The organism is Acidobacteriaceae bacterium, from assembly GCA_035944135.1.
GTDB lineage: Bacteria > Acidobacteriota > Terriglobia > Terriglobales > Acidobacteriaceae > Granulicella.
Genome location: DASZBM010000007.1, coordinates 1 through 56154, shown reverse-complemented (window position 1 = coordinate 56154; position 56154 = coordinate 1). Strand labels below are relative to the sequence as shown.

Annotated in this window: 60 protein-coding genes (1 of these 60 only partly in view); 25 read left to right on the top strand and 35 right to left on the bottom strand. The window is 61.2% G+C overall.

The annotated features are described in order from the left end of the window. The 15 genes from VGU25_12105 to VGU25_12035 form a co-directional block, all read right to left on the bottom strand. A protein-coding gene (locus tag VGU25_12105) for a hypothetical protein (protein HEV2577943.1) crosses the window boundary here: on the bottom strand, positions 1-220 show its 5' portion. The gene continues 38 nt to the left of window position 1, outside the view; only the first 220 of its 258 coding nucleotides appear in the window; its start codon is at positions 218-220; the stop codon falls past the left edge of the window. A gap of 14 nt (positions 221-234) precedes the next feature. Then, the gene (locus VGU25_12100; protein HEV2577942.1) at positions 235-456 is read right to left on the bottom strand and encodes a hypothetical protein; all 222 of its coding nucleotides are present in this window, start codon (positions 454-456) and stop codon (positions 235-237) included. A 19-nt stretch (positions 457-475) separates the two neighbouring features. Next, positions 476-2875, bottom strand: coding sequence for a hypothetical protein (locus tag VGU25_12095; protein ID HEV2577941.1), 2400 nt, complete (start codon positions 2873-2875; stop codon positions 476-478). Between the two features lie 18 nt (positions 2876-2893). Further along, the gene (locus VGU25_12090) at positions 2894-3835 is read right to left on the bottom strand and encodes a hypothetical protein (protein ID HEV2577940.1); all 942 of its coding nucleotides are present in this window, start codon (positions 3833-3835) and stop codon (positions 2894-2896) included. Next, entirely contained in the window at positions 3832-4338 is a 507-nt protein-coding gene (locus VGU25_12085) for a hypothetical protein (GenBank protein ID HEV2577939.1), read from the bottom strand. Before VGU25_12085 ends, VGU25_12090 begins: the two co-directional genes overlap by 4 nt. A 15-nt stretch (positions 4339-4353) precedes the next feature. Beyond that, entirely contained in the window at positions 4354-4749 is a 396-nt protein-coding gene (locus VGU25_12080) for a hypothetical protein (protein HEV2577938.1), read from the bottom strand. Further along, positions 4749-5354, bottom strand: coding sequence for a hypothetical protein (locus tag VGU25_12075; protein HEV2577937.1), 606 nt, complete (start codon positions 5352-5354; stop codon positions 4749-4751). Before VGU25_12075 ends, VGU25_12080 begins: the two co-directional genes overlap by 1 nt. A 115-nt stretch (positions 5355-5469) precedes the next feature. Then, entirely contained in the window at positions 5470-6441 is a 972-nt protein-coding gene (locus VGU25_12070; GenBank protein ID HEV2577936.1) for a hypothetical protein, read from the bottom strand. Between the two features lie 95 nt (positions 6442-6536). Beyond that, positions 6537-6983: a hypothetical protein gene (locus tag VGU25_12065; GenBank protein HEV2577935.1), complete on the bottom strand. Its 447-nt coding sequence runs from the start codon at positions 6981-6983 to the stop codon at positions 6537-6539. A gap of 22 nt (positions 6984-7005) precedes the next feature. Then, positions 7006-7560 carry a hypothetical protein gene (locus VGU25_12060; protein ID HEV2577934.1) on the bottom strand — a complete coding sequence of 185 codons (555 nt, stop codon included), beginning with the start codon at positions 7558-7560 and terminating at the stop codon, positions 7006-7008. A 48-nt stretch (positions 7561-7608) separates the two neighbouring features. Then, a complete protein-coding gene (locus VGU25_12055; GenBank protein HEV2577933.1) occupies positions 7609-8850 on the bottom strand; it encodes a phage portal protein in 1242 nt (413 codons plus the stop codon). A gap of 443 nt (positions 8851-9293) precedes the next feature. Then, complete coding sequence (locus tag VGU25_12050) at positions 9294-10115, bottom strand: DUF3037 domain-containing protein (protein HEV2577932.1); 822 nt, start codon at positions 10113-10115, stop codon at positions 9294-9296. A 51-nt stretch (positions 10116-10166) separates the two neighbouring features. Continuing rightward, a complete protein-coding gene (locus VGU25_12045) occupies positions 10167-11024 on the bottom strand; it encodes a HipA family kinase (GenBank protein ID HEV2577931.1) in 858 nt (285 codons plus the stop codon). 44 nt (positions 11025-11068) lie between these two features. Next, positions 11069-12583 carry a terminase gene (locus tag VGU25_12040; protein ID HEV2577930.1) on the bottom strand — a complete coding sequence of 505 codons (1515 nt, stop codon included), beginning with the start codon at positions 12581-12583 and terminating at the stop codon, positions 11069-11071. 57 nt (positions 12584-12640) lie between these two features. Beyond that, the gene (locus VGU25_12035) at positions 12641-15790 is read right to left on the bottom strand and encodes a hypothetical protein (GenBank protein ID HEV2577929.1); all 3150 of its coding nucleotides are present in this window, start codon (positions 15788-15790) and stop codon (positions 12641-12643) included. Between the two features lie 141 nt (positions 15791-15931). Between VGU25_12035 and VGU25_12030 the strand changes: the two genes are divergently transcribed. Together VGU25_12030 and VGU25_12025 are read left to right on the top strand one after the other, a co-directional pair. After that, positions 15932-16153, top strand: a complete 222-nt coding sequence (locus tag VGU25_12030) for a hypothetical protein (GenBank protein HEV2577928.1) — start codon at positions 15932-15934, stop codon at positions 16151-16153. A gap of 2 nt (positions 16154-16155) precedes the next feature. Further along, the gene (locus VGU25_12025; GenBank protein ID HEV2577927.1) at positions 16156-17190 is read left to right on the top strand and encodes a Gfo/Idh/MocA family oxidoreductase; all 1035 of its coding nucleotides are present in this window, start codon (positions 16156-16158) and stop codon (positions 17188-17190) included. 6 nt (positions 17191-17196) lie between these two features. Here the strand turns inward: VGU25_12025 and VGU25_12020 are convergent, their stop codons facing one another. The 3 genes from VGU25_12020 to VGU25_12010 all read right to left on the bottom strand — a co-directional run bounded on the left by VGU25_12020 (position 17197) and on the right by VGU25_12010 (position 19335). Next, positions 17197-18090 (bottom strand): hypothetical protein, encoded by an 894-nt coding sequence (locus VGU25_12020; GenBank protein ID HEV2577926.1) that lies wholly within the window; start codon positions 18088-18090, stop codon positions 17197-17199. A gap of 140 nt (positions 18091-18230) precedes the next feature. Then, positions 18231-18473 (bottom strand): hypothetical protein, encoded by a 243-nt coding sequence (locus tag VGU25_12015; protein ID HEV2577925.1) that lies wholly within the window; start codon positions 18471-18473, stop codon positions 18231-18233. Positions 18474-18675: 202 nt separating this feature from the next. Further along, positions 18676-19335: a hypothetical protein gene (locus VGU25_12010; protein ID HEV2577924.1), complete on the bottom strand. Its 660-nt coding sequence runs from the start codon at positions 19333-19335 to the stop codon at positions 18676-18678. Between the two features lie 1030 nt (positions 19336-20365). Here VGU25_12010 and VGU25_12005 point away from each other — a divergent pair. Both VGU25_12005 and VGU25_12000 read left to right on the top strand, forming a co-directional pair. Next, complete coding sequence (locus VGU25_12005) at positions 20366-20707, top strand: type II toxin-antitoxin system RelE/ParE family toxin (GenBank protein HEV2577923.1); 342 nt, start codon at positions 20366-20368, stop codon at positions 20705-20707. A 32-nt stretch (positions 20708-20739) separates the two neighbouring features. Then, positions 20740-21141 carry an XRE family transcriptional regulator gene (locus VGU25_12000; protein HEV2577922.1) on the top strand — a complete coding sequence of 134 codons (402 nt, stop codon included), beginning with the start codon at positions 20740-20742 and terminating at the stop codon, positions 21139-21141. Positions 21142-22029: 888 nt separating this feature from the next. Here VGU25_12000 and mltG read toward each other — a convergent pair. After that, the gene (gene mltG / locus VGU25_11995) at positions 22030-23028 is read right to left on the bottom strand and encodes an endolytic transglycosylase MltG (GenBank protein ID HEV2577921.1); all 999 of its coding nucleotides are present in this window, start codon (positions 23026-23028) and stop codon (positions 22030-22032) included. A 143-nt stretch (positions 23029-23171) separates the two neighbouring features. Here mltG and VGU25_11990 point away from each other — a divergent pair, with 143 nt between their 5' ends. The 6 genes from VGU25_11990 to VGU25_11965 all read left to right on the top strand — a co-directional run bounded on the left by VGU25_11990 (position 23172) and on the right by VGU25_11965 (position 26201). Further along, positions 23172-23552, top strand: coding sequence for a hypothetical protein (locus VGU25_11990; protein HEV2577920.1), 381 nt, complete (start codon positions 23172-23174; stop codon positions 23550-23552). Beyond that, complete coding sequence (locus VGU25_11985) at positions 23552-23812, top strand: DUF5985 family protein (protein ID HEV2577919.1); 261 nt, start codon at positions 23552-23554, stop codon at positions 23810-23812. The genes VGU25_11990 and VGU25_11985 overlap by 1 nt, the downstream gene beginning before the upstream one ends. A gap of 3 nt (positions 23813-23815) precedes the next feature. Further along, on the top strand, positions 23816-24079 hold the full coding sequence (locus VGU25_11980) for a DUF5985 family protein (protein ID HEV2577918.1): 264 nt from the start codon (positions 23816-23818) through the stop codon (positions 24077-24079). Between the two features lie 9 nt (positions 24080-24088). Further along, a complete protein-coding gene (gene ruvX / locus VGU25_11975; GenBank protein ID HEV2577917.1) occupies positions 24089-24565 on the top strand; it encodes a Holliday junction resolvase RuvX in 477 nt (158 codons plus the stop codon). Positions 24566-24676: 111 nt separating this feature from the next. Beyond that, a complete protein-coding gene (greA, locus tag VGU25_11970) occupies positions 24677-25147 on the top strand; it encodes a transcription elongation factor GreA (protein ID HEV2577916.1) in 471 nt (156 codons plus the stop codon). A 394-nt stretch (positions 25148-25541) separates the two neighbouring features. Next, entirely contained in the window at positions 25542-26201 is a 660-nt protein-coding gene (locus VGU25_11965; protein HEV2577915.1) for a Fic family protein, read from the top strand. 112 nt (positions 26202-26313) lie between these two features. On the opposite strand, the gene VGU25_11960 is transcribed toward VGU25_11965, so the two are convergent. Next, the gene (locus VGU25_11960; protein ID HEV2577914.1) at positions 26314-26601 is read right to left on the bottom strand and encodes a prolyl oligopeptidase family serine peptidase; all 288 of its coding nucleotides are present in this window, start codon (positions 26599-26601) and stop codon (positions 26314-26316) included. 233 nt (positions 26602-26834) lie between these two features. Here VGU25_11960 and VGU25_11955 point away from each other — a divergent pair, with 233 nt between their 5' ends. The 3 genes from VGU25_11955 (at position 26835) to VGU25_11945 (ending at position 30612) form a co-directional block, all read left to right on the top strand. Then, complete coding sequence (locus tag VGU25_11955) at positions 26835-28826, top strand: peptidase M61 (GenBank protein HEV2577913.1); 1992 nt, start codon at positions 26835-26837, stop codon at positions 28824-28826. A gap of 69 nt (positions 28827-28895) precedes the next feature. Continuing rightward, positions 28896-29534, top strand: coding sequence for a CDP-alcohol phosphatidyltransferase family protein (locus VGU25_11950; GenBank protein ID HEV2577912.1), 639 nt, complete (start codon positions 28896-28898; stop codon positions 29532-29534). A 31-nt stretch (positions 29535-29565) separates the two neighbouring features. Beyond that, positions 29566-30612: an isoaspartyl peptidase/L-asparaginase gene (locus VGU25_11945; protein HEV2577911.1), complete on the top strand. Its 1047-nt coding sequence runs from the start codon at positions 29566-29568 to the stop codon at positions 30610-30612. A 3-nt stretch (positions 30613-30615) separates the two neighbouring features. On the opposite strand, the gene VGU25_11940 is transcribed toward VGU25_11945, so the two are convergent. Further along, complete coding sequence (locus tag VGU25_11940; protein HEV2577910.1) at positions 30616-31503, bottom strand: rhamnogalacturonan acetylesterase; 888 nt, start codon at positions 31501-31503, stop codon at positions 30616-30618. 80 nt (positions 31504-31583) lie between these two features. Between VGU25_11940 and VGU25_11935 the strand changes: the two genes are divergently transcribed. Together VGU25_11935 and VGU25_11930 are read left to right on the top strand one after the other, a co-directional pair. After that, positions 31584-31733, top strand: coding sequence for a hypothetical protein (locus VGU25_11935; GenBank protein ID HEV2577909.1), 150 nt, complete (start codon positions 31584-31586; stop codon positions 31731-31733). Between the two features lie 59 nt (positions 31734-31792). Then, entirely contained in the window at positions 31793-32581 is a 789-nt protein-coding gene (locus VGU25_11930; protein HEV2577908.1) for an iron-sulfur cluster loop, read from the top strand. Here the strand turns inward: VGU25_11930 and VGU25_11925 are convergent. Then, the gene (locus VGU25_11925) at positions 32578-33255 is read right to left on the bottom strand and encodes an HAD family phosphatase (protein HEV2577907.1); all 678 of its coding nucleotides are present in this window, start codon (positions 33253-33255) and stop codon (positions 32578-32580) included. The two genes, VGU25_11930 and VGU25_11925, sit on opposite strands and share 4 nt — an antisense overlap. A gap of 47 nt (positions 33256-33302) precedes the next feature. On the opposite strand from VGU25_11925, the gene VGU25_11920 reads away from it, so the two are divergent. Both VGU25_11920 and VGU25_11915 read left to right on the top strand, forming a co-directional pair. After that, positions 33303-34247: a D-hexose-6-phosphate mutarotase gene (locus VGU25_11920; GenBank protein HEV2577906.1), complete on the top strand. Its 945-nt coding sequence runs from the start codon at positions 33303-33305 to the stop codon at positions 34245-34247. Further along, positions 34248-34817 (top strand): Maf family protein, encoded by a 570-nt coding sequence (locus tag VGU25_11915; GenBank protein HEV2577905.1) that lies wholly within the window; start codon positions 34248-34250, stop codon positions 34815-34817. Here the strand turns inward: VGU25_11915 and VGU25_11910 are convergent. The 3 genes from VGU25_11910 to VGU25_11900 form a co-directional block, all read right to left on the bottom strand. Then, entirely contained in the window at positions 34814-35956 is a 1143-nt protein-coding gene (locus VGU25_11910; GenBank protein HEV2577904.1) for a M20 family metallopeptidase, read from the bottom strand. The two genes, VGU25_11915 and VGU25_11910, sit on opposite strands and share 4 nt — an antisense overlap. Before the next feature lie 134 nt (positions 35957-36090). Further along, positions 36091-36651 (bottom strand): hypothetical protein, encoded by a 561-nt coding sequence (locus tag VGU25_11905; protein ID HEV2577903.1) that lies wholly within the window; start codon positions 36649-36651, stop codon positions 36091-36093. Positions 36652-36737: 86 nt separating this feature from the next. Continuing rightward, positions 36738-37799: a VWA domain-containing protein gene (locus VGU25_11900; protein HEV2577902.1), complete on the bottom strand. Its 1062-nt coding sequence runs from the start codon at positions 37797-37799 to the stop codon at positions 36738-36740. Positions 37800-37941: 142 nt separating this feature from the next. On the opposite strand from VGU25_11900, the gene VGU25_11895 reads away from it, so the two are divergent. Beyond that, entirely contained in the window at positions 37942-40485 is a 2544-nt protein-coding gene (locus VGU25_11895) for a Smr/MutS family protein (GenBank protein ID HEV2577901.1), read from the top strand. A 26-nt stretch (positions 40486-40511) separates the two neighbouring features. On the opposite strand, the gene VGU25_11890 is transcribed toward VGU25_11895, so the two are convergent. Together VGU25_11890 and VGU25_11885 are read right to left on the bottom strand one after the other, a co-directional pair. Beyond that, on the bottom strand, positions 40512-42365 hold the full coding sequence (locus VGU25_11890) for a right-handed parallel beta-helix repeat-containing protein (GenBank protein ID HEV2577900.1): 1854 nt from the start codon (positions 42363-42365) through the stop codon (positions 40512-40514). A gap of 41 nt (positions 42366-42406) precedes the next feature. Further along, entirely contained in the window at positions 42407-42955 is a 549-nt protein-coding gene (locus tag VGU25_11885) for a hypothetical protein (protein HEV2577899.1), read from the bottom strand. A gap of 331 nt (positions 42956-43286) precedes the next feature. On the opposite strand from VGU25_11885, the gene VGU25_11880 reads away from it, so the two are divergent. From VGU25_11880 to VGU25_11870, 3 genes are all read left to right on the top strand, one after another. Beyond that, positions 43287-45383 (top strand): radical SAM protein, encoded by a 2097-nt coding sequence (locus VGU25_11880; GenBank protein ID HEV2577898.1) that lies wholly within the window; start codon positions 43287-43289, stop codon positions 45381-45383. A 100-nt stretch (positions 45384-45483) separates the two neighbouring features. Beyond that, positions 45484-46185 carry a YDG/SRA domain-containing protein gene (locus tag VGU25_11875; protein ID HEV2577897.1) on the top strand — a complete coding sequence of 234 codons (702 nt, stop codon included), beginning with the start codon at positions 45484-45486 and terminating at the stop codon, positions 46183-46185. Between the two features lie 51 nt (positions 46186-46236). Next, complete coding sequence (locus VGU25_11870) at positions 46237-47136, top strand: VOC family protein (protein HEV2577896.1); 900 nt, start codon at positions 46237-46239, stop codon at positions 47134-47136. A gap of 3 nt (positions 47137-47139) precedes the next feature. Here the strand turns inward: VGU25_11870 and VGU25_11865 are convergent, their stop codons facing one another. Next, complete coding sequence (locus tag VGU25_11865; protein ID HEV2577895.1) at positions 47140-49194, bottom strand: hypothetical protein; 2055 nt, start codon at positions 49192-49194, stop codon at positions 47140-47142. 183 nt (positions 49195-49377) lie between these two features. Here VGU25_11865 and VGU25_11860 point away from each other — a divergent pair, with 183 nt between their 5' ends. Further along, positions 49378-49593 carry a DUF2905 domain-containing protein gene (locus VGU25_11860; GenBank protein ID HEV2577894.1) on the top strand — a complete coding sequence of 72 codons (216 nt, stop codon included), beginning with the start codon at positions 49378-49380 and terminating at the stop codon, positions 49591-49593. A gap of 110 nt (positions 49594-49703) precedes the next feature. Further along, positions 49704-50267 carry a PEP-CTERM sorting domain-containing protein gene (locus VGU25_11855; protein HEV2577893.1) on the top strand — a complete coding sequence of 188 codons (564 nt, stop codon included), beginning with the start codon at positions 49704-49706 and terminating at the stop codon, positions 50265-50267. Between the two features lie 113 nt (positions 50268-50380). Here the strand turns inward: VGU25_11855 and VGU25_11850 are convergent, their stop codons facing one another. Both VGU25_11850 and VGU25_11845 read right to left on the bottom strand, forming a co-directional pair. Beyond that, entirely contained in the window at positions 50381-50953 is a 573-nt protein-coding gene (locus tag VGU25_11850) for a DinB family protein (protein ID HEV2577892.1), read from the bottom strand. A gap of 32 nt (positions 50954-50985) precedes the next feature. Beyond that, positions 50986-51438 (bottom strand): hypothetical protein, encoded by a 453-nt coding sequence (locus VGU25_11845; GenBank protein ID HEV2577891.1) that lies wholly within the window; start codon positions 51436-51438, stop codon positions 50986-50988. 110 nt (positions 51439-51548) lie between these two features. Here VGU25_11845 and VGU25_11840 point away from each other — a divergent pair, with 110 nt between their 5' ends. After that, a complete protein-coding gene (locus tag VGU25_11840) occupies positions 51549-52034 on the top strand; it encodes a hypothetical protein (protein ID HEV2577890.1) in 486 nt (161 codons plus the stop codon). Positions 52035-52186: 152 nt separating this feature from the next. Here VGU25_11840 and VGU25_11835 read toward each other — a convergent pair whose 3' ends face one another. Further along, positions 52187-52645 (bottom strand): hypothetical protein, encoded by a 459-nt coding sequence (locus VGU25_11835; protein HEV2577889.1) that lies wholly within the window; start codon positions 52643-52645, stop codon positions 52187-52189. Between the two features lie 133 nt (positions 52646-52778). On the opposite strand from VGU25_11835, the gene VGU25_11830 reads away from it, so the two are divergent. Next, positions 52779-53444, top strand: a complete 666-nt coding sequence (locus tag VGU25_11830) for a hypothetical protein (GenBank protein ID HEV2577888.1) — start codon at positions 52779-52781, stop codon at positions 53442-53444. 102 nt (positions 53445-53546) lie between these two features. On the opposite strand, the gene VGU25_11825 is transcribed toward VGU25_11830, so the two are convergent. The 4 genes from VGU25_11825 to VGU25_11810 form a co-directional block, all read right to left on the bottom strand. Beyond that, positions 53547-54260, bottom strand: coding sequence for a TIM barrel protein (locus tag VGU25_11825; GenBank protein HEV2577887.1), 714 nt, complete (start codon positions 54258-54260; stop codon positions 53547-53549). After that, positions 54260-55213 (bottom strand): nucleotidyltransferase domain-containing protein, encoded by a 954-nt coding sequence (locus VGU25_11820; GenBank protein ID HEV2577886.1) that lies wholly within the window; start codon positions 55211-55213, stop codon positions 54260-54262. The genes VGU25_11825 and VGU25_11820 overlap by 1 nt, the downstream gene beginning before the upstream one ends. 204 nt (positions 55214-55417) lie before the next feature. After that, on the bottom strand, positions 55418-55630 hold the full coding sequence (locus VGU25_11815; protein ID HEV2577885.1) for a DNA gyrase C-terminal beta-propeller domain-containing protein: 213 nt from the start codon (positions 55628-55630) through the stop codon (positions 55418-55420). A 247-nt stretch (positions 55631-55877) separates the two neighbouring features. Continuing rightward, on the bottom strand, positions 55878-56154 hold a 277-nt coding region (locus tag VGU25_11810), incomplete at its 5' end, for a DNA gyrase C-terminal beta-propeller domain-containing protein (protein HEV2577884.1).

Sequence of the window (56154 nt, the reverse complement as noted above, 5' to 3'; positions counted from 1 at the left end):
CCACACCATCGACGATCGACCCCAACCCCGCCGAGAATCCATCCGCGTCGACAATCTGCTTCTGCTCAACCGCATCGAGAACATTGAGACCCATGGTCACAACGCCGAGCACAGCATGTTTCTTCTGTTCGCCGGACTTTCCGGCAAACATCGTCTCCATGTTCAAGATCGCTCTCGGCAGCACACCGAGAACCCGCAAGAACAGCTTTACGAATTCCATCTCGATCCCTCCCGTTAATGTCTTCCGCCCAGCCACGCAATCGCAATGTGCGCGAGCGTCAGCAGCGAGCCGAAGGCCGCACCCAGCCCCTTCAGCCGCTGCACGCTCTGCTCATGCGAATCCACCCGCTGCTCCAGCTTGTGCAACCTCCCTGGTTGCCCAATCCCGAGCAGCTCTTTCATCTGTGCCTGCAGCACACTCAGCTCGCTCAGCACCTGCCGCTCGAACTCCGTCATCACCCACCCCATCTCTTCATCAACTAATCGGCACGTTTACAAACACGGCGCTCGAAAACCGCGAGTACAGCGGCGGCGAGCTCGCGTCGTACATCCGCACGAAGTACTGCTCCACCTGGGCGGCGCGCGGAATCGAAAAGCTGCGCACTGGACTGCGAAGCACCAGGTCCGCCGTGTCCACGTTCGCGCCGAAGTTCCAGTCGCGCCGCCGCACCTCGAATCCGCCGCCCGCCGGCGGATCGCACCCCGCATCGATCTGCAACTCGCTTGCGTTCACAGTCGTCACCGCCAACTGCTGCAGGTTTGCGAGCGCCTGCGCTGGAGCCGTCTCCGCCACCGCGGGCAGAAACGCATCCGGCGCAATCGCCTCACTCAGCTTCATCCCAAGACCCGCGGCCCACTCGGTCGCCCAGTCGTTCGCGAACTTGATCGCGTATGTCAGGATCTCCGGAGCGGCGTTGCCGTCCTTCACGTCAACGCTGCGCACCAGAAGCGACGACGTCACGCCATCACTCGTTACCGCAAGCACATCACCCGGCCATATATCCGCTGACGGATTCACCGCCGTGTACGATCCCGCAACCGCCGCAGTTCTGCTCGTCGCAAACGCCAGCAATGCCTGCGTTGCAGATTCACAATCTGCGCTTGAACGCGCAACCGGCTGCAGCACTTTGCCGAGCCATCGGCTTGTGCCGGCAATCCCTGCTGCCGCACCAGCCTGTGCCTCGGACGCGACACTTGTTTCGTTCGCCATGCGTGCAATCGACCGCTGCTGATTGCGATAGTGCACAGTCACAATCTCGCCGACAACCGGAACGCGCCCGCTCAGAAACTTCACCTTGCCTGGCGTGCCCGCGCTCGTCCCATAGCTGAACGTGCAGTCCACACCTTCGCCCGCGCTTCCAATCAAACGAGTCTGCAGCGTTCCGCTGGGCAGCGTGCTCACGACCCACGCACTGCCCGGACACGTCACAGTCACAGACCGAACCGAGCCGTAGAGCTGCGTCGAGTTCACTGCGACGAACTCGCACGTCATCGGCGAATCCGCTACAGCTCCGCTTGCCGCCGCGCTGTCGTACAGCACCGTCGCCGGCGTGTTGGAACTCGCGCCTTCATCGACGAGCTCGAACACCACATCGCACGGAGCCTGCACGCCTGCCGGGTTTCCGAAGCCCTGCACGACACCGTCTACCATGCAGTAGTAGCGCTGCATCACGCGCTGCATCTCCACACAATGCAGCCGCAGGCGCAGCGTGTATGCGTGGCCAGCAGTTGGCGTGAACACAGTGCCGACCTCAGTTCCATTCAGCACCGGAACAACGACGGTTACACCCCCGGTACCACTTGCACTCTGCCGCACGCGAAACCCCGCGAAGCACTCTGCCAGTTGCACAGCGCCCGGATACAATCCCGCGAGCGTGCCGTCGGACGCTGCGCCGAAGACCACACCAGCAAGCTGAATGACGACGCTTCCACCAATCTCCAGTGCGTCCAGCGCGGACAGCATCGTCTGTCCGTCCTGGCCCGTGCCGCCGTTCAACACGAGGCCGCCAGCGCCCAGGGAAAGATGCGCGCCTGGGTCAGTCTTCTGCCAGACGGTCGTGTCGACAGCCGGGCCGGTAAAGCTGTCGTTGATCCACGTACGCTTCGTCTCGCGGAATGCGGATTCGCTCAGCACGAACTCTGCCGTCGTCCCATCACCCGCGAAACTCTCGCTGATGTAAGCCGCCGGCTCCTCGGCGCCGGAGAGAGTGACATCATTCGCCAGTTCGCGCACTGCTCCCACCTGCAACTCGGCCACGTTCAGCGAGCCATCTGCATCACTGAAGTTGTGTGTCGCCGTTCCAGCAGGCTGCAGCATGATCTGCCCATTAAGCGCGCGATATCCCGCGTATGCTGCTGACGCAGCCTCACCGGCATTCACGCTCCACGGAACATCCGCACGCGCCGTGAACACTCCGCTCACCTGCGCACCGCCGGAAGACGACACCGTCAGCGCGCTGCTCGCGCCGGCCTGCACACGTGCCGCCATTCGCGCCAGCAACTGGTTGCCGTTGAGCGCGAGCGATGAACCCATCAGTTGCGCCGCACCGGAGCCTGCGCGATCGAGCAGCCACTCGTCACTCACCGCGCTCACTCGCGCTCGATACACCGCGCCCGCGCTCGCGTCGCCGGCATACACCTGCACAGGCTCTGTCGCCAGATATCCGGTAAACAGAATTGCGCCTGCTTCAGACTCGACGACGACACGCCCCAGCCGCGCCGGCACGGGAAGACCCTCCACGCCCACCACCAGCTCCGCCGTGCAACGCGTCGGCGTATTCAGCACGCGCTGAATCGTGATCGGAGCTTCCGGCGCAACCGACTGCGTGTAATCGCGCGCACCCTGCCCATCCAGATTGTCAATCGTGATCCGCAATCCACTCTCCTCTCATCCTCAGCACGCAACAAAACTGCGGAAGCACACGACGTTCTCGCCGTCGACCGCGTCCTGCACCGGAAGCGCGCGAAACGCCGCGCTCTGTCGCACATCCTCGAGCCCGCCACCGCTCGCTACTGAACTCTCCGCCGCACTCACCATCGACTGCAGACGCGGATAATGCCACAGCACGCGCTCGCCCTGCTGTCCTTCTGCAACAAACAGCGCCGACCATTCCTGGAAGAACGTTGAGCCCTCGCGATCACAAAATCCGGCGACGCCGCTCACCTTCATTGCAGTCGTGGGAACACCCGCGAGCAGCGGTTGCTCCAACGTCAGCGCGCCGCTTGAAATCGACGCAATCCGCCCAACGTTCAGCGACACGCGTCGGACGTAATCCACATCCGTCAGCGCCGCCTTCACGTATGCACCGCTCACGCCGCTGCCGATGAAGCCGAGCTGTTGCGTGTAGTCCACGTCGACCACAACGGTCTCGCCCACTGCAAAGTTCGCAGCCGCAGATCCAAGCTGCAACACGTTCGCTGTCGATCCGCTTTGCAGCGCGACCGCAGGCACAGCCACTCCGCCCGATCCTGCGGCCGCGGCGCCGCTCTGTACGTTCAGCAGATTCATCTGCTGCGTTCCCGCAGCCAGCGCCATCTGCAGCTTTCCCCAACTCGCAAACTGCAACGCGACAGTTGCGTCGATCAAGCTGCGGCTCTGCATCTGCGGAGTCGCGGGCGCACCTGCGCGCACCGGCTCAATCTTCGTCCCGGACTTCCGCGTGAATCCAGTAATCCACCCCAGGTCAATCCAGGGCGCGGGAGGCGTACCCAGCGCAAACGTCCCCTGCTGCGCGGGATCAAAGATCGTCGCTTGCTTCGCCACGCGATTCACCGGCGCGAAGTACGCGCGCACCCTGCGCACTGCCGGCGACATCGTCTCAGTTGTCACGTTCACAGCTCACCTGCTTCCTCGCAGCTCATCACTGTGATCTTTGCGGTCCGCCCGATGCGATCGCCTTTCACAATCAACGGCCCAAGCGCGACGTTGCTCCACCAGATGTTCGTCGTCAGTGGCGTCGCACTACCGCCGTTCGCCAACGCAGCATAGTTCTGTTTCAGCGAATGCTGCGGACATGCGTTTACCGCCGCAGTCAGCTCCGCGTCCATCTCAGTCAACAAGCGCCCGCGATCCAGCCCTGCATTACCTGCCGTCCCCGCGGTTTCATACATCACCTCGCAAGTCAGCGTCGCAACCGGCAGCGCATTCGCTGCGTCTACGGTGGCATCCAGCCAGCGCAAGCGGAAGCAGTCCGGCATCGTCACCGTCGTAACAAGTTCGTTCTCCTCCACCAGCACACCCGGACGGATCACACCGCGCAGCACGATCGTGCGCTCCGGATTCGCCGCCGCAATGCGTGAGCGCAGCACCTCGTAAAACGTGTCCTTCGCGTTCTGCAATCTCTCTCCACCTTCCTAGCGATCCGGCGCTCGCAGCTCCAGGCTGTACATGTACGTCTTGCCATCCGAGGTCGAAGCTGTGTTCGACAGGATCGTGTACAGCACGCAATCGACGACCACGCCAACCGCTGTCTCGAACAGCACCTCCGCCGAGTTGAACTGCAGGCTCCCGACAATCGACTGCACCGCGCTGCCGGAGACCAGCAGAACCGTCGTCTTCTCCAGCTTTCGGAACGCAACAGGCGCGAGCTCCACATCCTGGAACTGCGGCGTTGCCAGCCCAAGCTGCTCGCCATCGTTATTCGCTACCGCAGGCGCAGGCAGACGGAGCCACACCGCGCGCCCGCCATTCGCACGAAGCAGCGTATCGGCCACGCGCACCGCAGCATCGCTGCACAGAAGATCGGTCACTACGCCATCCTCTCTGCCACATACGGCCGCAGCATCGCCTTCACCTGCGTGTCCAGCAGCGCATCGCTGAAGTACTGCGTCTGCAGAGTGTCCATCTTGCTCGACTTCACATTCAGCCCCGGTGTCGCCTGCGCGTTCTTCACAATCTGCGCACATGCAACCTTCACAGCATCCGGCACGGTCGTCAGCCCGGCGGTGTACGTCACCTCAACTTCCGCGTAGCGCAGTCCCATCACGTTCCATGGGAAGCGGAACTCTCCCAGCGGAATGCTTATCTCAAGTGTCGTTGGATCGATCGTCGTCCACGATCCAGGCAATCCAAACACCTCAGCGAACTCCAACGCGAAAGGCTGCTCTTCGATAAACAACCGTGAAGGCCGCGCATACTTCGCCTGCACTGCATCGACGCTGATCAGCGGTCCGTAACTGAGCCGCGCGCGCTGCGTGTGGCGCGACACGCGCAGGTACTCCGTGTAGCTCGCCGACATCAGTGTCGGCCGCTTGCAATACGCCTCGATCATCGAAGACGCCGCCGTCACCCAAGAGTCCTGCGTGTCCGCGGTCAAGCCGTACGCCACATAATCCGAGGGCAGTAGATAGCCCATCCTCACCTCCGTAAAGATCTCTTCTGCTCGCGCAGGAGGAGTTTGTGCGGGCGCTGCGCAGACTGGTTTTCCTGCGCAGCACCCACACCGTTCAGCCGATTACTTCAGGAGCGGTTTAGCGGTCGACGAGCACCTGGTAGTGCGCGTAGTTCGGACCCTTCACAACAGGGGCGCCGAACTTCACCGCGACATACTGGCTTGCGAGCGAACCGGGCATGCCGAGCTGGAACACGCGCGGGTTCGGGTCGCCGAGCCAGTGGTACTCGATCAGGTCTTCCGTCACGATGTAAGCCGGCAGAACCGCGCTGCCCGAGCCAGGCGTGCCGGTGTATGGCAGCGTCCACTCCGGAATCAGCGGAATATCGCCGGCCTGCGTGGAGAGCGTCTTCACAGTCAGGCCGCCTTCGATTGCCTTCGTGTTCAGCACAACGTTGAACTCGCTCTTCATTTCGCGGTCGATAAGGTCAAGCAGCACCGGGTTCGCATAGATCGCTGTCGGGCGAACGCCGTAGCTGGTGTTCGAGAGCATCTGCGCGATCGTTGATTTGAAGCCATCGACGATCGATTCCGAGGTGCTGATCGTCACAGTGTTGCCGCCGGCAGCAATCTGCGCGCCTACGCCAAAATACTGCGGCGTCGTCGGTGTGCTGAGGCTCGTATCCGTGCCGTTCCACAGCGCGATGTCATGCGTGCGCAGAACACCGTCGACGGTGTCGGCGAGGTCCTTCGCCTGCAGATACGCAAACTGGCCCTGCTGCTTGCCGAGCTCGAGATCGAACAGGTTGTAGTTGATCTGCGAAACCAGCGCCTTCAGCGGAACCGAGCGCTCCACGCGCGTCGGCGTCACGACTGGCGGAACAAGGTTGCGCGGATCCATGAAGCCCGCAGTGGCAGCGGGCGAAGGAATCGCAGTCTCTTCAAAGTAGCGCGACGGATGGCCGGTGGCAGGCACCTGCTTGATGCGCTGACCGAACGGGCCGCGGCGGCGCACCAGGTCGAGAATCTCGGTCTGGTAAAGAGGGACCTCAATTGCACCAGGTCCGATGTAGTCTGCCGCTGCGCTGATCTCCGTAAACTTCGCGTTCATTCATTCTCCTCAGTTGGTTGTTCAGAAAAATCTCTTCGCAAAACAAAAGGGCGCAGCCTCGCTGCACCCTTTCTTCACACAACTGCTTCGCTGGCTTAGCCGCGAGCCCCCGGGTTCAGCACCCCGGCCCGCATCAGTTCAGCCTTCACCGCGATGCGCTGCTCGATGCTGAGGCTCGCCAGCGCGCCGTCAATCGCGCCTGCCTCGACCGAGTCCATCACCACGCCCTGCTTCGCGAGCATGGTCGCCATTGTCGTAGGCAGCGTCTTGCGGCCCACCGGCTGCGCAGCCGACGCCATCAGCTCGGCGATCTTTTCTTCCGACGCGGCAAGCCGGGCCTCGGCCTCGGCAAGCTTGCGCTCCAGCTCAGTCTCGCGCTGCGACTCCACCGTTGCCACGATGCGAGTCACCTGCGACTCCGCCTCGGCCGCGAGCGCGACCTGCTGCTCCGTCATGCGCGAAACTGTACGCTCCAGCGCCGACGCAGCCTCCATCAGTCGATCAGCAGCAGCCTGCAACTCATTCGCAGTCATCTCTTCCATTCGTTCTCCTCCCATCATTCGGCTATCGCCCATTGCAACGCGTGCGCAGCTTGAACGACGTATTCCGATACGCCGCCTTCTCGCGCAGCAGAATCGCCGCGCCGGTAAAGACCGCGCGCGTCAGCGTCCACACCTGCGCACGCATATCCGCCACATGCGCGTCAGCGAGCTCATAGCTCATGCCCATTTCATCCGGTGCATTGGCCTTCACGCTGCACATCTTGCGCTCCAGCTCCGGAAAGTCGCGCGCGAACAGAAACCCGCTCACCATCAGCCGCTGCCCCTCCACATGCGCCGACGTGATGATGCCGCACTTCTGCCGCGCATCATGACCGTCCCACCCGGCCTTGTAGTCGACCGCCATGCCCAGCAGACTCGGCAGCGCCGCCTCAGCCGCCGCACGCGTCAGCACTACGCGATGTCCCCGCGCTCCGCTCGGTGCGCGATCGCTCGGCACATCCACCAGCGTCAGGCAGCCTTCAAACGGCAGACGGTTCGGATGCCCATTCACCTCGGGAAACTCCACCGCCATCGCCTTCACAGCCAAACCGCGCGGCCTGCACATCCGCGTCTCCATCTCTCTCAATCACACCTCCTGGCTGTTGTTGCTCTCTCTCAACTCTTGCTACTGCTCTTGCGCAGGCGCGGTTAGAGCCGGCAGCCCGCGCATCGTCCTCACCTCCTCAACGGTCAACACCCCAGCCTTCAACAGCTCAAGCTGAATCTGAACCTCCGTCGACTCATCGCGGCTGTCGAGCTCATTCCACACAAAGCGCAGATCGTCCCACCCCAGGCGTTTCAAGATGACATCGCGCGTCAGATGATCCGCAATCAGCTTCGCCAGCGGGACCACCGCGTTGTTGAACGCCTCCTCCGCAAACTCCGACGCTGTCGAGCGGTTCACATCGCCCGACACACCCAGCAGCATCGCTGGAAGATCGAACGCATTCGCAATCATCGTCAGCAGAAACTGCTGCCACTGCAGCCTCAGGTCCGCATCCGTTCCACCGCCAAAGCGCAGCACCTGCGGCACCGTCTCCGAGCTCATCACCGGAACGCGGCCCGTTCCTTCAACCTCGTCCTGCCACCACTGGATCAGCCGCTCATGCTGCTCCGGCGTGCGGTCCTGCATCCACAGCGCATACTGCACCACGCTGTTCGCCGCCAGCCGCCCCGCATAACGATGTGCCTGCAGAAACTGCGAGATCGTCTCGAACGCAACCTCGATCTTCCCCAACCCAAACGGCGTGTGCGTGCGCGGATTCAGCCGCACGTACATCAGCTCCGCGTCTAACAACGGCAGAGCCACGTCCTTGCCGAGCCGCCCTGTCACCTGCTCATAGCGCGGCTGCGCAGGATCGCCATTCCATTGCGAGTTGATCTTGATCGTCGCGCCATCCACCGGATACAACCGCACCGGCGATGCAGGATCATTCGTGACCTCAACCTCCGCCGCGCCGAATCCACCCACCAGCACGTCTTCGATCACCTGCTCGATAAAGGTGCGGAAGCTGTCTGTCTCGTTCGGCGTCTCGAACGCCCGCCGCAGCGCACGCGCTCGATCTGCACGGGTCTCTGCACCCTCCTCGCCCGCATCCGGCTTCGTCTCCAGCCGCCACTCCATGCACGCGATCTTGTCCTTGATGCAGTTGATCGCGCGCCGGGCTGCCGGCATCTCTGCAAACCTGCGAAGATTTACCGCGGTCGGCTTCGGCAGCGTATTCACCGGCGTACCGCCACGGATCGGCGAAAAGATCGACCCCACCAGCGGCGCGCTCACTGTCTTGCGCGCGCCCTCCTGATCCTGCTCTGCATTCACTCCCGCCACGCGATCCCACATCTCCCTGACCGCCGCTCCAACACCCATCCGCTCTCCTCTCGCTTAAAAAGCAACCGGCGCAGCCATTGGCCACGCCATTCAAAGCAAAACGCCCCACACGGGGCGTCTTCTCAAAGGTCAGAAATCAAAGTCAGCTCAGCGCTTCTTCTCCGAAAACTCCTCCGGATGCGCCGCACGATACTTCGCTTTGTCGTAAAAACCGAAGATGACCATCCCGGCGCAAATTATTCCAAATGTCGTCAGCGGCAACCACATGATCTACCTCCTCTCAATTTCGACACCTAACGTCATCAGAAGAAGACCGGCGAATGCAAAGCCGGTAATGATCCACCAGTGGTGAAGGTCAGGACGCTGGCCCACCCGAAGATATTCTACCAATACATCCAACGGGACAAAGACCAGAACCAGAACGCCTAGCTCCCGCACTGATTCTCCCCACAACTCGTACCGTGGCTTCGCCAATCGGCCTCCTAAACCCTGAGTTCTCTCCGCGCGGTCTCCGCCACTCTTCCAAGATCCGCCGTCGTCAACACGCGAATCGCCGCGCTCTCCATCGCTCCAACACCAAAGCCATACATCTCCGCATCACTGACCGACGCGACCGGCTCGACCACCGCCGTCAGCTCCAGCTCAATGCCTTCCACGCGGCTCACGCCCGCACGCAGCGCCTCCGCGGAGTACGCAAGCCCCTTCGCCGACTCCGCATCGTTCTCCAGCGACACCGCCTGGAACATACGCACGCGCCCATTCCGATATCCGCAGTCAAGCTTCAGCGGATCGCCCGGCCGCGTGTACTGCGCAGCCGAGATCCGCTTGCGCATCAGCCCCCATACACCGGCGCGCTCAAACTCGTCGCGCATCTTTCCCGCAATCGCCGTGCGCCCGCTCGCCTTGCGCTTTGCCGCCGGAGCCTTCAGCGGCTCCACGTACATGCGCATCAACTGCTCCATCTCCGCGGCCATGCTCTCGGCCAGCGTCCCGCGCATCTCCGTCACCTGCACGCTGTTGGAAAGCGTGTCCTCCAACAGCGCGAGCATCGGCTTCGCGTTTACCTTGGCGTCTATACCCGCGCGCAGCCGCTCCGCAATCTCTATCTCCAGCGACTCCAGCAGCTCCACATCGGCGTTCGGGTCCAGGCAGCGAACGCGGGTCCAGTCGCGGGTAAACTGCACCGTCGCAGTCGCTTCACCGCCCGCCTCGCGCAGCACTACTCCGATGTTGGCGAACTCTCCCTTCACCACATCCGGCACATACCGGATGAGAGAGAACTCGCACTGAACCCGCTCCGCCAACCTTGTCCCTCACTAACGACTAACTACTAACCACTAACTACTTGCCTTCCCCTACATCACCAGATTGCCAGCCGCTCCCGCAACTGCAAAGCGCCTTGGCACCACAACCGTCGTGGCGCCGCCCCAATTCGGGAAAGGCTCACGATCCGAATTACGAAAGCTCTCCACCAACTCGCGCACTCTACTTCGCCGCGCGAGCATCTGCTCCATCAGACGCTCGATCACGCTGAGATCGCCGCCGTACCACTCCGGCGGAACCTCCTCCGCAATCGCCCACAGCTTGCCTGCCTCAAACTTTTCTATGCGCGACAGCCACGGCTCGAAGCTCGACCATCCCGTCACGCGCGCGTACACCTGGTTGCGTGGAAAAACTCCCCGCAGCGGCGAGTCCGGAAAGCTCCACTCGCCCGCATTGAAGCAGAATCCCTGGTCGATGAAGACCGCGCGATATTTTCGCTCGCGCGGCCTCCGCTCGAAGACCGCCTGCCGTCCGTTGCAGTTGCCCGTCCACTTATCCAGCGCAAGAATCCCAGCGAACTCCGCGAGATTCCGTACCTCTTCCATCTGCGGCTCGGGCAGATAATCCACCACCTGCCCGGGCATCAGGCCGCCGACGAACTGGCTCCCAAATTGCAATCCCGCCGCGCACAACTCCTGCACACCGCGCCCGAGATCCACCACCATCCCCGGGCTGTTGCGCACCAGCCACTCGCTCACCTCGACCACATCGCCCTTCGGCACCGTCAGCCCGATCGCCTCCGCCAACCGCGTTGCAATCAGTTCATTCGCCAGCACCCTGCGATGCTGCGGGTTGTTCTGAAACTTTACCACCCACAGGTTCGCGTCCGCACCCAGCATCAACTGGCTCTGCGCCCCTCCGCGCATCCTGCGAATCGCCTGCACCGCCACAACCGCCAAGGCCCGAACTCCTCCTTTTCAGAGTAGCGCAGCGGTTACGCCGCGCGAACCACGCCTCGTCGCTCCAGCAACTCAGCACGAACTGCCTGCGCTATGGCCATCGCCATCACCAGATCATCGTGCGACCCCGCCGCAGCCGCCGCGCGCCCACGCTCATCCGCGACAAACGTCCTGCACTCGGCGAGCAACCGACGGCTCATGAACCTCTCCGGCGTCTCGCGCAACAGCACGCCAAGCCGCGCCACCATCTCCGGCTTCGATGCAGCCGAAGTCAACCATCCCGCCTCGCCGTTCTGGCGATACACCCGCGAATACGACTCGCGCGTCTCGATATACGCCAGCACCGCCGCGCCATGATTGTTGCGCTCGACCGCAATCCGCGCCCCGCCATACTCCTTTGCCAGTTCCACCGAAACCCGCGCCAGGTCCTCCGGACGCAGCCGCTCGCGCAGCTCCGCGCACTGCAACCCCGTCGCGATCTCCACCACCTGCACGGCGGCAAAGTCGCCATCCTCGCCGCCGCCTGCCGAATCAACCGCAACCACATACTCGCGCCCCGGCTGCGGCTTCAGCCAAATCTGCAGCGCGCTGTTACGCCGCCGCTCTACAGGATCGGGTGCCTCACGTGCACGCTGGTCCAATGTATCGATATCAAAACAACATGCTCCGCTCGTCCGGAAGCATGTCTCCGAATCTTCGGCAAACTCCTGCGCCCGCAGCAATCCATACGTCCGCTCCAGTCCGCGCCGAAAGCCAATCTGCTCTGCGCTGAGTCCATGTCTCCCCACCAACAAGGACTCCTCCGCACTCATCGACTCCAGCGCGACCGCTGCACCCACATACGCCGGCTCCATCCACCACGGGAAGAAGTGCCGCACCAGCCCAGCCTCAGCATTCGCCTCGTCCGTGCCGGCACACCACTCGTCATAAAACGCACCATACGCTCCATTCGGCGTGCTCTCCAACACCAGCTCTCCCTGCGGAGCCAGCGCCGCGCGCAACCCCGCGAGCGTCATCTTCGCATCACCCGGCCATCGACTTACCTCGCTGCAATGCAGGTTCTGCACGCTCAGCCCGCGGCCCGCGTTCAACTCTGCCGCACTCGAGATCCGAAACTCGCTGTCGATCTCCCCAAACACCATCTGCCCCGCATTCGCGCGCGCCAACCGCAACGGTCCCTCGCGCAAATCCCTCGGCAGACCTTCCCACATCCTTCGTACCGTCGCAAAGATCGACTCCGCCGCCTCGCGCGTATGCGCCACCTGCAGCGTCAGTGTGCCTGGCGTCGTGATCGTGCGCAGAAAGAACCGCGCCGACACCCACGTCGTGATGCCCATCTGCCGCGCCTTCAGCACAATGTTCTGCCGCCCGCATCGCTCCTCGAACATCCGTTGCGCAGGATTCGGCACCAGCCGCTTCAGTTGCCCCTCGCGTGTGCGGATACGCAGCCACTTCTCCGGCGCCTCGGTCAAATATTTGGGCCGCCGATTTCGTATCCGGCGGCCCACCTCCCTCAGTCCTTCAACATCGCCCAACCGTCTCTTCGCCACATCTCCTCATATCGACACCACGGGCTTAGCCGCCCGTTCACGTCGGCTTCGTTGCTGCTAGATCTTCGTGACCCACGTCCCTGCAGAGCAGAACGTCGCGTGTCCGTCTTGCGAGAACACCCAGGCCCCCCTCGTAGTGCACGAACCTGTAGGTGCTGTCGCAGGACCAAGATATTGGGGAGCCGTTACAGGTCCCGTGAAGTTGGCCGCTTCAGTGCTCGGCGCCACGGTGAACGCAGTCTTTCCAGCCGTTTGATCGTAGACATACCACGAGCCTGGATAGACCGTTGAAGTGCCGCCCGCCGCAAACTGCCAGATCTGGTTCGGAACACCCAGACGAACGACAGCATAGCTTGTGCTGCTGGACGTCCCAACGTAGACCTGGTTCGCTCCAGGGTCAACGACGTTCAGGTCATAAGTGGATCCAGTGCCGCTCCCCGTCACATTGATCGCAGTGCCGGCGACATTCGTCGCGTTGACCGTCGTCGCGTTCACCGTTCCGGAGGTGATGGCGTTCGGCGAAAACAAGATCGACGGCGCGCCTCCCAGCGCCATCGAGATCGTGCTCGACTGCGGCGCGTAATAGAAGAAGTCCTGTCCGGCCGCGGAATCCAGATCGAACAACGAGTAGCCCGAATCCCACCGGTTGCACGTGTGCAGATTGCAGTGTGCGCGAATGATCGACCCCGTTCCCGCGTCCACTTCGAAGTCGGTTCCCCACACGCCCCTCGCCTGGTAAGCATCATCCGGCACCGGGTGCGTTCCTCCGCCGCCTATGTAGCTATTCGAGGGCACAGAATTCTGGATCACCCATCCGCTCATTCCCGGACCCACGTTGCCCTGATACTGCTTACCGGCCGTGTTATTTTGAATCGGCCGCGGCGTGTACTGCGCGATGAACTCCGTATCCGCCGAGGTCAGCATCATGTAGAAGTGCGGCTCTTCCACCGCATCTCCCGCCGCCCACTGCACTGTGTTTGCGCCCAGCGTAAGCTGTCCGTCCACCTGCTTCGTGTTCTGGTCGTAGACGCTCAGCACCTCCGCCATCGGATACAGAACGTACCCTCCATTCAAATACGAGATCGTTCCTCCGCTGCTCGTGCCGTTCGCTCCGGTGTCCGGATACGTCACCTGGTTAGAAGCCGTAGAGGTCACCACGAAGCTGCCGTTGTAGCTCGCATCCGCCACACCGCTGATCGTCATCGTCAGGCCCGTCACATCCGCTGGCAGGTTTTGGGTCAACGTCGCCGTCACCACATTTCCATTACGCGAAATCGATGACACCTGCCCACTGATGTTTGCAAACGCGCTTGTGCTCGGATATCCGAAGTCACCCAGAAGCGGAGCGCCCGACGACGCGTAGTACAGCTCGGTCGGAGTCACGGTGCCGACAATCGGAAAGATCTGGCGCAACGCACCCACCGTGTCTGCCGTCTGCTCAATCCCGTAGCCGCACATGCCTCCAACTCCCAGCAGCGCGCCGGAAGCATGAGCCTTGTTGAACGTCATCGTAAGGTGCGTCGCATCCACAACCGTAAAGCTCGCCATCTCGAAGTTCGGAAAGCGGCCGCCCGTGTTCGTATCCATCACGCAGGCCACCCCCGTGGATGGAAGCTGGCTCGTGTTGACCGCGTACCCGGACGGAACTCCGCTCGTCATGATCGGAATCGTTACCGTGCCTGGTGCGATGTTCGTCGCCTGCGAGAACGCAGGACCCGCTGTCTCCATCAACACGCTCGGCGGAAAGTTGGTTCCGGAGAAGACCGCAATCGCCGCCATCGTGTCGCCGCCGTTCGAGACAATCTGCCCCGTACTGATCGTCTTCGACGGATTCTTGTCGATCAGGTAACGGCCCTCACCCTGCGTGCCGCCGTTTGCGGTCGCATTCACCATGATCGAAGTGGATCCCGTCGTGCACCCGGTCGCACACGTGCCTTGAAAGACACGCACGTCTTCGGTCACATCCAGATCGGACGGATGCGCTCCCTCATCGGCCCAGTCGCGATAACCACCGGAGTGCGTCAGCACATAGCTGCCCTGCAGGCAGTCGCCCACGGCAAAGCAGTTGATCACGTGCTCGTCGTTGATGTGCTGGCCTTCCGTGTAGTAGTTTCCGGTCTGCACCGAAATGCCGTACGTCGACTTGCCATACGGCGCGCTCTCAATGCCGCCGGGGAGCTGATTCGTTCCTCCCACCATGGCCGTATTCGCGAGGTTGAGCGTGAATCCACCCCCGCCTGAATTCAGAGGCGCGCTCGCAAACTGGCTCAAGGATTCCCCGAAACTGCCTCTGCTCTGCGGATTCACAAACGTCTCCGTCTGCGCTCCGTTACGGAGATCCACCACGTGGCCGCCGTTCGGTATCTGCTGCGTCACCACAGGCTCGCTTGCGCTGTAGTTGGACTCAGCCACAACCGTGCATCCGGTGCCGCAGCCCGTCGAGGACAATGCGCTCGCAATCCCGTTGCCGCCCGCGCCCGTCTGAAACCCGCTCGCAAACAGCTCCCCATTGAACGCATTCACTCCCAGCTGCGTGCCCGCCGGTTGCGTGACCGTCTGCGTCACCGTCGGCACCAGGCTCACCTTCTGGCCCACACCAGCCGTCACCGACGTGATGTTGAGATCCACGTAGTGCTTGTCAGCCGCCTGGTTGGGCGTCACCGGATCCGCCGGCAGAACCAGCGGCCCGGTCATCGTGCCTCCGGTTGTCGGGACATACGATCCGGTCGTTCCCGTTCCGCTGCTGCTGGTCACCGCCGCGATCTTCGCATCGACATACGCACGCGAAGCCGTCTGCATCGCCACACTCGACGGCAGCACCTGGTTTTCGATCGCCGCCAGTGTCACCGGAGTCGCACTCACCGGAACCACCCAGTACTGCTGGCTGGTCGTTCCGTCGTCCAGATGCATGACCGCCGTGTAGTAGCTTCCCGTCGGCGTGGCGTTCGCGTTCGGGGTCAGCGTCATCGACAACGCTCCGTTGGGCCCAACGGTCGCCGACGTGTTCCCTGCGGCAACCGCCTGCCCCGTCGCCGTCGTAAACGTTGGCCAGCTCACCACCACCGTCCCGCTCGCCGGCGTGCCATCAGCCCGGTACACCGTGTCCTGAATGGTCGTGGTCGACACCTGCGCGGCCGCTCCGCAACAGATCCCCAGCACCGCAAGCATCACCGTCACCAGGGTTACTCCCCGTCTCACTCCTCGCATCGCACCTCTCTCCTGAAAATTCCTATTCAAAATTCTGCGCTTGGGTGCCCGACTCATACGCTTGCGGATGAGTGGGGTTACGTTGCGCGCCTCTCCGCTGAGCCGCTACCATCAGCTCTAGCAACACTCTGAAAGGCAATCATGGACTCCAGCACCAACTTGGCTCGCCGCTCTGAAGACATCGCCCTCGACCTGCTCAAATTCATTGCTCCGCACGCGAACGTCGGCCGCTCCGGCTCGGCGTCCACCGGGTTCGTCGCGCCCGGCACCGCGAAGACGGAAGACCAGATCGCTCAGCTCTTCGAGCTCTACGCCCGCTGCCGCGAGGCAGTGGAATCTCCCACATCCTCGACAAAGAAGTAACCTTGCAAACACCTCGTGTCGCAGTCATCGGCGCCGGTGCCTTCGGGCGCAACCATCTCCGCGTCTACCGCGACCTTGAAGCCGCAGACCCCGGAACGCTCCGGCTCACCGCTCTGGTCGAGCCGGATCCATCCCGCCGTTCCGAACTCGCCTCGAAGTACGACATCGCGGGCTACGCCTCGCTCGATGAAGCCCTGCAGACGAACGCGGCGCCCCCCTTTGACGCCGCGTCCGTCTGCGCCCCCACAATCCATCACGCCTCTGTTGCAGAACGCCTTCTCGAGGCCGGTGTCGACGTCCTCATCGAGAAGCCGTTCGCCGCCTCGATCGAAGAGGCCGACCGCGTCCTTGCGCTCGCCGAGCGCAACTGCCGCATCCTCCAGATCGGCCACCTCGAGCGCTTCAACCCCGCCGTCACCGCAGCCGCGGAGCGCATCACGCGCCCCATGTTCTTCGAGGCTCATCGCCTCTCCATCTTCACGCCGCGCTCTCTCGACGTCGATGTCGTACTGGACCTCATGATTCACGACCTCGACGTCGTTCTCTCACTGACCAACTCCGCCGTGCGCGAGGTCCGGGCTGTTGGCCTACCGGTGCTCTCGCCCAAGGTCGACATCGCCAATGTGCGCGTCGAGTTTGAATCCGGCTGCGTGGCGAACTTTACCGCCAGCCGCGTCTCCACCGAACAGGTTCGCAAACTGCGGCTGTTTCAGCCGCACGAGTATCTTTCGCTCGACTTCGCCCGCCAGGAGCTCCTGACCATCAAGGTCGATCCCTCGCTGCTCGCACAGCTCACCGCGGGCGGAGCTGCAATGCACGCGGCAGAAGGATCACATCCCTCGCGCGGGCTCTCGCTCGAGAAGCTGGACCCGCAACATGCGGAGCCGCTGCGGCTCGAGCTCGAAGATTTCATTTCCTCTGTTCGTTACCGCACCACGCCGCGCGTTACCGGCGAAGCCGGCCGGGCGGCGCTTGCGCTCGCACTGGAGATCAATCAGCAGATCGCCGGCCACGCAAAGCGCGCCGGGCTCGTTTGAGACGAGTTACTTCATCTCCTGAACCGTGGCTCCGGCTGGAATCTTCAGCTCGAACTGATCGTTCTCGAGCGGCTGATTCAAAGTCAGCTTCGTAACCTGCAGCTTCAGCGTGTACTCATCCAGCGGCCGCTTGATGTTGATGACGGTCGGAAACTGGATGCCGTTGAAATCCTGATACTTGTCGTACGTCGCGACGGTTACGATTTCGCCCTTGTCGTCGTAGATGTCCTGCTCAAACGGCAGCAGAGAAATGCGGCTGAAGTGCACCAGCCGCTCCAGCCGCATCGTGTTTCCGCTCGCATGCTTCATCACGATGAGGTCGTAATCCGGCTCTTCAATCGCGGCCTGGTGTTTCGATTGCGGCGCCAGGACTCGCGTCGATTCCGTCAGACTCACGAACTCGTCCGGCCCTACGCCGGGTACCAGCAGTGAGTCGAAAAACACCGGCGGCCGGAGGTTTTCGAGGCCGTTTTTGGAGGGCGTTGTGACCGTGTTGCGGCCCTGAATCCATACATCGCCGTGCCCCCCGGTGGCGTGCACCAGGGTGAAGGTATCGCCGTTCGATACCATGTCGAGGGCGCGGGAACCGACGACCGGAAGTTGCATAATTACGCGCAAATCACTCGGTTTTCGTACGAAAATGAAGCCTTTGAACGATGTGTAGGTGACGACCTTGCCCTCTTTGCCGCCGCCCGTGCTGGCGGTGAGGAGGACCGACGCGGTGAGCGTCTTGATCGACTCGTCGCGCGCGGAGATGATCCTGTCCAGATTGTCGACCGACGTGCTCCGGTACATCTCCGGGGCCTGCGTACGCTGCACGATTGTTGTCGTGCGAAAGCAGCCGGTTAAACCAGCAGCTGCAACGAGTCCCGCAATCGAGAAAGCTCGGTGAATCTTCATCCTCTGCAAACCCTAAGTATAGCCACCCCAGCGAGCGAGCTCGCCGGGGACCCCGGTATCGGCGAACACCACTTCGGAATCCGATGCACCGGGGTGGAGTTTGGTTCAAAAGGTTCTTCGAGGCTTCGTAGGGCTCAAAGCTATTCGCCCAGCTCTTCAAGGAGGCGCTGGGCGGAGCCTTTCTGGCGGCGGCCGTCGTCTTTGACCGATTCGAGCAGCTCAACGGCCAGTTTCATGTGAGCGCAGCCGCCTTTCTGAGCCTCGGAGACAAATCCGCCGACGATCGATTTGAACTCCGAAGCGAGCGTTTTTTGCAGGTATTTGTGACATTGACGCGGCCGGAGCGGCTTTTCGCGCGGCTCCTGTCCCTCGGCCTCAGCCATCAGCTCTGTTCGCGGGATCGAGGACCGTCCCTGTGTTTTCCCACCACCACAACGCAATGTATTTGCCTCCCCCAATGAAAACGGGAGACCCGGTAGGGTCTCCCGCTTGATCTGTACTTCTTTAGAATACCAAGTCGAGTGAAATTATTTCCGGATTTTCTGCTCGCCTGTAGGTTGCTTGTTATGAGCTACTTATAGCGTTTTACACGGTTTCCACATCTTGACAAGATTTTAGAGGCTCGAGAATCCGGCCAGCCAGAAAGTGCCTGGTCAGTTCGTCCAGCGCAACGCCGTACTGTTCGTGGCACCGTCTGAAGTCGAGTCCGAGGAGCGGGGCGGCTTCCTGCAGGGTGTAGCCCTGCATGGCGATGCGCTTGACCAGCCGCAGATGCCACTCGGTCAGCTTCGCCAGGCAGCGCTCGATGTCTACGCAGAGGATGACGGCATCCTCAAAGCCTTCTGCCTTGTAGTGAGACACGTTGCCACGAAAGAGTTCGCGGCCCATGACCGAGGGGACGCGGCCGACCTCCATGGAGACGCGCAGGTAGCGGCGGAGGAGCGCTTCAGTGTACTTGCGATAGAAGGCGAGCTCGACCGTGGGGGCAACGGGCGGCTTTTCGACCGGCGGCTGAACAGTTTCGGCGACGGCCATGATCCGGGGAACGGCGATCGGCCTTCCTGTAGTGGCCTCACGGAGCTCCGTGCGACGAAGGTTGCGCGAGACGTGTACCAGGTGCAAACCGCTGACTGATTTCTGCATTGAGCCGGACTTCTCCATTCCGATGTTGGCTGACCCGTTGTTCGTAGTTGCTGTAAGGTTCCCGACCTGGATACCCACGAGTTGTTGCAGCGTAGCGGTCATTTCGCGCTCCCTTCGCAGACCAGCAGCCGCACTTTAGGCTTCCGTCCTGCGCGGCTGCGCTCGCGGGGTGGCGGGAAGTCCGACAACCGCAACGCGCATTTCCGGCAATACGTCCCATGGTTTTGGGCACGGAGCCAAAGTGCTCCGCAACCCTCGCATACCTTCAATTGAACGCAAGCATGCTTGATATTTTGATCAACGCAAAAGTGCTTCATTTTCTTCTCCAAGGCGCACATCTCCCCCGTCGAGCCTCGTCGGATTTCCGCGGTCGGATGGGCTCGGTCAGGCTGTTTGAGATCTCCCGGTGGTGGTGCTTGCGCTCTGTGTTGCCCGGCGCAGTGCCGCCCCACGGGGGGATCTGTTTATTCACGGTTGGCTCAGGCCGGTCCATGGGAGATCCCGGCCCCAACATCACGCCTCGTTTTGGAAATTTGTCCGCCGGGGGTTTAATCGGTTTCCGGAGGCGCTCGTCCAACGTGGGTGAGTTCTGCGGTTATAGAGCCGCGCCCCACCCCCCTGTCAAACGAAAATTTCCCACAAGTTCCTGAAAAACCTAACTAATTTGGCGAGAATCTCTTACGTGTATATTGCGGGAGTTTTGGATTTAGTTTTCGCCTAATCTTCGCCTAGGTATGGACATCGGAGGGGCAAGGAATCATTGGCTCAAAAGTGGGCACAACGGCTTGGGGTGCACGATGGTATGCCCCAAGTATCTTTGGAGTAAACACCTCTGGAAATGTAGGCTGAAACCCCGCCGGTATGCACAGGTGACTTCAGTACTTTCGTCCTATTTCTAATAGGGGATACGGGGTTCCTTTTTGGGGCTAAAGGCGGGCTTTTTGGGGGAGTCGGGGGGCGAGACAGATGCCAATTTGGAACCGGTTCCTCAGCGAGCTGAAGCCGCGTTCTGCCTGGCTGTTTTACGGCACGAAGACCTTGGGTTAAAGCCCAACGCAACTGAGCTGGCTCCTTCAAAGCATTGAGTTTTTATAGTCTGGACTTTATATATGTTGGGAGCTATATTGTGGCGATGGCGACCGAGATCATCGGCACCGACGAATTTCGCGACTGGTTTTGGTCGCTCGACGAAGACGCGAAGAAGAAGGTCGCATTCGTTATTGAGATCCTGGGCATTCAGGGGACTGCGCTCGGCTCTCCGTACAGCAGCGAGATCAAGGGTTCGAAACACGGGGGAATGCGGGAACTGCGCACAACGTCTGCAGGTGACTTCTATCGCGTGCTGTATATCTTCGACCCAAAACGGAACGCGGTGCTCCTGGTTGGCGGCGTGAAAACTGGAAAGGGCAATAGCTGGTATACGAGCGCAATTCGGCTCGCAGACCGGTTGTACGACGAATACCTGATGGGCTGAGCCCAGAGCGAAAGGACACTACCGTGGCAGCTATGAAGACTCACAAGTGGGAGGATATTGCCGAGAAGAGCTTCACGCCTGAAGAACGCGACCGTATTCGTGAGCAGGCGGTCGCGGAAGTTGAGCGCATGGGCTACGGCAAACTCCGCAAGGCGCAAAACCTGACACAGGTGGAGATTGCCGAGAGGCTCGGGATCTCTCAGCCGAGTGTTGCGGCACTGGAGCAGCGCTCGGACATGATGCTCAGCACACTCGCCAAGTACATCGAGGCGCTGGGCGGCCGGCTGGAAATTTCGGCCGTGTTCCCCAACGGAAGCTTCAACCTGGCGCCGCCGGCGAGCGCGTTCCATGAAGGCTTCGCGGACACGGCGGGGGATTCAAAACAGCAACGCAAGACTGTCGCGGCGAAGAGATCACGGCGCAGGGCTGCCTAGCCATAAAGAATCGCTGACTGCTTAAGGTATGAACGAGCTCTCAATACTCGAGAGCTCGCATATTTGTGTGAGGTGTGGCACTCGCGCCCTGGGCGATCGGCTCAGAAGCGATCCAAGATCAGACTCGGCCAACGCCAATCGAATGGCTGGGAAAAGATTCGGGCGCGGGAGATCAGGCGCTCTCGAACAGAGATGGACTGAGCCTGGCGTGGATTCTGGCTGGCAGGAGACGCCTCTGCTGGAGAGCCCGCGTAGTGTGTCAGCGGGAAATGCTGCTCGACTGCGTCCATAGCGTGCCTGGCGTAGCGCCAGGTACGGGCAGACGGCTTGGAGAGGATCGTTATGCTGAGAACCTGATTGCCTGGGCCGGTGGCCGTCCAGGGACGCTCCTGGTTCCCGCTATTCGCACGCACCTCGGCACCGTCTATACGCCGAAACCTGCCATCGTCTTGCTGTTTCCAATACTTCATTGTTTAGCCCCATCTACCACACGCTGCTCGGGTGGCTGTACGAGGACTAGTATGACAACTTTAGTGCGCGCTTACATCACCCGCTTGTGCGAGTGTGCGCGGCAAATGGGTAGTGGGAGTGTGCGGAGATGAGAATCGTTGACGGCTTAAAAGCAGAACGAGCTCTAACGTTCGAGAGCTCGCCCACCTCCATGCGTATGTAGAACGATTTCTGGGGCCCGACTGCGTGTCTCACGTGTGAGCGTGAACACAAGACCTATTTAACGTGCTGGGGAAACCGGTATCTATTCCACTTCTGGGGGATTCAGCGACTTTATGGCTGAAGGCGTGCTTCGGCGGGCGCGGACCTGGGGCTGCGCCGCAGGCTGATATAAGGCGCGCCTTTGGCGCTTGGAATCCGGGCACAGGCCTGGGGACCTCACTTTTGCGGCGGTGCTGACTGTTGCTGGCGGTACTGGGCGACGTTGGCGTTGTGCTCGTCGAGCTCTTTGGCGAATTTGGAGGAGCCGTCAGGGTTGGCGACGAAGTACATGTAGTCGGTCTGGGCGGGGCGAAGGGCGGCCTGGAGGGAGGCGACGCCGGGGTTGCAGATGGGGCCGGGCGGAAGGCCGGCGTGGGTGTAGGTGTTGTAGGGGGAGTCGGAGTGGAGCTCGCTCTGGTGAATGACGCCGGTCCAGGTGCCGTTGAGGAGCGAGGCGTAGATGACGGAGGGATCGGTCTGGAGGGGCATGCCGGCCTGGAGGCGGTTTTCGAAGACGCCGGCGACGACGGGCCGCTCGGCGGGGACGCGGACCTCGCGCTCGATGAGTGAGGCCATGGTGACGACGCGGTGGGCGTTGGCGGGGTCGATGCGGAGGCGGGTGGCGACCTCGGCGAAGCGCTTGACCATGGCGCCGAGCATCTGGACCTCAGTGGTGTGGCGGTTGAATTTGTAGGTGTCGGGGAAGAGGAAACCTTCGAGGGAGGTGGCCTGCGGATTCCAGGGGTTGATGAGCTCGGTGTGGCGGCGTTCGGCGGCGAGGAAGCTGGCGCTGGAGTCGAGGCCGGCGGCCTGTACGGCGCCGGCGATGTCGAAGATGTTGTAGCCCTCGGGGATGGTGAGGGCGATGGTGAAGACGTCGCCGCGGTGGAGGCGATCGTAGACCTCAGAGGGTTTGGCGGGGTGGTCGAAGCGGTATTCGCCGGCTTTGAGGCTGCCGCCGCGGGTGAGGCGGAGTGCGTCGAGCTCGTAGCCGGTGCGCAGGATGCCGGCCTGTTTGAGCTGGCGGCCCATCTCGAGCGTGCTGGTGCCGGGGGCGATGTCGACGAATTGCTCGGTCGAGGGGCCGTAGGGGACGAGGAAGAGGAAGGCGACGGCGGCTGCGGCGATGAGGATGAGCAGGAACAGAACTTTCAGCAGTCGGGCTGCGAATCGCAATGGGAACCACCTCAGCGCCAGTCTAAGTCGCTGTTTTCTTGGATTCATTTGCAAATTTTGGAGCCGTCCTCTGGATGTAACGATTGAAGGGAAAGGGAGCGGAGGTTTATCGTGATTCGATATAGCATTAGCGATAGCGAATCATGTCTGAAGACTCTCCCAGCGTCGAACGGTTCATCCGCGAGGAGATTGACAGCGTGCCGCACCTGGAGGCGCTGCTGCTGCTGTGGCGGAACGCACCGAGTGCGTGCTCTACGGGGCAGATTGCGAAGCAGTTGTATGTCTCCCAGGGCGAGGGAGCGGCGATTGCAGAAGACCTTCACCGGCGTGGGTTGATTGCGCGCGAGGCGAGGGGATTGTTCTTTTATGACCAGAGCCGAGAGGAACGGAACCGGTTGCTGAAGGCGCTCGACGAGACGTACCGCCGGGATCTGATTCGCATCTCGGGCATAATTCATTCCAAAGCCTCGCCTGGAATTCGTGCGTTTGCGGATGCGTTCCGCTTTCGGAAGGAGAAGAGCTGATGGAAGCGGCCGTGTACCTGCTGGGGACGTTTGTGGCGCTGGCGTGCGGTGTGCTGCTGGCGCGCGGCTTTCGGCAGTCGGGGCAGCGCCTGCTGCTGTGGAGCTCGATCTGCTTTCTGGGGTTGGCGCTGTCGAATGGGCTAACGTTCGTGGATCTGAGTGTGCTGGGGAAGGACATTGACCTTCATCTGCTGCGGCGGGCAGTGACGGCGGTCTCGCTTCTCGTGCTTCTTTACGGCCTGGTGTGGGATTCGGAGTAGAGCATGCTGATTGATGGATTCTCACTGGGCTTTCTGGCAACGGCGTCGCTGGTGGTGGCGATGTTCTTCCTGCGCTTCTGGAGGAAGACGGGCGACTTTCTGTTCATGGCGTTTGCGATTGCGTTCGCGGCGGAGGCGGTGACGCGGACGATCATGGCGTGGAAAGATATTCCGGACACCGGCTACTCGTGGGTGTATGTGGAGCGGCTGCTGGAGTACCTGTTCATCCTGGTGGCGATTCTGGCGAAGAACCGCCGGGCGTCGTAGAGTGACGGGATGGCCGAGCGGATTCTGGCGCTGGATGTGGGTGATAAGCGCATCGGGCTGGCGATCACGGATGCGCTGGGGATCACCGCGCAGCCGCTGTTTACGCTGCACAGGGCTACCTTGCGGGCTGATTTGAAGGCGATTGCGCGGTTCATCCGGCAGCATGAGGTGGGCACGGTGGTGGTGGGGAACCCGCTGAATGCGGACGGGACGGAAAGCCGCCAGGCGGCCAAGGCGCAGGCGTTTGCGAAGGCGCTGAAGGCGGAGCATCCGGAGCTGGAGCATCATCTGCTGGATGAACGGCTGACGACGCGCGAGGCGCACGAGTTGCTGGATGCTGCGGGGCGTTCGCAGCGAACGGGTGGGAAGGCATCGCGGGTGAGCCGAACGGAAATCATTGACCAGGTGGCGGCGACGCTGCTGCTGGAGGCGTTTCTGTCGCTGCGGGCGGGGCCGTCACTGCTGCCAGAGCCGGGCGAGGTGTAAGCGGCGGAGCGTGCGAGACTTCGGGGCGTCGTGGAGCGTCTCGTATAATGGACTTTTCATCCCCTGTGCCTCAGTTACGCCTTCGAGGCCGCGAGCAAAGCAGACCCGCGCATGCAAGACATCATGAAGTCGCTTCAAGAGCAGATTAAGGCTCTCGAGTACGAGCTCACCACGGAGCTGCCGGCAGAGATTAAGAAGGCAGTCGCGATGGGCGACCTGTCGGAGAACGCTGAGTATCACATGGCGAAGCAGCGCCAGGAGTTCGTGAACGCGCGACTTGGGCAGATGAAGAAGCGGATGGCCGAGCTCTCACTGGTGAACCTGGCGAACATCCCGCACGACAAGGTCGGGTTCGGGTCGACGGTGGTGGTGTTTGACTCGAGCAAGGATGAGGAGCTGACGTACAAGCTGGTGACGAGCGAGGAGTCGGATGTGGCCAAGGGGCTGATCTCGACGACATCGCCGATTGGGCGGGCGCTGATTGGCAAGGAAGTGGGCGACATTGCGACAGTGGTGACGCCGACCGGCAAGCGCGAGCTCGAGATCCTGAAGCTGACGACGATCCACGACAGCGCGGAGTAAGCCGTTTCCGTGGGTAGTTGGTCCGGGTTCCTAGCACCGACTGATTAGGCAATGGCAGAACTACCAACCAATCTGAGGCCATCCAGACTGTCTCGTTTCGAGTCCCCTAACTCGTTGAACCTTGGATTCGCATCAAAATTTTTGCTCCACAATTGTCCGGTGTAGAGTCTATAAGTTAGTGCGACACATTCTCGCCTGAGAGGTACGCAATGACCGAGGAACTAAAAAGACTGATTGAAGCGGCTCGTACTCGGCCAGTCTCTGACGCTGAGCGTGAGGCGCAACGTCGCAGCTTCGCATACGGTAACGCCAAGATTGAGAACCCTCGGGTGACATGGCAGATGATTGTCGAGGCCGACGAACAGATCAAGGCGGAGTTGGCCATAGTTCACTGATGGCCGACGATACACGACACAGCAAGGCCCAAGAAGTCGAGATCGCCCGCGATCCCGATGACCTTGCACGCCTAGAGTCATACAACACAATCAAGCAGTATCGAAAGATTGAAGAGATGGTTGGGTATTTCATCGAACCCGAACACCCCTTCAAACTTCGCCCATCACACATTCTGACACTACATCGAGCCGCTCTTGAGGGCATCTCAGCAACGGCGGGCGTGTGGAGACCTGCGGGAGTTTCCATTGGTGGAAGCAAGCACACTCCGCCTGATGCCTTCCAAGTTCCTGAGCGAATCGAGGATCTGTGCGACTACATAAACGAAAAGTGGGATGAGAAGAGTCCTCTTCATTTGGCCGCGTATGTCATGTGGCGTTTGAATTGGATTCACCCTTTCACAGACGGCAATGGGCGGACCTCGAGGGCGGTTTCCTATCTGGTTCTTTGCATTCGACTGAACATGTTGCCGCCTGGGCGAATGACCATCCCGCAGCAGATTGAACAGGAGAAGACTCCATACTACAAGGCGCTTGAGGCTGCCGATGAAGCATGTGATCACCTGAAAATCGACTTGACTGCGATGAAAGAATTGCTTGGCGCGATGCTCGCAAAACAGCTTCATGCAATTTACGAGCATTCAGAAGCGGGCGCGGACTGAGCCTTGCCGCGCTCTAAGACTCTCAGATCACGGCGCATGACCCGGGTTTGCGGTCTACGTCAGGCTGGGCTGCCGTTAGCCGGTATGGCCGGCGCTCAATTTTGCCACATTCTTAGTGAGCCGCCTTGGTATGCCGGCTGGTAATGTTTCCACCCTGCGCTGCGGGATTTGACTTCACCAGCTTCTGCTGGAGATAGACGAGGTTCAATGCCTCGGTATGCGCGGTCTGTTGGGCGGCCGCGCCGGAGCCGTGTCCGGCCTCGATGACCTCGTAGAAGTGATACGGCTCGTGGAACTCCGCCATTTTGGCGGCGAACTTGCGGGTGTGCTGCGGGCCGACGCGGTCGTCTTTCGTCGTGGTCCAGATGAGTGGGTCGGGGTAGGTTACGTCGGGCTTCAATTGCGTGTCTGTGCCTGTGCCTTTGCTCCTAGGGCCACTCCCGCGCCAACACTGCACACCACGGCGCCACTTTGGGAAGATTCACGTTCGTTCCCCTTTCGTCCGCGGTGGTCAATATAAACGACGGTGGCGCAAAAACATGCCGGACCAATGCTGAGTCCAAAATGGATCAGCAGCCGCATGCCGGCGGGCCCCGCGCACACTTGTCGCGCAGCGATACACTGAAAGCCGTGATGAAACCCCTGTTCGGTGTTCTACTTTCCGCAATTTTTGTGTCTTGCGCGCAGGCGCAGACTGCACCTCAGCCACAGCCGGAACCCGTCCCGATGCCGCCGCCGGTGGTTGCGCCCGTCGATAAGCCATATGTTGGTCCGATCGATCTGAAGGTCGATGTGCGCAGCGTCGTGGACCGCGTCGAACGCGTGCATGAAGAGATTCCGGTGGTACCGGGCGCGAAGGAAATGGTGCTGCTGTATCCGGAGTGGATTCCCGGTGAGCACGCGCCCAGCGGACCTATCGACAACATCGCTGGTGTCGTAACGAGCGTCGACGGCAAGCGGGTACAGTGGACCCGCAACACGACCGACGTTTACGCCTTCCATGTGCCGCTGCCGCAGGGCGCGAAGACGGTCACGCTGGAGTTCGACTACGTTTCCCCGATCAAGTCCAGCGTGGGCCGCATTGAGTTTTCCGATGCCATCCTGGACCTGAAGTGGAACCAGTTGCTGATGTATCCGGCGGGATATTTTTCGCGCGACATCCCGTTCCGTCCTTCGCTGACGCTGCCCTCGGGATGGAAGTATGCGACTGCGCTTGAGAGTGCTTCGGGCGACACGCAGAGCAATACGCCGCCGAGTGATGGGACCGTTCACTTCGCCGAGACACCATTGAATACGCTGGTCGATTCGCCGCTGTACGCCGGCGTCAACTTGGCGCGCTACGATCTTTCACCTACGTCGACCGACAGCGTGCACCTGGACGTCTTCGCCGACAAGCCGGAACAGGTGAAGATGACGCCGGAGGAGCTGGAGCTCCATAAGAAGCTCGCGCTCGAAGCGGACAAACTCTACGGCTCGCACCACTATAAGCACTATGACTTCCTGCTGCTTCTGAGTGAGGAGGTCGGTGGTGAAGGGCTCGAGCACCACCAGTCCAGCGAGGATGGAACCGGCGCTGATTATCTGACCGACTGGAATGCCGGAATCGGCGACCGCGATCTGCTGGCGCATGAATACACGCACTCGTGGGACGGCAAGTTCCGCCGCCCCAACGACCTGTGGACACCGAACTTCAACGTGCCGATGCGCGACGATCTGCTGTGGGTTTATGAGGGCATGACGCAGTACTGGGGCAACATCCTCACCGCACGTGCGGGTATGAGGACGCCCGAGCAGACCCGCGACATCCTGGCATATACCGCTGCGGGCTTTGCCGACAGCCGCGGCCGTGACTGGCGTCCGCTGGTCGACACGACGAACCAGGAGACGGTTTCGCATCGCCGGCCGGTGAGCTGGATGAGCTGGCAGCGCGGTGAGGATTACTACACCGAGGGCATGCTGATCTGGCTCGACGCTGACACGAAGATTCGTGAGCTGACCGGCGACAAGAGGTCTCTGGACGACTTCTGCAAGCGCTTCTTCGGCGTGTACAACGGCAGCTTCGTTACCGACCAGTACAGCTTCGACGATGTGGTGAACAATCTGAACGCAGTCGCTCCGTACGACTGGCGAACCTTCCTGCGCGAGCGCGTCTACGATCTGCACACGGAGGTTCCGACGGGCGGCTTCACACAGGGCGGATGGAAGCTGGTTTACACGGACAAGCCGATCGCCTGGATGCAGAAGAGCCGGCGTGGCGCCGGGAATTTCTCGACGTCGATTGGGCTTTCGGTGGGCGGCGGCCGCGGAGAACGCGGGCCTTCCAACGCAATCAGCAACGTTGTGTGGGACGGCCCCGCGTTCAAGGCAGGGATTACTCCGGACATGGAGATGGTCGCGGTGAACGGCACCGCCTACACGTCCAAGGTGCTCTCCGATGCAATCCTGGCCGCGGAACACGACAAGCAGCCGATCCAGATCGAGGTGCGCGTGGGAGATCAATACAAGACGATCCCGCTGGCGTACTATGACGGCCTGCGCGTGCCTACGCTGGAACGCACGCCGGGCACTCCCGATCTGCTCGACGAGATTCTCGCGCCGAGCAAGAGCGAGCTGCCGGCGATGTAAGGGCAGGTTTGCTGCGCGTGTGATGGTTTAGGACGCGCGCAGCTTGCTTTAGACTGAAGAGACGGCATAATGACCTGGACAAGCGCATTCGGGAAAGGCAGCGGCTGGCTGCTGCAGAAGATCGTCAACGGGCTCGCGCTCTCGAAGATCTCGCCGAATACCCTTACGTTCATCGGCCTGCTGATCAACGTTATCGCGGCGTTCTTCTTCGGCTATGGCCGCGCGGATAATTACATCCGCATGTTCTTTTACGCGGGGTTAGTCATCATCGGCGCCGGGCTGTTCGACATGGTGGACGGCAGGGTGGCGCGGCAGACGAACCAGGTGTCGGTGTTTGGCGCGTTCTTCGATTCAGTGCTCGACCGCTACTCCGACGTGGCGCTGTTCTTCGGTCTGCTGGTGTTTTACGCGCGCGGGAATCGCTACTTCTATGTGTTCCTGGTGGCGTTTGTGATGACGGCGTCGCTGATGGTGAGCTATACGCGCGCACGCGCCGAGGCGCTGATCGGCTCCTGCAAGGTGGGATTCATGGAGCGTCCGGAGAGGATCGTGCTGATCATCCTGGGCGCTCTGTTTGAGCGCTGGGACGCGATGCCGGCGGCGCTGTGGGTGCTGGCCGTGCTCTCGACGATTACGGTGATTCACCGCATTCGGTACACGTATGTGGAGACCGAGCGGCGGAAGCTGGCGGGCGTGGCTACGCCGTAAACGCATCGCTTCCCGTACACTCTCAAGTGCAATGAGCAACTCGGCCCGAACGCACAAACCTGTACTCCTGATTCACGGCGGCGCCTGGGCGATGCCTGACGACGCTGTCGCTGCGCACGAGCGCGGCATTGCTAATGCTCTCGCCGCAGGCTGGGCTGTTTTGTCGAAGAACGGCTCGGCGCTGGATGCGATTGAGGCCGCGATCACGGTGATGGAGGACGACGACACCTTTGACGCGGGCCGTGGGTCGTTCCTGACGCGCGATGGGCGGGTGCAGTTGGACGCGCTGATGATGGACGGGAGCACGCTGCGGGCTGGCGGGGTCGCGTGCGTCGAGCGGCTGCGGAATCCGATCCAGGCGGCGAGGCTGGTGCTGGATAAGTCGCCGCATGTGTACTTCGTCGGCACAGGAGCGGAGCGGTTTGCGACACAGCACGGGATGCGGCTGGTCGATAATACGGAGCTGATCGTGCCGCGGGAGCGGGAACGCCTGATGCGCTTTCAGCAGGCGGAGCTGGCGGGGCATCCGGACACGACGTTCAGCGGTAATGCGGAGTTCGTCTCCACGCCGGCAAGCGACCCCGCGCTGGCGCAGACCGCGCTCGATACGGAGGTCGAGCAGGGGCTCGCGGAGGAAGCGCGCATTGTGAATCCGACGCTGCATTCTCACGATACGGTGGGCGCGGTCGCGCTGGATTCAGAAGGGCGGCTGGCTGCGGGAACGTCGACCGGCGGAACACTGTCGAAGGCTCCGGGGCGTGTAGGCGACAGCTCGCTAATTGGCTGCGGGTGCTACGCAGACAATGAGTCCGCCGCGGTTTCACTGACCGGATGGGGCGAGCCGATCATGAAGCTAGTGCTGGGCAAGTGGGCAGTGGACCGCGTGGCAGCAGGAAGCACGCCGCAGCAGGCTGCCGGCGATGCGATTGATTATCTGTTCAATCGGCTCGGCGGGCACGGTGGCATCATCCTCATGGGGCCGGATGGCTCCGTCGGGCTGGCGCACAACACGCCGCGGATGGCGTGGGGGATTGCTACAGCGGAAGGTACGGAGCTCGGCACGACGCGCAACGGCTAACAGCTACGGTTTGTACGCCGGTATCGCTTCGCCCTTCGCCGAGAAGTCCTTTGCCAGCGGATCGTTTGGCAGCGCCTTCAATCCGGCGATGACGCTCTCCGCGTTCATGATCGCGCCGGCTGCTGTGGTGTGCGTGTGCGGGTCGCCGAAGAGCGTTTCCACCGCTGCTTCGCCGAGCGCGTCATACTTGCGCGCTGTAATCTCGTTCAGGTCAATGAAGCCGACGTGTTGCGTTTCGGCGACTTCGCGCGCCCATCCGGCATAGCTGTCGGTCTGACGGGCGATCTTTCCGTCCTTCCATATCTTGCGCGGGACGAGCGAGCAGATGATCGGCATCGCGCCCTTGGCCTTCGCGTCCCTTACGTACTCGGTCATGTAGTAGCCGTAGGTGTGCACGGTTTCGTGGCGCTTGAGGATGGGGTTCTCGATCTCCCTTGTCTCATCGCCGACGCCCGGGATCGTTCCGCGGGCACGCGCGGGGTCGTCGAGCGGACCGCTGTCGTTATGGCCGAACTGAAACAGCACGATGTCGCCGGGCTTGATCATGGCGAGCACGTCGGCCCAGTGGCCTTCGGTAATGTATGTGCGCGAGCTGCGGCCGCCGATGGCCATGTTGGCGACGTTCACTTTGTTCAGATCGAGGAACGGGGCCAGCTCGTCACCCCAGCCCATCTGGTTGTGGGCGCCGTCGCCGCGCCCGTTGCGCACGGTGGAGTCGCCGACCAGCCACACGGTGGGAATGCCGGGTTTCAGATCGGCGGGCGCATGGAGGTGCATGTCGCGCCCGGGGTCGGTGCTGACCACCGGCACCTGCTGCGCCATTCCGCACATGGCGGCCAACGATATGCCGGCCCCGATCACCGCCCCCGACAACGTCCGCCTGAATCCCATATCCTCTGCCTTTCAGCTCACAACACGCGCCTGATTTGCATCCTACAGCGATGAAGCATCTCGATTCGAGGAGGACATGCATGCGCAAAATGATCGTCTGGGGCAGCGTTATCGCCGGAGCTGTAGCCGCCTACATGATGTACAAGCGCGGAACGCCGATCATGGATATTGCGAAGAAGACCATCGTGAATCCGGTCGGCTCTCTCGTGACTGAACTCAAGAACGCATAAGAGGCGCACAATAGCTGTAGCATCTCCGCGTCGTTCTACCCGGAGCGCCCCAGCCAATAGTGAGCGAGCCCGAACTCTTCCGCGACCCTGACAAGCCGGCCGAGGCCGAATCCTCTCGCCGCCCGCTCACGCCCGAGCAGGCGGACAAGCTGCCGCATATCCATCGGCTGCTGCTGAAGCATTACGGTGAGCCGCCGGCGCGCACGCCGTGGGACCCGCTGACGCAGTTCATCTATTCGCTGCTGAGCTCGCGCACAAAGACCGCGCAATCGCTGCAAGTGATGCGCGATCTCGAGCGCGCCTTTCCCGGCGCCGGTCCGGGCTCGTGGGAGCCAGTACGAGATGCGGCTGTCGCAGACATCGAGCGCGCGATCGCGATCGTTACGTTCCCAGAGCAGAAAGCGTTGCGGCTAAAAACCGCACTCGAGCAGATCACCGCGCGCACCGGAGCGCTCTCGCTCGACTTTCTGCATCGCTACCGCACCGACAAGATTCGCGCATGGCTCGAGCAGTTCGAAGGCGTTGGACCGCAGGTCTCGGCGGCCATCGTGAACTTCTCCACGCTACGGCGGCGTGCGCTGTCGATTGATGGCAATCACCTGCGTGTTGTCCAGCGGTTGTGCGTTGTGCCACGTGCAGACGCAGAGACGACCGAAGAACGCTTGATGCGGCTTGTGCCGGAGACCTGGGACGCGGCGATGCTGGACCAGCATCATGCGCTGGTAAAGTTGCACGCGCAGACGCTGTGTACCTTCGACAATCCGCGCTGCGCCGATTGCCCGCTGCTGCAGATCTGCCCGACCGGTCAGCGGAATGTGAGCGAGCTTCACTTGACGCCGCAGCCTTAGGCACGAAGCCCTTCGCGGATGATAGCGCTCTCGTCGATGCGATCCAGCAGCTCCGCCACGCTGGCGTAGACCTCCACACATCCGGCATCCATCAGCTCGTCGTGCGTCCATCCGCCAGTCTCGACGCCGATGGTGCGCAGGCCCGCTTTGCCCGCGGACTCCGCGTCGTAGGGCGTATCGCCCACCGCGATGCACTCCTTCGCCTTGAGGCCGAGACGCTTGAGCGTCGCGGAAAACACATCCGGGTGAGGCTTCGCGCGATCCACATCATCGGCAGAGGTAGCCTCGTCCACCAGGTCCTCGATGTGCGCGATGCGCTTGTAGTCTTCGAGGTCGTTCTTGTTGGCGGAGCTGGCGAGCGCGAACCGGATGCCACGCCGCTTCAGCTCTTCCGCGAACTCGCGCACCCTGGGCAGCGGTTGTACCTGCTGCATGTAGTCCTGCCTGAACAGCCATGCGCGAAACGACTTCAGCGGCTCCTCGACAGCCTCGCGCTTCCACCACGGAACGAATACGGGAATCAACTCGTCGCCACCTTTGCCGATCTGCCGGCGGACAGTCTCGCGCTCGAGCGTGATGCCCATCTCGGCAAACGCACGCTGCCAAGCCTCGGCGTGCAGCCAGTTGCTTTGCACCAGGGTTCCATCGATATCACACAGCACCGCCTTGACCATGCACACTCCCAGACTCGCTGATGACCTAAGATGCAATCAGGAGCCGCGTGCGGCCCGCGACATTCATGCAGACAATTGATCAGCTCACAGCAGCGTTCGCCATCCCAGGCGTGCTCGAATTCAGCGAAGAAAACGGACTGGTCCGTGCGAGCATCAACACGCCGGCGTGCAGCGGCGAGCTCTACCTGCAGGGGGCGCACGTTTCTGCCTGGCAGCCTGCAGGTCAACGGCCGGTGCTTTTTCTTTCGGAGAAATCGGACTTCGCGCCAGGCAAGGCGATCCGCGGCGGAATCCCGATCATCTTCCCATGGTTCGGTTCGCGCACCGCATCGCCCGCCTTAGAGGGACAGGCTCCGCGCACGGACGGTCCCAGTCACGGCTTCGCACGTACGCAGGCGTGGAAGCTCGACTTCGGCGCGTACGCGGCTGAGGAACTGCATCTCTCGCTTGCGCTCGGGCCGAGCGAGACCAGCCGCGCACTCGGCTTCGAGCATTTTCTGCTCGCATATCAGATCACGTTCGGGCGCGAGCTTCGCCTGCGGCTCTCCATCGCGAATGACGGCGAGAAGCCGATGCGCGTCGAGGAAGCGCTGCACACCTATCTGCACGTCGGTGACGTCGAGCAGGTGCGTGTCCATGGGCTCTTCGAGACGGAGTACATCGACAAGACCGACAACTTTGTGCGCAAGACGCAAACCGAACCGGTGCTCACGTTCACAGGCCCGACCGATCGCCCGTACTTCAACACGACATCTCCCGTTGTCGTTGACGATCCGGTGCTCCATCGACGGATTACGGTGGCGAAGGCGAACTCGGACACGACAGTCATTTGGAACCCGTGGGCGGATCACTGCCTCGCCGATATGTCAGATGAGGGCTGGCGTCAGATGCTCTGTGTCGAGTCGGCGAATGCGGCGGATAACTCTCTGCAGCTGCAGCCGCACGCTGCACATGTGCTGGAGACGACGATCTCGCTTGAGGCGCTGAGCTAGATGCCGCGACTCATTCTCGCCTCCGCTTCGCCGCGCCGTCGCGAGCTGCTTGCGCAGGCCGGCATCGAATTCGAAGTCCTTCCTGCGCACATCGATGAGTCACGTCGTGCGAACGAAAGTCCCACAGCTTATGTCCAGCGGCTGGCTATCGAGAAGGCGCAGGCCGTTTATTCGCTGCATCCTGACGCTGTCGTTATCGGCGCTGACACCACGGTCGAGATCGACGGGCATGCGCTCGAAAAGCCCATGGATCGCGCCGATGCGAAGCGCATGCTGCGCGCTCTCTCCGGGCGCACGCACCACGTGCATACTGGGATCGCGCTGCTCTCACCGAGCGGCAGCCGCACTCATCTCGAAACAACATCTGTAACGTTCAGCGAGATTGACGAAGCGGGCCTCGAGCACTATCTTGCAACCGCAGAACCCTACGACAAGGCCGGAGCATACGGCATCCAGGGCTACGCCGCGCGCTGGATTCCGCGCATCGAAGGCGATTATTTCAACGTTGTTGGATTGCCGCTCGCGGCAACGGTGCGGCTGTTACGCGAACTCGGTTACAACCCGGGCTAAAGCTCCGCCTGGATCATCCCGGCGAGCATCGCGGTGCGCTCAATGAGATGTCCCGCGACAACGAATTCGCCCGGCGAGTGCGCGCCGCCTCCCACCGCGCCCATGCCGTCGAGAGTCGGTACGCCGATCGCGGCCGTGAAGTTGCCGTCTGATCCGCCTCCCGTCGCAGCCTCCTGCAGATCGAGCCCGATTTCAGCAGCCAATGCCTGTGCTCGTTGAAATAACGCGACCGTTCCCGCGCTGCGCTCCATCGGTGGCCGGTTGATTCCGCCTTCGACGCGCAGCGTGCACGCGGCGTCACGCGTGCGCAGCCCGCGGAACATCTCTTCCACGCGCGCCGCATCCTCCATCGTGACAACACGCGCATCTACCTCAGCCCTGCACTGCGCGGCGACGACATTCGACCGCGTTCCACCCGCGATCACACCGACATTCACCGTGCGCCCCTTGCTCGCGTCGGTCCAGCCAGAGACCTGCTCGACAAGCCGCGCCATCTCCAGCACCGCCGAGTGGCCGCTCGCAAAATCGACACCCGCATGCGCCGCCACGCCCTGCACCGTCAGCTCAAAGTGGCCGACCCCTTTGCGCGCCGTCTTATAGGCGAGACCCTGCGCAGGCTCCAGCACAAATACCGCTGCCGACTCGCGCGCGAGTCGCTCGGTGTGCGGCCGCGAGACCTCGCTGCCAACCTCTTCATCCGGGTTCAGCAACAGCGTCACCGGCCGGTTCAGGGCATTCAGTTCGCGCAGCGCGGCAATCGCCTCCAGTGCGATCACCACGCCGGCCTTCATGTCGACCACGCCGGGCCCGCGCAGCCGCACGCCATCTTCAGCGTCTTCTTCGCGCCAAGGCATGGTTGCCAGTGTTCCCATCGAATACACCGTGTCCAGGTGACCCAGCAGCAGCACCGGCTTACCGCGCAGCTCGGTGCCGAATCGCAGCTCGACGACATCGCCAAAGCTCCCGCCATCATGACGCTTGACCTGCGCGCCCAGCTCACACGCCCAGCCCACAACGCAGTCCGCTGCGCGGTTCACGGCCTCGCGATCGTCGCTCGGAGACTCGATCTCTACGAGCTCTCGCAGCCTTGCCCGCAAACGTGACTCAGCGTCGCCAACTGCCTCCACAATTTTGCTCATTTGCATTGAAGGATTGTACGTGCGACTATTCGGCTCCGTATCGCAGGGTCAAACGTTCCGACACGCAACGGAGGCCTCAACGTACTGCTGTCCCGGCGCAGCGCAGTTCCGTCTCGTCAAGCCGTAGCGGATCCTTACCGCCCCGGAGGGGCCGGCACCATCACGGCATTCGGATCGACTTTCGGAATCCCAAGATGCCCGCTGAGATGCACCAGGTCCATCGGCCGCAGCAGCCCTGAAACCCGCACTACGTTCATCTCCTTGCGGCCGCGAACCAGCACGGTGACATGATCGATATCGCCGCCCGCAAAATGAAACCAGATGTCGGCAATCGGCTTCGTGGGCGAGGCCGACTCACGCGGACCCACGTTTGCATCGACGAGATGCTTCCACCCAGCCGCGTGATACGCCTGCTCCAGAGCGTGCATCTCCTCTGGAATGTAGAAGACAGGCTCAGGATATTGATAGTGCTCAAAGCTCACGCCGTTGAAACCGGCGGTTACACCGCTGCCAAGCATGGCGTCCAGCATCTCGCGGTCAAACGTAATGGTTGTCGCAGCAGCCCTTTGCGACGAGAGCTCGCCCATCGCCTGGGCCGCCGCCGGCGGATCGTAATAATCCTGGGCCTGAAGGGAACCTGCTCCGGTGAGCAGAGCAACACAACCAGCAGCCAGCACAAACAGACGCAGCTTCATCGTCGTCCTCACTGCTATTTCAGACGCGATTTGCGGGCGAAAGTTCTCCCAAATGATCTCGAATTACGGCGTAGCGGAGCCGCCGATTACTGCGGCGCGTTCGGGGCAAAGTACCCCTTTTTAGCGCGAACGTTATATCGTGCGTCCAGAGACTGCAGATAAATCGTCCGGAAGCTGCCATCCTGCTTAAAGTCAGCCGGCACATACACAAGCGAGTACTGGCTGCGCAGCGCCTCTTCGATATTGTGGAAGCCGGCTGCCACCTGCTCGACCGAATCCGGGAAGAACGCCTGTCCGCCCGTGGCGTCTGCAATTGCCTTCAGCACGTCGTCGCCCTTGTCCTTGCTGGGCCCGTAGTTCGTGCTGATCGTGTATACGATGGTCTCCGCGCGCTGGCACATCTTGATCGCGTCGGACTCATACGCGCGGCTGTAATCATCGTCGCCGTCCGAGACAAGCACAATCGCCTTGCGCACGGCGTTGTTCTGCTGCAGCGTCAGCATCTGGTCGCGGCAGGTCTTGTAAAGCGAATCGAACAGCGCCGTTCCGCCGCCGGGCCGCAGCTTGCGAATGCCCGTGTCCAGCAGGTCCACGCGGTTCGTAAAGTCCTGTGTCAGCTCGGTCTGCACATCGAATCCCTCGACAAACGCGCGGTCCTCAGGCCGTAGCACCTGCAGCAGAAAGTCGGTCGCTGCCTGCTGCTCGAAGATGAACCGTTGCCGGATTGACGTCGACGTATCCAGCATGATGCCGACCCGCAACGGAAGGTTCGTCTGCTGTTTAAAGGTCACGACGCGTGATGGCGGACGTCCGTCGTCCAGCAGGCCGAAGTCCTGCTGCTGCAAGCCTGTGACGAAGTGCCCTTTGTGGTCCGTAACCGTGAAAATAAGGTCGACCTCGCGCGAGAACAGCTGCAGGTTATAGGCTGGCGGCTCGTCGCGTGTAATCAGCCCGGGCTGCTGCGCCGCGTTCGGCTGCGCACTCTGAGCGGCCGGCTGAGAGACCTGATTCGTGGAGGACGAAGACGGCGCGGGAGCCGCAGCCTGGGCCTGTAAACGGCCAGTGGGTGCAAGGAGAAGGGTCAGTCCCGTGATCGCCAACGCGCGACCCAGCGGGACGAGCCGGGCGGGAATCGTCACACTCCACATCTTACCAATGAGACGGCTCGGGGCCGCCCTTAGAAAGCATTCAGAGCATCAGGCGGTTCCTCAACACGGGTATGCGACGCGCAAATTGGCTACAGCACCCGAGCCTGCCGCACCCGGAATCGGCTCTAATGGAGCTGTGACTGTGACATCCAGCCCAGATCAGAGCGAAGAGGCCCTGAACTTCCCTGGCCGCCTCAGCGAACGCGGAGGCGCGGCGCTCGAGTGGGAGCGGCTGCGCGAAGGTCTCGCCGCCGCTGCACGATCCGAGCTTGGCCGCGCTCGGGTCCTCACGCTCGAACCGTCCGCCGACCCGGCCTGGATCGGCCAGCAGCAGCAGCGCACCGCGGAGATGCGCCAGCTCGTCGCTGTGGGTGGAACCTTTAACTTCCGCGGCCTGCTCGACCCCGCACCGCTGCTCGACCAGGCACGCATCGAGGGCTCTGCGCTCGAACCCGCAGAGCTGCTCTCGATTCTCGCGCACGCCGAGCGCGTTGACGCCTGGCGCCTCCTCGTCCTTACACCGCCCGGCAACCTCAAGGGCCACTGGCCGGCCGTCGAATCGCTTTCCTCTCCGTTGCTCGAGCACGATCTCGGCAACCTCCTCCGCGCGCTCCGCGGCAAGATCGAGCCCGACGGATCGCTCGCCGACGACGCCTCGCCCGAGCTCGCGCGCATTCGCCGTTCGCTTGCCCGCCAGCACCGCATCATCGAAGAAAGCCTGCGCAAAGCTTTGGCCCAGCTCAGCGAAGGCGGCGGCACGCAGAGCGACCTCATCACGGTGCGCGGCGAACGCTTCGTCATCCCCGTCAAAGCCGAGTTCAAGCGCAAGCTCCGCGGCATCCTGCACGGCTCCAGCTCCAGCGGCCAGACCGTCTACCTCGAGCCCATGGAGACCGTCGAGCAGAACAACGAGCTCGCGCGCCTGCTTGATGATGAGCAAGCCGAGATCCACCGCATCCTCGTCGCGATGACCCGCGCCGTCGCACTGCACGCCACACCGCTCACGCTCGGCGCAGAGATTTTGTCGGAGCTCGACGCACACCAATCCATCGCTACGTTCGCGCAGCAGCTCGAGTGCGTCCGGCCCGTCTTCATCAACGCACCTGATGCGAATGCGCCGGAGCCCGAAGAACCGCAAAGAACCGAAACCGAACTCGAGGTCGTCGCCGCACGCCATCCTCTGCTCGATCTTCGTCTCCGCGCTCAAGCCGGCCGCATCGTCCCGATGACCGTCGCACTCCCGACCGGCCAGCGCCAGATGATCATCAGCGGTCCTAACACCGGCGGCAAATCCGTCGCGCTGAAAACCGTTGGCCTCGTCGCCGTAATGGCGCAGGCCGGCGTTCCCGTGCCCGCCACAAGCGCGCGCCTGCCCATCTTCACCGGCATCTTTACCGACATCGGCGATGCGCAGTCGATCGAGCAGAACCTCTCCACCTTCTCCGCGCACATCCGCAACATCGACCGCATCGTCGAACGCGCTGACGACCGCTCCCTCGTCCTCATCGACGAGCTCGGCTCCGCCACCGACCCCGACGAGGGCGCCGCGCTCGCCGTCGCAGTTGCACAGCACTTCCTCGAGCACCACGTGCTCAGCATCATCACCACGCACCTCACCGCGCTCAAGGTTTACGCCGCGCGGCATACCGGCGTGCTCAACGCGGCCGTTGGCTTCGACGAATCCACACTCACCCCGACCTACGAGCTGCGCCTCGGCGTACCCGGCGCGTCCGCCGGGATCAACATCGCCTCGCGCCTCGGGCTTGACCCAGCCATAGTCACCAACGCCCGCTCGCAGCTCACCACGCAGCAGGCGGACATCAGCCGCTTCCTCGACGAGCTGCATGCACAACTGAGCGCCGCAACCGCAGAGCGCGCCGACCTTGCTGCCACCGAGCGCAAGCTCAACGCTGAACGCCAGCGCCTTCAACAAGAGGGCCGCGCCGAGCAGCAGGCAACAACCAGAGAACTAGCCCGCAAGCTCGAAGCCCTCATTCGCGACTTCGAATCGCAGCTCCGCGACACCGTCAAAGACATTGACGATAAAAAGATCGCGCAGAAGATAGCCCGCGACTCCGCGCTGCGCATCGCGCGCCTGCGCCGTGAATTCTCTGAGCAGTTCCAGACCACCGTCGCGCAACACCAGATTCACGACTCCAGCTCCGGCGACTCTTCTTTGTCATCGCGCAGCGGAACGAAGGGATCTGCTTCACCTGGATTACCGAAGGTCGGCGACCTCGTCCGCCTCAAGTCACTCAACCGGGAAGGCCGCGTCGTCCGCGTGATCGACGCCAACTCGCTCGAAGTAAGCTTCGGCGCCATCAAGACCCGCGTCCCTCACACCGACATCGCCGAGATCACACCCGTCCACGAGCCACCCGCCGAGACCCTCCGCCGCCGCAGCGGCATCACCATCTCCACATCACACGACGACGAGCTGGTCAGCTCCGAGATCAACGTCATCGGCCGCACCGCCGACGAGGCAGAGGCCGAAGTCGAACGCTTCGTCGAGCGCGCCTTCCTCGCGGGCCTTCCGCGCATCCGCGTGGTTCACGGCGTCGGCATGGGCGTGCTGCGCCGCACGCTGCGTGATCTCCTGCGTAAGCATCCGCACGTCATCTCCGTCACCGAGCCGCCCTACAACGAAGGCGGCCAGGGTGCGACCATCGTCGAGCTTCGGCAGTAGCGCCGCCTCGCAACACAACTACCGCGTCACGAAACCTTGAACGTCTGCCTGCCACCCTCCGGCGCTTCGAACGGACCGGGAAACGGACTCTGCACGTTGCGCTGCTTGCCGGAAAAATCCTTGTCGATCCGAACCGGTCCACCATCGAAGTTCTCGAACGGCAGATTCGGGATCACCGCGACGCCGAGACTCTCTGTCGTGACGAACCTTCGTTCTTTCTCCTGCGCCCACACACTATCCAGCGTCATCTCGAGATAAAACCCATCACTCTTTTCCTCCAGCCGCACATCCGGATCAAACTCCGGTTGCAGCAGCGGAGCATCTTCCTGCGCACACGGCTTCGCATGCCCCACAAACACGTTGCCATCCAGATGCATCGGCAACCGCGTCTGGTTGAACTGCGTGAGATCACCGCCTTGCGCGAGCACGTTGTTCAGAAATCGAATGTCGCCGTTCGGATTGTCGTGATATCCAGCGACCTGCGTCGAGTGCGGCAGCATGAACGGCGTCATCCGCGCGTCATACTGATTCACCTGCGCGCCGCCGAGAAGCAGATTGTGCGCGAACGCCCCGCCCTGAGAATTCACATGCAGCGAGTTCTTCGAAAGAAAGAGGTTGTTGTCGACGATGAACGGCCCATGATCCACCTCAACGAAAAGGTCCACGGCCTGGTTGTCGTGGAACAGATTCCCCGTAACGCGCGTTCCCTGCGCCATCCAGTCCAGCCACATTCCGCGATACGTTCGGTAGATGTGATTGTGACTGAGCTCCACGTCAATGGCGGCGTGAAACTTGATGCCGGCGATCTCCGCGCCGCTGTAGCGCTGGCGCACATGAATGTCGTGAATCGTATTGCCGCTAACAATGCTGAACACCGGTCCAAGACTTCCCACAATCCCAGCCTGTTCGCAATGAGAGACCCTGTTGTTGCGCACAATGTGATGCCCGATATTCTCCTTTGACCATCCGTGTTGTTCCGCGCGCTCAATGGTCTTCACATAACCCTCCGCGGAATTCGCAGAGGTGTTGTCCCACTGATCGCCGTACTTTCCCAGCGCGATGCCGCAGCAGATCGAATAGCTGACATCGCAATCTTCGATGATCCAGCCCTTGCTCCAATGCGTGCCGATAACGCCCTTCTGCTCAGCCGTCGGCGGTGCCCACGGCGTGGCCGCACGACGCAGCATAAACCCGCGCACCGTGATGAAATCGATGCCCGTCTTTTCGGGATAGAAGACGGTCTGGCGAACGTTGATCTCCGTAAGCTGCTGGTTCGGGTCAACGCCTTCAAACTGCGCCCAGATTGTCGTCGTGTTTTCGTTCACTTGCCCAAACCACAGCGGCGTCTTGCTCTTCGTGTGCAGCACCTCGTCCACACTCGCGGCTTCCACAAACCAGTCGCCATTCAGATACACCGCGCCCGTGTGGTGTGTGCGGCCCACAGCGTCAAACCAGTCGCCGTGAATCACATCGCTGTAGGGATTGAATTCGCCGAAAAAGCTATTCGGGATCGTCACACTCCACACATCATCCTGGAGACGCTTCCATCCCTTGACGACCTCGGCGCCCGTGATCTCAACGCGCTCGCCTGGAGCAGCGCGATAAACAATCCGGTTCTCATCTGACGTTCCACCGCGCGCCGGCGACACGCGCTCGCGATAGACACCCTCGTGAACCGTAATCACATCGCCGGGAAACGCCCGCGCCGCCGCGGCGCCGATCGTTCTGAACGGCCGCGCAGTCGTCCCCTTGTTTTTATCGCTCCCCTGCGGAGAAACGTGATATTCGCGAGCGCGTGCCGTCCCCCACGCGTACGCGTTATTTCGAACAAAAACAGGAATCGCAGACAGTGCTCCGAGAAAGGTCCTTCGAGTGATCACCCGACCATTCTCTCAGAGCATCTACAGCAGGCTGCTCCGCATCATCGGCCGCTCGAGCGAACGTGGCCGCTGCGGGCCAGCGACGCACGTTCGAGAGACTTCGCATGTGTCGCCTCGTAGTACACGCCGCACGCGCTCACCACAATCCGGCCCGGCGCGACCATCAACACCGAATCGCCCGGAATCTCGGTGCTCGCCGGCAGCACTGCAGCATCCTCATGCTGCATATCCACTTCCACCAACTCCGCCGCCCGTACGCCCAGTTGAGCAAAGCTCGCCGGTTGCGGCGCGGCGTTCTCCTTGCTGAAGTCCTCCGCGCTCACCACGCGCGTATAGATGTCCTCGAGCGGCACCAAACCACCGCGCCACCGCATCGAGCTCTGCCCATAAGTCAGCGTTGTTCCCACCAGCGACTGCGCCTGCTCGCGCGTCCAGCAGCCGGAGTTCGTCGTCGGCAGAATGCGTGTAATCCGCCAGGTCCCGCGCAATGAAGCCGGAAGCTGCTCCGCGCGGGCGGTTGAAACAGTGCAACTGGATACTGCTGCAAACAGCGCCGCCATCCAAAAGCGCTGGCCAAAACGTGCAAACAACACTGGAAATCTCCTCAGTCTGGGTCCCTGCGACCCCGAGCCCCGTTTACTGAATCTGATGCGAGGCAAAGCCCGCCTGCTGCCAAACCCCGGGAGGTTGCTCGTCACAGTCGTCACGTTACCATTCGCTGCACGATATCGCCGTTCGCTGCGAATCGGACGACTTTCAGCAGCGAGATGCGTAGCTTTTAATGTGCTGAGGACTCCTGCGGGTACCCTCGGATGTACTTCTGGGACAGGTACTTAGCATCGTAATCTGAACCAGATTTGAGTTTAGTGGATAACGCGTGATGCGAACTCTGCAACAACTCTTTTAGGAGAGACGAACGAAATGGGAAAAGCGGTTAAGCTCCTCGAAAAAGGTGTAGTGCTCGGAGCACGCGCGAGCTGGGTAGTCTTTGACAAGCTGAATTCGATCAGCCCCAACAAGAGCTTCACCCCCAAGTGGTCCGATAAGCCGCTTCTCAAGAGCTACCAGAAGGAGAAGCCGCCACTGGGCTGGCCCCGCACTACTGACTCTCTCTGCCCCAAGTGCGTCCCTGAGATCCGTCAGCAGATCATCGATGGCAAGCTGCCGCACGAGATCCTCCTCAACGAGAAGGTCGGCGAGATCAAGGCTCAGATCATCGAGCGCGACGGCAAGATCCTGATGGTCAAGGACTGTCCCATCCACGGCCACTTCGAAGACGTTATGTCCATCGACCCGCCGATGATGCGCCACCTCGAAGAGGTCTTTCCCGGTCGCGACATCCGCGCCCACAACGACGAGAAGCTGCACAACCACGGAACCTCCACAGTCACGCACGGCCGCGGTTCGGTCCTCACGATCGATCTCACCAACCGCTGCAATATGATGTGCGATCCCTGCTTCATGGACGCCAACCAGGTCGGCTTCGTTCACGAGCTCACTTGGGACGAGATCAAGACCATGCTCGACAACGCGGTGCAGATCAAGCCGCGTCGTCAGATGTCGGTCCAGTTCTCCGGCGGCGAGCCCACGCTCTCGCCCTACTTCCTCGACGCCGTCGCCTACGCCCGCAAGGTTGGTTACAACTCCGTGCAGGCCGCGACCAACGGCATCGAGTTCGCCAAGTCCAAGGAGTTCGCCAAGGCCGCCGCTGAGGCCGGTCTCCGCTACGCCTACCTGCAGTTCGACGGCATCGGTAACGCCGCCAACTCGCACCGCAAGGTCGGCAACGCGTTCGACGTGAAGCTCCAGGCCATCCACAACCTGCACGAGGCCGGCGTGGACATCGTCCCCGTCACGACCATCGTCAACGGCATCAACAACGAGCAGGTCGGCCGCATCATCCAGTTCGCGCTCGACAATCCGAAGAAGATCAACTTCCTCTCCTTCCAGCCGGTTTCTTTCACCGGCCGCGACGAAGCGGTCTCCGACGAGCGCCGCGCTGCACAGCGCTACACCCTCTCGCACCTCGCGCACGACATCCGCGACCAAACCGGTCTCGGCGAATCCACACGCGACTGGTTCCCCATCAGCTTCATGTCCACCTTCTCCGACTGGGCTGATCTCGTGCACGGGCCGGAGCACGACTGGGGCCAGCTCTCCTGCGGTTGCCACCCGAACTGTGGCATCGGCATGGCGCTGATGATCGACAAGGAAACGAAGGAAGCCGTTCCGGTCACCGCGTTCCTCAACGCCGATCGCCTCGCCAAGGACATCGCCAAGGTGAACGACGCCTCGCGCGGCAAGATCCTCACCGTCATCGGCGCGGCGCTTGCGCTCATCCGCAACTACGAGCCCAAGAACGCTCCCACGCACTTCAGCATCTTCTCGCTGCTTGAGAAGTTCGATAAGTGCTTCGGCGCCACCGGCCGCAACTACGGCAAGGTCACCGCGGACCGCACCCTCGAGGACATCGAGAAGCGCCGCAAGGACCGCTGGAACTTCCTCTTCATCGCCGGCATGTGGTTCCAGGACCTCTTCAACTACGACTTCCGCCGCACCGAGCAGTGCATCATCCCGTACGCCACGCAGGAAGGCGAGATCAGCTTCTGCGCGTACAACACGGGCATCGGCTGGCGCAACATCATCGAGAAGATGCACATGACCTCCACGCTCACCAAGTGGTATGAGGAGCACGGACGTCACGAAATCTTCGCCGGTGGCAAGAAGGTCGGCCTCGAGAAGCAGGACAAGTACGACCTGGTTCTCAACGAGGAGCACGTCAACTCCGCCGCCAACGACACGTTCGAGAAGTCCGGCATCGCCAAGAACGCGCGCGAGGAAAAGATCCGCGCCCGCGACGCGAAGATCAAGCAGGACGCCGAGAACGCGAAGATGGCCAAGCTCTACCGCAAGGAGATCCTCAAGGAGCCCGAGATCGCCGGCTTCGTCTCGCTCGGCGAGATCAAGCCCGTCACGACACCCGCAGCGAAGGAAGAAGACCTCGTCGCCGGCGACTAGCATTGCATGCAGCCGACGCGCTGCGCGCAAAGACAAGAACAAAGGCCGCCTTCGGGGCGGCCTTTGTGTTTCTGCGCCAAACGCGGCAGAATGATCGCACATGAAGCGTGATGACATCATCAGCCACCATGACATGTGCGGTCGGGAATCCATGTCGTTGCAACGGGGAATGAATTTCCGTACCGCTGGCGGCCACGCGGTAGTCCTATCCTCCTTACGTCCAGGTGCGCCTTACGACGATCGCTTAGAGGAAAACGGAAGTGTACTTATCTATGAAGGGCACGACGAATCCCGTTCTAAGAAGTGTCCGAACCCCAAAGCTGTAGATCAGCCGTTGGAGACACAATGGGGGCGCCTGACTCAAAATGGCCTGTTTCACGAAGCAGCACAAGAATTCAAGAGCGGTAATCGCGATGCGCTGCGTGTCCGTGTCTACGAGAAGATAAAAGCTGGTATTTGGGTTTACAACGGCGTCTTCGCACTTGAAGACAGTTGGATGGAAACGATTGGCGGGCGACGGGTTTTCAAGTTCAAGCTCAGATTGCTTGAAGATTTAGAGGAACAAGAACTAGAGCTAGATGCTTTGAGAGCGGCCGAAGAGCATGCTCGCCTTATTCCATCAGCAGTGAAGCTTGCCGTTTGGAAGAGAGATCTTGGTCAGTGTGTTCGCTGCGGTTCGAAAGAAAATCTGCACTTCGACCACATCCTTCCTTATTCAAAGGGCGGCACATCAACGAGTGAGAAAAATATTCAACTGCTCTGTATGAAACATAACTTGCAGAAGCACGCTCATATTCAATGATCCCGATTCCATCCTTTGACCCTGCGAATGGAACCAGTTACAGTTTCGCGCATGAGATTCGCCGCTCTTCTCGCCGCCGCAATTCTGTCCGCCACCATTGCCTCGGCCCAACAGCGCCCCGCCATCACCGGCATCGCCTTCATGCGCGTCTACACCGACGACGCCCGCGCCGCCCAGCACTTCTACGGCATCACCATGGGTTACGACGAGAAGCACAACGACAACGAGATGGTCTTTCCCATCAACAAACATCAGTGGATCGAAGTCGTACCAACCCAGCTCCGCGACGGCCAATCCTACATGGCCGCCGTCGGCTTCACGGTAAGCAACCTCGACGAGATGAGGCGCTACCTCGAATCCCAGGGCCTCCACCCCGAGTCCCCCGACCCTGGTCTGATTGAGGTCCACGATCCCGAGGGCAACCTCGTCTGCTTCGTCCAGAAAGACTCCAAACTGAAAGAAGCTGATCTCGCGCGCGACACTCCGCTCTCCAACCGCGCCCCCAGCCACCACATCATCCACGTCGGCTTCATCGTCCACGACCGCGCCAAGGAAGACGCCTTCTGGAAGCAAATCCTCGGCTTCCGCCCCTACTGGTACGGCACCATGCATCCGCCCAACGTCGACTGGATCAGCATGCAAGTCCCCGACGGCACCGACTGGATCGAGTACATGATGATGCCCAACCAGCAGCCCAACAAACACGACTTCGGCATGAGCGATCATTTCTCGCTCGGCGTCGAGCACATGCAAACTGTTCTGCACGACCTTCAGGCCAACGGCTGTGAAGAGAAGCAGTGCACCGCAATCCAGGCCGGCAAGGACGGCAAGATTCAGCTCAACCTCTTCGACCCCGACCAGACACGCGTCGAGTACATGGAGTTCGCGCCCGTCATGAAGCCCTGCTGCTCGGCCTTCACCGGCCCCCACCCGAATCCGTCTGAACAGTAGCGCCTACTGCATCGGCGACGCATTCTGAGGGCTCAGCGTCATCGAGTTCGCTCCCGCCTTCAATTGCACCGGATGATCCCACATCAGCGCCTGGTTGTTGTACCGGGCCGAGATCATCAGGTAATACGTTCCCGGCGGCACCGCAGGAAACGTCCCGCCTCCATTCGCATCCGCACGCACGGAAGACGCCGCACTCGCCTTGATCGCGTCGATGATCTTCTGACAGTCAGGACTGCGCGTTCCACACGCCACACCAAACACCTTGTATGCGCTCGATCCCGCCGGAATCGCCACGCCAGCCTTCGCCACAAGAGTGGGGATACTGTCGCGCAGCAGCGTGTACGGGTGCGATGCCAGCGGGTTCGGCGCGCCAGCCTGCGCCGGAAATCCTGACACGATCGACAGCGTCGCATTTCCCGGTACATTCTTCGGCGTCGACATCGTCGCCGGATCCGCCGCAGCCGTCCGCACCATCGACGCCGCACTCCCTCCGCCCGTCGGTATCGTCTTGCTTGGCGTCATCACCGCAAGATTGCAGCTTCGCTCCATCGGACCAAAGGTAAAGTCGCCATTGTCGTTCTGCCCTGCCACGAATCGCCCGTGCACCTGGTACGCCTCTGTGCTTCCCGCATCAAGCGATCCATCTGGCTTCAACACCAGCTTCAGCGGATGATCCGGCGCGTTGATGTTGATCACAGCGTTCGATCCCTCCGCGGTCACGCTGTATGGATACGCGCGCGCCGCATCCGGTCCGCATCCAAGAACCGCAGACTCCGGGAAGAACTGCACACTGAAGCCCGTATTCGCCGCATAGATGCCATGCATTCGAATGCCCGGCGGAGTTGGCGGTCCCTTGTCTCCACCAAACATCGTCTTCAAAAGATTCGTCTGCATCGTCTCGATCCCAACCGTCGCGCCCTTGGTCGAGAGATTCAACGCCGGGCACGTGACGCGGCGCGGCGAAAACGTTGTGTAGGTCGGCTGGGAGGTTCCTGCAACGTATGTGTTCGTCGTAGTGGTGTGCGTAGCGTCGTATTGCCCATTGCCCGCGTATGACAACGTGTCACCGGAGTATGCGCCCACCTGGCTGCCGTCAATGCGCTGCGTCGTCGTCGTCGTGTGAGACTCCGTATGGCCCGGTGTCGACCCGCCGCCGCCCGTTCCACTCGGCACCACTCCATCGATCGTCACCGGTCCCGGGGCCGTCAGCGTGTTGTCACGATGCAGCGTTAGCACCAGCGGCTTCGGTGTCGTATCAAGCACGATGAGCGCGTTGCCATCGCGGAAGTTGATCTTGTAGTGATGCCCGTCCGGCGCGAGGTACGCGCAGTTCACCAGCACACCATCCGTGACAAAGTCGACGCGCCAGTTGCCCGCGCCGACAAACACGCCATCCATCTCCGCGCCGGAATCCGGCCCGGCTTTGGCAACTTCATCGTCTCCGCCGAGCAAACCGCTTGTCACCTGTCCAATCATCGACGTGAAATGTCCCAGCAGCGCATTGCCCGTGCATGATGCCGGCAGCCGCCCGGAGGTGATGCAGCGGTTCATCGCCCGTGTCTCGGGATCGCTCGACGGCGGCGGCGGCCCGCCGGTGATAGCGGCGTCCTGCCGCGCCTGCTGTTGCTGGATGGCGGCCATCTGCTGCTCGGACTTCGCTACATTCGCGTTGTAGGCTGCCTGCTGCTTGTCCTGGAACGCCTTCGCTGCGGCGAGTTGTTGCGCACTCGGTTGCTTGCACGTCGGCAGCAGCTTCTTCAGGTCGCCGCGCGTTTCGTACGTGTACTTCATCAACCCGTTCGGCAGAACCGTATCGGGATGACCGACCATGCACTTCGACGTATCGGACGTATCGCGGATATTGCAGTTCTCAACGAACATGCGTTCGCCGTTGCAGACGTAGGTCGCGCCGATGTGAATATCCTGCGCAGCCGCCACGATCGTGCCCGACAGCACCAGCGCAGCAACGACCGACTTCAGGACGAGACTCGCAACGCGAGGAACGGCCTCTGCTTTTCTTTGCAGCTGCCCTGACGAGGAGTGAAGACGCAGGCTCATACGAACCTCGATTCTGAGCTTTCGCCTCTAAAAGGGAGCCCACGTTCGAAGATGTAGAGGCAGGGCCGGCTCCGGCCGACATTCCAGGAGGAGGACCCTTATCCTAGCGCCGATTGCATATGGCAGCAAAGCCCTTTACTTCCTGACGGGCACTCCGGAGTCTAATGAATGGCAGGAGAGCGCATGGGTAAGCTGCTCATCGGGATCGGGGTCGCACTCGTCGTGGCAGGAGTGGTCGTGCTGCTGCTGGAGCGTGTCGGGCTTGGACCTGGTCGCATGCCCGGCGACGTTGTGTATCGCGGACGCAATGTTCAGGTGTGGTTTCCCTTGGGCACATGCATCGTGCTGAGCATTCTGCTCTCGGCAGCGCTGTACCTGATATCTAAATTGCACCGCTAAACGGTGTAGATACCCAATTTGCCGCGGGCAGCATCTTTCTTCAACAGAGTGTTTTCAAGAACTGGTTCTGGGGGACCTGTATGAAGAGATGTTTGCTGTCTCTCTGCGGAATGTCAGTTGCTGCCCTGCTTCTTTGCCCGGCAGCCTTCGCTGACACATTCAACTTCACTTACTCTGGCATGGGAACCATTGGGTCCACACCGACCAACTTCACGGGATCCGGCACGTTCACGGCTACATCCACTGGAACAACAGGGGAATATCTCATCAACTCCGTCTCAGGTACGGCGAATGGTGTTGCCATTGCCGGCCTGTTGGCGCCGGGGATCTATCCGTCGGCATCGTCCGGGAATCCGCCCAATGACAACTTCATCTTCTTCCCGCTCGCAAGCGGAGGGGCGCTGGATCTTAATGGCTTCTCTTTCGACACGGCGGATGGGACAGACTACAACATCTACTACTTTGACCCGGGATATGGGCTGGTGACGGATCCGAACTTCGATGGCACTGACTCCCTGACCTTTACGCTGACGGACGATACGACTGGGACCACCGTCGTCGGGGCGCCGGGTGGGTCGACGGCCGCTGCGACACCGGAGCCAGGATCGCTGGCGCTACTGGCAACAGGAGTGTTTGGGATCGCTGGAGTGGTTCGTCGCCGCTTTACGTTTTAGTTGTTTTTCCTTCAGAGGCCGCCTGATTCTCGGGCGGCCATTTTTGTGCATCCACAGGAATTACCGACAAATTGTTGCACTCAGCCGAGGTAACGGGTGAGGCTTTCTCCTGTCTACTTGACGCCCTTGTCGGGGTTCCATGAACCCTGGAGCTTGCGGACGTAGACGATTTCCCCGATGTGGTAGGCGTTGTGCGTGCCTATGTGGGCGATGCCGGAGGCGTGCTGGGCGAGGTCAGCGTCGCTGGCGGACTGGACCCACTGCTCAAGGTCGGCCATGTTGTGGTCGAAGCGCGCGATAAGGATGGACCACTCGGTCGAAGTGATCTGGTTCACGTCGTAGCCAACGAAGGTGTCTTCGTTGTTGCCGGAGTAGGTAGCGGGCGTCTGGCCTCTAAGTTTGGCGAGAGACTGCTCGTTCCAGAAGATGAGGTGGGCGACGAGCTGGGCCACGGAATGCATCTGGCCGGGCCCACCTGCCTTCGGGACCCAGCGGGCCTGCTCGGGCGTGAGGCCGGCGACAGCAGTATCGAAGGACACGAACCACTCGGATTTGTCGTGGGTGGAGTGGAGCTGCTCAAGCAGCACGGCGCGCAGATCCATGGGTTTGGGCTGCGGCGACTGCGCGCTGGCGAAACTGACCGGCAGGGCGACGAGGAGAGCTACAGACAGCAGGGATTTGCGCATGCCCTGGATTGTAAGCGCGAAGGGATGCTCGGCTAGAGTTTGGGAAGGATTTCGTTGGCGATGGCCTTCTCGGCGGCCTCGTTGTCCTGGCGGCTGGCGTTGGGGACGTTCACCTGGAGCAGCAGGAGGTGGTGCTTGCCGAGCGCGTACAGGTAGGCCGCGGAGCCGGCGGCGGAGGAGACGAAGAAGGCGTCCTCGCCCACACCGGTGACGGAGGCGAGGCGGCCGGTGTTGGACATCTGGGCGCGGGTGACGTTGAAGGTGTCTCGCGATTTGAGGCTGACGTAGACCCGGTCCTCGCCCTTGGCGTCCTTCCAGGTGCAGTCGGGGGAGTCTTTGGAGCCGCCGGGGGTGCCCGGGTTTACAGGCTCGCCGACGACGGCCTTGACCTGGTCAGGGGAGAGGAAGCTGCAGGGGGCTTGTGCGCGCGCGGCGACGGGGATGAGGGTGGCGGCAGCGGCGAGGGCGAGGCAGGTGCGGATCATGTTGTGCTCCGCGAGGTTAGATGCGGGTTCAGGTCTTACCCCGGAAGTGGTGTTGTATCGGCGAGCTGTCGGGCGTAATCTTGCGCCGATTTCGCATATGCGAGGTGCACATGAAAGCTACAGGCCTTCTTGCGGTGCTCCTTATGTTGAGTTCCACATCGCTCGCCCAAACGCCTCCGATTCAGGAGGCTTCGACTCAACCGACGGCGTCTACGCCTTCCACTGAAGCTGTTCCGACCGCTGCTCTACTTGCTCCGGGGGCAAAGGTCTTCCTTGAGCCGATGGATGGATTCGACAAGCTTCTGTCGGACTCGATCGTTCAGAAGAAGGTGCCGGTTGTGGTCGTGAAGGATCGCGCCGACGCGGATTTCGTGATGTCTGGCTCAGCGCACGTGAAGAAACGGGGGTTCATTACCGGGATGGTCCTGAGTACGCGCGGGGGTACGAACGTTTCGATGAAGGATGCGCGTACGGGCACCGAGGTGTTCGCCTGCAACTTCCACCGGGTGGATTCCAATGAGAGACCGGGTGATATCTATCTGGGCTGGGCCGATCAGTGCGCGGGACATTTGAAGAAGGCGGTGGAGAAGAAGTAGGTACCCCCCCTCCCCCCGGTTTCTGTGCAAAGTCTTCAGGAGATTGGACTTAGGCTTGGACTTCTTGGGCAAACTCTTGAATTCAGGGGAGTTACAGGTAAAGTCTTGGATTCAGGGGAGTTAACGGGTGGGGGGGTTACTTTTCCGGATGGTTAGAGTTTGGGGAGGATCTGGGTGGCGAGGGACTTTTCGGCGGCCTGATTGGTCTGCTGGGTGCCGTCGGGGAGGGTGACGGTGAGGAGCAGCAGATGGTTTTTGGTGAGGACGTAGAGGGCTGAGGAAGAGTCGTCGGGGGAGACGAAGAAGGCGTCGTCGCCGAGGCCGGTGACGGGGGTGGGGTGGACGCCGGACTTCTCGAGGTTGGTGCGGGTGGTGCGGAAGTCGGCGGCGGGGCGGAGGGCGATGTAGACGCGGTCCTCGCCGTGGGCGTCGCCCCAGGTGCATTCGTTGGAGCCTTTGGCAACACCCGGTTGGCCGGGCTCGACCGGCGAATTGATAACGGCTTTGATCTGGTCGGGCGTGAGGAGGCTACAGGGGTCCTGCGGAGTTTGCGCGTGAGCGGCGGGGATGAGGACGGCTGCAGCGGCGAGCAGGAGAGTCGTGCGGATCATGGTGAGGCTCCCGCTGAGGTTAGACGTGGGATGGGGCCCGGCGAATGGGCGCCCGGCGGGGAAGAATTGTGTTGTGTCCGACACCGAGACGGCGTAGTCTTCCGCAGATTTCAAGAACAAAGTTGAGGTGTAGATGAAAGCTTTCGCAAGCCTTCTGCCGGTTCTCCTTGTGTCGAGTTCTGCCGTTGTCGCGCAGAAGCCACAAGCGCCTTTGACGATCCAAGGCGGGACAGAAACGAATGCGGCTACTCCCGCAGCCGCGGCTCCAATGCCCCCACAGCCAACTTCTCCTGGCCCTCAGGCGGCGACCGTCGCGGCTATACCCGTAGTGGCTGCGGTGGCTTTGAATGGACCCGATGCGAATGGGCGTTACATGCTCCGTGACGGGGATGACGTGCCGCTTCAGTTTGCCCAGGACATCAGTTCGAAGACGGCTGCCGAGGGTGATCCGGTGATGTTCACGCTTTCTGACGACCTGAAGGTGAACGGCGTCGTTGTAGCAAAGGAAGGAAGCAAGGCCGTCGGCGAAGTTGCGCATGCGGAGCACTCGGGCATGATGGGCAAGCCCGGGCAGCTGGATATTCGTCTGAACTATTTGAAGGTGGGAGACACGAAGGTTCACCTGCGTGGGACGAAGGGAAAAGAGGGACAGTCGGGGACGACGAGTACGGTGGTTCTCACCGTGCTCTTCGGGCCGATTGGGCTCATCAAGCATGGAAAGAATATCGACATTAAGCAGGGGACGTCTCTGCACGCCTATGTCAGCGACGACACAGCCTTGCCGCCGGTGGCGAACTGAAGGATCGTGGGTTCTTCCGGCAGTTAGGGGCTGTTCAAGGAAGGCAGTTCAGTCGTTTCGCTTCGCTTCACTCCGGCCTTCGGCAGAGCGGGCAACCAGCGGCTATGCCACCGCAGCGACAAGATCGGCTGATTCGAATAACTCTTTTACTGTCCTCAGTTCCTCCGCAATCTCGTTCGGCTTTGCTCGGCTTTCCAAAATTAAAGGAGCTTGCGGCGGTAGCAACGGTACGACCTCTTGAAAGGCCAACTTGGCCGCGTACGAGACTCGTTCATGTTGGCTAGCACTGTTCACCTCGCTGACATGCACTTGAACTATTCTCGATCCGAATGTTTTCAACATGAAATACGCCTCTGTCATTGAAGCGTCGCATTGTCTTGCATGACCGATATCGAAACAGAATCTTGCATCAGGAAGTAGATCGAAGATTTTCGCAAGCTCAGCGACAGTGCGGCCAATCGGTTTCCGTCGGTCCATGTTTTCTATAGCGAGGCGCTTTCCGAAGCGTCTCCAAATAGAGAAGTCATAGATTGCATCGGGATGCAGAACTATCGGCCAAGAGTCCGGCACACGTGAGTAGAGGTACTGAGCCAGCAGATCTTCTTCGCTTTCTACGAACGCGCTCGGAGCGTGAAACGAAACGTAACTGTACCGCCTCAGATCCAGGCGAGGCAGTGCGGATATCAGAACCTCTACCTCTCGAGCCCTGAGGGCGGAGAGTTCGACCGAATCTACTTCGAAATCACGCAGGATCTCGAGAGCCGCATCGAAATTGCCTAATGCTAATGCTCCCGAAGAAAAACCTATGTGTTTCATCAGAACACCCCATATTCGATCGTTAGTTTCCCAAGCACATTGTCCGGTTTGAGAAATATATCTCTTATACCGTTTTGAAAGCTATGGCTGATATCTCGCCCGTATCGGAAGACTTCATCATTGTCGAGCTCTTTAGGTTTTAGCCTTTCGAGGCGCTGACGTTTCGTCTCGCAGGCGAGTAGTCCAATGAACTCCTCGTAAGCACCAAAAATAGTCTTGGCTGACATCTGGTGTTCCGGGTACCGCAAGAGTACTCTTGCCAGTAAGTCCAACGGCGGGATCGCGACACATTCGCGAATCTTTTCGATTACTGGTGCTACGACCTCCTTGTCGTGACCGTAGATTTCGTTCCTTTGCTCCTCTGAAAAGGCTAGATGGCACTCGAAGCAGGTCATCAAGCCGACTAGAAAAATCAGCTTTCGTGAGAAGCGAAGTTTGATGTTCCGTAGAGCAAATCCTTTGTTATTTCTCGCTCGTTGCTTGTAAGCAAAATCTACCGCCATCATGCGCCAGTAGCGAGCGATATCGTTCAGGAAGAATCGAGGTACCTTGTAGTCTTTGGACCCATGCCATAGTCCGTAGTCTTCGCTCAGATATCTCTTGAATAGGTTATTTACGACTCTGTTATAAGCGTCATCTCTACAAATCGGTGTCGATTCTAAGAGGAGGAGGATGCGGCGCGTTGTGTTCGCGTTGGTGTCATCTTGGCCGCCGATGTAATTGATCAGATCGTGGCTAGAGACGAGAGTGGCGAATGTTTGCTCTTGTCCTGGGGCTTTAAACTCGAGCCCCTCCAGCGCTGCCCTTATGTCGTGAGCAGTCTCTAGGTCTTCGGGGGACGAAGATCCGTCGAGAAGCAGACTCCAGTCAAGGTCGCTGTCTGGGGTCAATTCCCTTCGTGCCAGCGACCCGAATACAACCACGCTCTGATCTGAACTCTCGAAAGGTTTGATTACAGACTCGAGCTCTTCCAGTCTCTTGAGGGAGTTGGCCCTAGCGGCACGGATGTTGGGCCAGTCACAACCCAGTTTCGCTTCGAGGGTTTCGACTTCTGTCGCTGGTGCTTTGATATCGCCCCCTTGGAACCTTTCATTCTAAGGGCCCCAGGCAGCCTAATTTCCACATTTGGTTCTTGGCACGGCTCGAGCGGAGTTCGGCTACTGCACAAGCGTGCCGTTTTCGCTGTTGGTTTTGGGGTCCTCGGGTGGGATGACGGTGGCGGTGGCGACCTCGTCGTCGGCTTCGAGGTTGAGGAGGCGGACGCCGGAGGTGGAGAGGTCGGCGGCGCGGACGCTCCTGGTGTCGATGCGGATGATTTTGCCGAACTGGCTGATGACCATCATCTCGGTGGTGTCGTCGACGAGCGGCATAGTGGTCCAGGCGAAATACGGAGGTCCTTCGCCTACGGCTCAGGATGACGGCGCGGTAAAGATGTTGTGGGGAGCGAGAAGGCTCGGGCTGAAGCCCGAGCCTTTGGTGTTTATGGGGTGTCTTATGGCACGGCTGAAGCCGTGCCCCTTCAGGTTTGGTTGTGATCCGAAGTGCGAGACGCAGATTCCCTTCGGGAATGACAACAAAAAGAGCGCAGCCCTGAGGCTGCGCTCTTTGAAGCGGCGGTTACTGCACGAGCGTGCCGTTTTCGCCGTTGGTTTTGGGGTCCTCGGGTGGGATGACGGTGGCGCTGGCGACTTTGTCGTCGGCTTCGAGATTCAAGAGGCGGACGCCGGAGGTGGAGCGGCCGGCGGCGCGGACGCTCTTGGTGTCGATGCGGATGATTTTGCCGAACTGGCTGATGACCATCATCTCGGTGGTGTCGTCGACGAGCTGGATGCTGACGACTTTGCCGACCTTGGAGTTGGCCTTCATGTTGATGACGCCCTTGCCGCCGCGCGAC

What these genes read in the sequence shown, in the direction of transcription:
- VGU25_12100 (HEV2577942.1), bottom strand. Translation starts at nt 456, where the DNA reads ATGACGGAGTTCGAGCGGCAGGTGCTGAGCGAGCTGAGTGTGCTGCAG.
- VGU25_12075 (HEV2577937.1), bottom strand. Translation starts at nt 5,354, where the DNA reads ATGGGCTATCTACTGCCCTCGGATTATGTGGCGTACGGCTTGACCGCG.
- VGU25_12070 (HEV2577936.1), bottom strand. Translation starts at nt 6,441, where the DNA reads ATGAACGCGAAGTTTACGGAGATCAGCGCAGCGGCAGACTACATCGGA.
- VGU25_12065 (HEV2577935.1), bottom strand. Translation starts at nt 6,983, where the DNA reads ATGGAAGAGATGACTGCGAATGAGTTGCAGGCTGCTGCTGATCGACTG.
- VGU25_12060 (HEV2577934.1), bottom strand. Translation starts at nt 7,560, where the DNA reads ATGGAGACGCGGATGTGCAGGCCGCGCGGTTTGGCTGTGAAGGCGATG.
- VGU25_12055 (HEV2577933.1), bottom strand. Translation starts at nt 8,850, where the DNA reads ATGGGTGTTGGAGCGGCGGTCAGGGAGATGTGGGATCGCGTGGCGGGA.
- VGU25_12035 (HEV2577929.1), bottom strand. Translation starts at nt 15,790, where the DNA reads ATGCGAGGAGTGAGACGGGGAGTAACCCTGGTGACGGTGATGCTTGCG.
- VGU25_12030 (HEV2577928.1), top strand. Translation starts at nt 15,932, where the DNA reads ATGGACTCCAGCACCAACTTGGCTCGCCGCTCTGAAGACATCGCCCTC.
- VGU25_12020 (HEV2577926.1), bottom strand. Translation starts at nt 18,090, where the DNA reads ATGAAGATTCACCGAGCTTTCTCGATTGCGGGACTCGTTGCAGCTGCT.
- VGU25_12015 (HEV2577925.1), bottom strand. Translation starts at nt 18,473, where the DNA reads ATGGCTGAGGCCGAGGGACAGGAGCCGCGCGAAAAGCCGCTCCGGCCG.
- VGU25_12010 (HEV2577924.1), bottom strand. Translation starts at nt 19,335, where the DNA reads ATGACCGCTACGCTGCAACAACTCGTGGGTATCCAGGTCGGGAACCTT.
- VGU25_12005 (HEV2577923.1), top strand. Translation starts at nt 20,366, where the DNA reads ATGGCGACCGAGATCATCGGCACCGACGAATTTCGCGACTGGTTTTGG.
- VGU25_12000 (HEV2577922.1), top strand. Translation starts at nt 20,740, where the DNA reads ATGAAGACTCACAAGTGGGAGGATATTGCCGAGAAGAGCTTCACGCCT.
- VGU25_11990 (HEV2577920.1), top strand. Translation starts at nt 23,172, where the DNA reads ATGTCTGAAGACTCTCCCAGCGTCGAACGGTTCATCCGCGAGGAGATT.
- VGU25_11985 (HEV2577919.1), top strand. Translation starts at nt 23,552, where the DNA reads ATGGAAGCGGCCGTGTACCTGCTGGGGACGTTTGTGGCGCTGGCGTGC.
- VGU25_11980 (HEV2577918.1), top strand. Translation starts at nt 23,816, where the DNA reads ATGCTGATTGATGGATTCTCACTGGGCTTTCTGGCAACGGCGTCGCTG.
- ruvX (HEV2577917.1), top strand. Translation starts at nt 24,089, where the DNA reads ATGGCCGAGCGGATTCTGGCGCTGGATGTGGGTGATAAGCGCATCGGG.
- greA (HEV2577916.1), top strand. Translation starts at nt 24,677, where the DNA reads ATGCAAGACATCATGAAGTCGCTTCAAGAGCAGATTAAGGCTCTCGAG.
- VGU25_11965 (HEV2577915.1), top strand. Translation starts at nt 25,542, where the DNA reads ATGGCCGACGATACACGACACAGCAAGGCCCAAGAAGTCGAGATCGCC.
- VGU25_11955 (HEV2577913.1), top strand. Translation starts at nt 26,835, where the DNA reads ATGAAACCCCTGTTCGGTGTTCTACTTTCCGCAATTTTTGTGTCTTGC.
- VGU25_11950 (HEV2577912.1), top strand. Translation starts at nt 28,896, where the DNA reads ATGACCTGGACAAGCGCATTCGGGAAAGGCAGCGGCTGGCTGCTGCAG.
- VGU25_11945 (HEV2577911.1), top strand. Translation starts at nt 29,566, where the DNA reads ATGAGCAACTCGGCCCGAACGCACAAACCTGTACTCCTGATTCACGGC.
- VGU25_11940 (HEV2577910.1), bottom strand. Translation starts at nt 31,503, where the DNA reads ATGGGATTCAGGCGGACGTTGTCGGGGGCGGTGATCGGGGCCGGCATA.
- VGU25_11935 (HEV2577909.1), top strand. Translation starts at nt 31,584, where the DNA reads ATGCGCAAAATGATCGTCTGGGGCAGCGTTATCGCCGGAGCTGTAGCC.
- VGU25_11925 (HEV2577907.1), bottom strand. Translation starts at nt 33,255, where the DNA reads ATGGTCAAGGCGGTGCTGTGTGATATCGATGGAACCCTGGTGCAAAGC.
- VGU25_11915 (HEV2577905.1), top strand. Translation starts at nt 34,248, where the DNA reads ATGCCGCGACTCATTCTCGCCTCCGCTTCGCCGCGCCGTCGCGAGCTG.
- VGU25_11910 (HEV2577904.1), bottom strand. Translation starts at nt 35,956, where the DNA reads ATGAGCAAAATTGTGGAGGCAGTTGGCGACGCTGAGTCACGTTTGCGG.
- VGU25_11905 (HEV2577903.1), bottom strand. Translation starts at nt 36,651, where the DNA reads ATGAAGCTGCGTCTGTTTGTGCTGGCTGCTGGTTGTGTTGCTCTGCTC.
- VGU25_11900 (HEV2577902.1), bottom strand. Translation starts at nt 37,799, where the DNA reads ATGTGGAGTGTGACGATTCCCGCCCGGCTCGTCCCGCTGGGTCGCGCG.
- VGU25_11880 (HEV2577898.1), top strand. Translation starts at nt 43,287, where the DNA reads ATGGGAAAAGCGGTTAAGCTCCTCGAAAAAGGTGTAGTGCTCGGAGCA.
- VGU25_11875 (HEV2577897.1), top strand. Translation starts at nt 45,484, where the DNA reads ATGAAGCGTGATGACATCATCAGCCACCATGACATGTGCGGTCGGGAA.
- VGU25_11870 (HEV2577896.1), top strand. Translation starts at nt 46,237, where the DNA reads ATGAGATTCGCCGCTCTTCTCGCCGCCGCAATTCTGTCCGCCACCATT.
- VGU25_11865 (HEV2577895.1), bottom strand. Translation starts at nt 49,194, where the DNA reads ATGAGCCTGCGTCTTCACTCCTCGTCAGGGCAGCTGCAAAGAAAAGCA.
- VGU25_11860 (HEV2577894.1), top strand. Translation starts at nt 49,378, where the DNA reads ATGGGTAAGCTGCTCATCGGGATCGGGGTCGCACTCGTCGTGGCAGGA.
- VGU25_11855 (HEV2577893.1), top strand. Translation starts at nt 49,704, where the DNA reads ATGTCAGTTGCTGCCCTGCTTCTTTGCCCGGCAGCCTTCGCTGACACA.
- VGU25_11850 (HEV2577892.1), bottom strand. Translation starts at nt 50,953, where the DNA reads ATGCGCAAATCCCTGCTGTCTGTAGCTCTCCTCGTCGCCCTGCCGGTC.
- VGU25_11845 (HEV2577891.1), bottom strand. Translation starts at nt 51,438, where the DNA reads ATGATCCGCACCTGCCTCGCCCTCGCCGCTGCCGCCACCCTCATCCCC.
- VGU25_11840 (HEV2577890.1), top strand. Translation starts at nt 51,549, where the DNA reads ATGAAAGCTACAGGCCTTCTTGCGGTGCTCCTTATGTTGAGTTCCACA.
- VGU25_11835 (HEV2577889.1), bottom strand. Translation starts at nt 52,645, where the DNA reads ATGATCCGCACGACTCTCCTGCTCGCCGCTGCAGCCGTCCTCATCCCC.
- VGU25_11830 (HEV2577888.1), top strand. Translation starts at nt 52,779, where the DNA reads ATGAAAGCTTTCGCAAGCCTTCTGCCGGTTCTCCTTGTGTCGAGTTCT.
- VGU25_11825 (HEV2577887.1), bottom strand. Translation starts at nt 54,260, where the DNA reads ATGAAACACATAGGTTTTTCTTCGGGAGCATTAGCATTAGGCAATTTC.
- VGU25_11815 (HEV2577885.1), bottom strand. Translation starts at nt 55,630, where the DNA reads ATGCCGCTCGTCGACGACACCACCGAGATGATGGTCATCAGCCAGTTC.